We start from the raw sequence: 50,599 nt of genomic DNA, 5'->3' as shown, positions 1-50,599 counted from the left end.
AGGGCTGGCAATACCAGATGGGGATTTATCAAAAAGAATTACACAAGCAAGGCATTACTCAGAGTATGTCTAGAAAAGGTAATTGCTTAGATAACGCGGTGATGGAAAACTGGTTTGGGATTATGAAAACAGAGTTCTTCTACCAAAAGAAGTTTGATGATGTCCAAACATTTAAAACTGAGTTAAAGGAATATATCCACTACTACAACCATGATCGGATCAAGCAAAAACTAAAGGGATTGAGCCCGGTGCAATACCGAACTCAATCCCTTCTGCTAACCTAATAAAACTGTCCAACTTTTGTGGGTCAGTTCAATGCAGTCCTTTTTGCTTTTGCGGAAAGAAATTATTTCAGTACCGCAAAAATAGAAGCGGTAATGTCATCAACACTACCTGTACCACTGACCTTGCGATAGGCCGGAGCTTTTACTTTGTCAGCCGCATTGCTTTGAGTTGCCCAAGTTGAGTAGTACTCCACTAGTGGGCGAGTTTGATCGTTGTATACCTGCAAACGCTTGCGCACAGTTTCTTCTTTGTCGTCATCACGCTGAATTAAGGCTTCGCCAGTGACATCATCTTTACCCTCAACTTTTGGTGGGTTGAAAGTGACGTGATAAGTGCGACCTGAAGCTGGGTGAACGCGACGACCGCTCATGCGATCAATGATGGCATCAAATGGTACATCGATTTCGAGAACGTAATCGATTGGCACGCCAGCATCCTTCATGGCTTGTGCTTGGGGAATGGTCCTTGGAAAGCCGTCAAACAAATAACCCTTACTGCAATCTGGCTGAGTTAAGCGATCTTTTACTAAGCCAATAATGATGTCGTCGGAAACCAGTCCACCGGCATCCATAATTTTTTTAGCAGCAATGCCAAGTTCAGTTCCAGCTTTAACGGCAGCGCGCAACATGTCGCCTGTCGAGATTTGTGGAATAGCAAATTTTTCGCAAATGAACTGAGCCTGTGTTCCTTTGCCAGCACCTGGTGCACCGAGCAGAATCAACCGCATTGTTTTCCCCTTAGAAGACCATCATTGTCCCGTATTTTTTCGGGATCCTGTGTAACCAATTCCTAGGATTATCCCCGAGAACGTTTTGGCAACCAGATTCTGGGCTAGCTGGCCAAGATGCGGCGGACCCGCTCGAGGTCTTCGGCTGTATCAACCCCGGCTGGTGGGGCTTTGCTGGCCGTGTGGACTGCAATACGGTAGCCATTCCAGAGGGCGCGGAGCTGCTCTAGTGCCTCCGCCTGCTCAGGGGGTGCTGGCTCAAGACGGGTATAGGCCTGCAGAAAGTCGGCCCGGTAGGCATAGATGCCTAAATGGCGTAAGTGGGTAACAGGCCGATCAGAGTCTGGATCCCGCACAAACGGAATAGTGGCTCTAGAGAAGTAGAGCGCCTCAGCAGAGCGATTCAGAACCACCTTAACAACATTGGGGTTCATGATTTCTGCTTCATCTGTAATGGGTACGGCAACCGTTGAAATTGCGCATGCAGCATTGTCAGCCAAAGTTTGGGCAACTTGATTGATTAATTCTGGGGGGATGAGAGGCTCATCGCCTTGCACATTGACCACCAAAGTATCTGCTGGAAGTTTCAACAGTTGGGCAACCTCTGCAATACGGTCTGTGCCAGTAGGGTGATCTGCACTAGTTAACAAACACTCAATACGATGTTCATCACACGCTGCTTGAATTTCTGGTGAGTCTGTTGCAACTACAACGCTTTGAGCATTTGACTGCTGTGCACGCTCGGCCACACGAATTACCATGGGTTTTCCGCCGATATCAGCGAGCGGCTTGCGAGGTAGGCGAGTTGATCCCAGTCTTGCAGGAATTACCACTAAAAACTCTGGAGGCTTCATGCTCATGTACTGGATTTCACCTGATCAATGGTTAATTAATTTCATCAGCGGAAAGACTGCGGGCTTCATCAACAATCATGACGGGAATGTCATTTCGAATGGGGTAAGCCAAACGATCCGCTTTGCAGATGAGCTCATGTTTTTCTGTATTTAAATGCAAAGTACTTTTGCACAAAGGGCAGACCAAAATCTCTAATAATCGCTTGTCCATATTTGATCTTTACTATTTCTTATAAGGTGTATTGATTTGGATCGGGTCTTTGCAAAATCGATTGCAACCATTCTGCCAATGTATTTGAAATCTCTAAACTCATCGGAACTACCCAAATTCGTTCGTCCTGTATTGAGGTGCATTTTACGGCATCCTTCTCGGTAATCAGGATGCACTCAGCATGGATGGCAGAGAAAAATTCCGGGCTGTAGCTGGCGTGATCCGCTAAACCAATGCATTTGCCAGCAATTCCCTGCTTTAGTAAGTCATCAAAAAAGCGTTGTGGGTTACCAATTGCAGCGACAGCAGTAATCTTGTTTGGAAGATAGGTGTCTGCAATGGAAGATAGGGATTGTGTATTGCTTGGATTATTTAGTTGATAGGGTGTGCCCAATTGGCTGCCCAGTGTGAAAGCGCGTCGCCCTAAAAAATATTCATCTATGTGATTGGAGGGAGATATAGGCCCAGTCATTAAAGTGGCATCTCGCTCGCGAGATGCAGGTTCACGTAAGGGGCCAGCAGGCAGCAAGAAGCCATTGCCCTCGCCACGTTGATCACGCACTACAAATTCAATATCACGACCCCCTTCGCGAGCAGGCCAACGTAGCAGGCTTCGATGCTGTAAGCCATCATCACTGATGATGACGTTCACCGAAGGATCTTGTTTCAACATAGACCGAATGCTCAGGGTCCGTTTGGGGTGGATCCAAATCGGAAACTGATTGTCTGTTCGCTTAGCAATTAAGACGGGTTCATCACCAACTTCTGCAGGATTGGAACCACTTTTTACTTGGCGGGGTGCGCTTAATGCAGATGCGCCATAACCTCTACTAATAATTCCGGGTTTCCAACCCATGCGTGCGAGTTGCTCAGCTAAGGCAATGACGATGGGAGTTTTACCGGTGCCACCAACGCGGATATTGCCAACAATAATGATTGGGACTGACGCTGGTTTGGGTCTTCCCAGGTTCAGATCATTTACCAAATCTAAGCCTTGATTTACCCAACCGTAAATCTTAGATAAAGGCCAGAGGATGAGGCTAGTTGGCCCACGCCTTTCCCAAAACCGGGGAGCCTTATTAAAGAAAGAAGATTTTTTTGGCGATGACATTAAGGGCGATTTGTTTTGCTCAATGCTTCTAGTATGTTGGATTATTTCTTGGTAGTTTGACTGCTAAATACGATATTGGCTAGGTTGGCATCACGCGCTGCCTCTAGTGCACTCATAACTGCCTGGTGAGGGGCTTTAGCATCCGCATCAATATTGACTTGGATAGCATTGTCTTTGTTCAGTGCATTGAGGCTGTTGCTCAGCTGGCTTCGGTCAGTTACCCGGCCGTTAATGGCAAAGCGTCCATCACGACTGACTGCAATATGAATTTGTTTTACCTCCGACTGGCTTACTGCGCCATTGGCAGTGGGTAGGGTGATCGCTAGCTCTTGGTAACGGGTAAAGGTAGTGGAGATCATTAAAAAGATCAGCACTACTAACAGCACATCAATAAAAGGAATGAGGTTGATCTCCGGCTCTACTGAAGATGTATGCATTCCTAATGAAAATTGACCGCGATGCTGAAGCTTATTTTCTAGCCAACTCATTTTGTATCCGCAGAGTATGGATAGAGTTTTTTAAATAATTGACGGGTAAATTCTTCGCACTCATGTTGGCGTTGATTTGCCATTGCACGCAGACCGCGCCATGCGGCCAATGCAGGAATTGCAATTAGTAAACCAAAAGCTGTGTTGTACAGAGCAATAGAGATGCCATGCGCCAATTGTTGAGGACTGCCGACGCCCTGACTGCCAAAGATTTCAATCATGCCGACAACGGTCCCAAACAGTCCCAAGAGGGGTGCAACGGTTGCGATGGTTGCCAAGACGCCAAGATAGCGCTCTAGCTTTAGCCAAGCAGATTGAGCATTGGCTTGTAATTCTTCTAAAGCAGAGTCTGCAGAGCTGCCAGAGACTTTTTCATGAAGGATGCATGCAAAGAGGCCGCCTACAGGGGAAAGTTGGCCCAGAGCGCTAATTTCAGGTTCTGGGACTGTTTTTTGCTGGGAAATGGCATTTGCCAGTCCAAATACCGTTTCCAGACTATCTTTCGGGAATATGTGAATTTGGCGCAAATACCAAGCGCGCTCAATGACAATAGCGAGGCCAATTATGGAGATGAGAAGAAGGGGCCAGATGGGCCAACCAGCAGACAGTAAGATTGAGTACATAAGCTCAGTACTTTAGCTGAATTAAAAATGGGTTTTCACAAAGACATCCTGTGGATAACTCTGTGCAAAACTTTTTAGAAAATCTGTTGTAAGTCCTTGATTGATGGTAATAGCAGTCTATTTTATGGGATTTAGCCTAAAATAGAGTTTAAAAATTTATGATATAAATCAACAAGATACAGAGAATATGTTGGTTTTATGAGACGTTTTGGGTCAGTAATTACTTACTTATAGGGCTTAGACTTAGGGCGAATAAGCTTCTGTGGATATTTATTGGCCGCAAGAGCTGATGCCGGTATAGAAAAAGAGAAAAAATGTCGGAAATATCAAGAGAAATCCTCAGTGTTGGCGATCTAAACCGCGCCATTGCGAGCTCTTTGGAGGAGCGCTTCGATACCGTTTGGGTTAGCGGGGAGATTTCCAATTTCAAGGCCTATGACAGTGGGCATTGGTATTTCTCCTTGAAGGATGAAGAGGGGCAGATTCGCTGCGTGATGTTCCGCGGTCGTAATGGGCAGGTTGGATTTATGCCTCAATCTGGAGATTTGGTAGAAGTCGCCGCTAATCTCGGTTTCTATGTCCCGCGTGGAGACATTCAGCTGACAGTCCAAAGCATGCGCCGTGCTGGCATGGGCGGTCTCTATGAAGCTTTTTTAAAGCTGAAGGCCAAACTCGCCAAAGAGGGCTTATTTGATGCTGAGAATAAGCGCCCCATCCCAACCCATCCGAGAGCGATTGGCATCATTACTTCACCACAGGCAGCAGCCTTAAAGGATGTGCTGAGTACATTAGCTAGAAGAGCGCCGCACATACCCATTGTGATTTACCCAACATTAGTCCAAGGGCCAGAAGCACCGGCTGGAATTATTTCTGCACTGAAGGCTGCCGAAAAGGAAAATGCTGTTGATGTCATTTTGCTAGTTAGGGGTGGTGGCAGCATTGAAGACCTTTGGGCATTTAATGACGAGAATTTAGCTTATGCAATTGCGCAATCACCCATTCCAATCGTGAGTGGGGTTGGGCATGAAACCGATGTCACGATTGCTGATTTTGTTGCTGATTTGCGTGCACCAACTCCTACGGGCGCGGCAGAATTAGCGGCGCCTCGACGCGATCAAATGCTGCAAGAGTTAGATGCCATCATGCAAGCATTGCTGCAAAGAGTTAGTCAGCGAGTAGAGCGCGAAGCGCAAACCTTAGATCAACTGGCCTTGCGTCTTAGTCATGCCCTACCGAATCCCGACCGTATGCGTGAGCAAATTAGTGGTTGGCAGAAGCGACTGAATCAAGCATGGTTGGTTAGGGTTGAAAATTGGAAACGTGACCAAGGCCACTTCCAGTCCCAACTTGAAATGCTCAACCCACAAAGAACTCTAGAGCGTGGCTATGCAGTGATTCTGAGTAATCAAGCAAACTCGAAGGAGGGGCAGACTATGCATGCTGTGCGCAATCCAAATGAGCTCAATACAGAGAATGCATTTCAGGTACGCTTGGCCGAAGGTCAAGTAGAGGTTGAGTTTGCTAAGCTTGAATTGCCGAAATAAAGCTACAGAATATTTGGCTCAATCTCGAGTTGCACGCCAAATTTACCCAATACTTCTTCTTGAATATTTTTTGCTAGATTGAGGATATCGGTCGATGTCCCGTCACCATGATTCACTAGCACTAGCGCTTGTTTTTCATAAACGCCAACAGGACCAATGCGCTTGCCCTTAAAGCCACATTGATCGATGAGCCAGCCTGCAGCTAGTTTGCGCATACCAGGAGCGTCGGGATAAGAAACCAGGTTTGGGAATTTCTCAATCAATTGCTCGTATTGCTCGGTGTCGATAATCGGGTTCTGGAAAAAACTTCCAGCATTGCCAATGTCTTTGGGGTCTGGCAATTTTTTAGATCGGATAGTACATACCGTATCAAAAATTTGCTTTGCACTTGGGCTTGAGTTTGGCTCAGAAAATTGTTTTGCTAGATCGGCATACTGTAATCGTGCCCGCCAAGATTTTGGGATTTTAAAAACGACCTTTGTCACGATAAATCGATTGGGATTTTGCTTGAAGTAGCTATCGCGATAAGCAAACTGGCATGCCTCTTGTGGGAGAGTGACAAAGGCATGGGCCGCAGAATCAAATGCTTCGATACTGTCGATATATTCCCCAACTTCAACGCCGTATGCACCAATATTTTGAATCGGTGCTGCACCAACCGTTCCTGGGATTAAGGCAAGGTTTTCCAGGCCCGGTAAGTCTTTCTCTAGGGTCCAGGAAACCAATTCATGCCAATTAACGCCGGCGCCCACTGAGAGCCAGGTATTGCTGTCATCCGATTTAATAAGCTCTTGACCGAGAATATTAATTAGCAGAGTTGCTCCTGGCAAAGACTCCGGAAGAATCACATTGCTTCCGCCGCCTAATACACGCCAGCCAAGTTTTTTATCCCCAAGCTCTTTCATGAGGGCTGGCAACTGATTCGCGGATGTGATCTCGTAACCCAATTCGGCCGTGGAATCTAAGCCAAAGCTATTCCGGTGCTTGAGCCCCAAATTGAGGGTCAATTTTGCTGGTTTGGGCGCATTTTTCGCGGAGTTCATGCCACAATCTTATTCGTGTTCGAGTTTCTGTTCGTAAATTATGAAAAAACTTGAAAAGTAACAATGCATTGATTGAATTTGCAGAATTGATTACCCAGATTATTTAAGGAGTTTGAGATGCCCTCATTTGACGTAGTGTGTGAGCCTGACATGATTGAGTTGAAAAACGCAATCGAGCAATCCAATAAAGAAATTACCAATCGTTTTGACTTCAAAGGCTCCGATAGCCGAGTTGAGCAAAAGGATGAGACTTTGATCTTATTTGGCGATGACGACTTTAAGTTGGGTCAAGTTCGTGACGTTCTTTACGGCAAGATGGCCAAACGTAATGTGGATGTGCGCTACCTCAAGGACGATAAAAAAGAAACTATTGGTAGCGATAAGCGCAAGCAAACCATGAAGATCCAAAAAGGCATTACTTCAGAATTGGCTAAAAAAGTAGTGCGCATCATCAAAGACAGCAAGATCAAAGTCCAGGCTAGTATTCAGGGTGATGCAGTGCGTGTAACGGGCACTAAGCGCGATGACTTGCAAGAAACCATGGCATTGCTTAAGAAAGAAGTTAGCGAGGCTCCATTAGGCTTTAATAACTTCCGTGACTAATGTAGTTGTGCCATCCATCCATCCGGCAAGCCAAGAGGCCATTGAGCGCTTCTGTGACGCTTGTTGGTTGGAGGATGGTTTGGCGCAAAACAGTTTGTCTGCCTATCGCCGAGACTTATTGCTCTTAGCTCAGTGGCTTCAAAAAGATTCGGGCATCGATCTCTATGGTGTCGCTGAAAAAAACCTCACTGCATATATTGCACATCGCCGGGCTGATAAGGCAACTACTGCTAATCGTCGGCTGACAGTATTTAAACGTTTTTATCGTCATGCCCTACGCATGAACTTAGTTAAAAGTGATCCTTGTATTGGTTTGCGTGCGGCTAAGCAAGCGTTGCGCTTCCCGAAAACATTGAGTGAAGATCAGGTCACTGCTTTACTTAATGCTCCCGATGTGGAGACTGCACTTGGATTGCGTGATCGCACTATGCTGGAATTAATGTATGCCAGTGGCTTGCGGGTCTCAGAAATTGTTGCCTTAAAGACCGTTGCTCTAGGATTAAATGAAGGTGTTATTCGGGTGGTGAATGGTAAGGGCGGTAAAGAGCGACTAGTTCCATTTGGTGGTGAAGCAGGTCAATGGTTACGTCGCTATTTGGCTGATGCCAGAACTCCATTGCTTGAGGGTAAGTCTTCGGACGCGGTATTTGTTGGGCGCCACACAGGTACAGGCTTAACCCGTCAGGCTTTCTGGGCGCTGATCAAGCGCTACGCTACCATTGCTAATATCCCCGTTGCCTTATCTCCGCATACCTTACGTCATGCTTTTGCTACCCATTTGCTCAATCATGGAGCGGATTTAAGGGTGGTGCAACTGCTTTTAGGCCATGCTGATATCTCGACTACCCAGATTTATACCCATGTAGCTAGAGAGCGCCTGAAATCAATCCATCAGCAGCATCATCCTCGGGGCACTTAAAGCGTGCCGATTCAAGCAATCATCAAGAATGTAATAAGTGTTTAAGATATCCCCATGAATTTAACTTTAGACCTATTGCTCATTCCGATTGCCTATCTGATTGGTTCCATCTCTTTTGCGGTGGTGGTGAGTAAGTGCATGCGTTTGCCTGATCCCCATTCCTATGGTTCCGGTAATCCAGGCGCCACCAATGTTCTGCGAACAGGCAATAAGCTTGCAGCTGTGCTCACATTAATTGGGGATGCGCTCAAAGGTTATTTTGCGGTGATGTTGGCGCGAGTATTGCTTGGAGATGAATCCTTAACATCAACACTCAATTCTTGGTTGTTATGTGGTGTTGTGATTGCTGTTTTCTTAGGACACCTGTTCCCAATCTTCCATGGCTTTAAGGGTGGTAAAGGAGTTGCTACTGCCTGCGGTATTTTGTTCGGTATTAATTGGATTTTGGGCGCAGCAACTTTGGGAACCTGGATTATTGTGGCGATGTTCATGCGCTATTCCTCATTAGCTGCTTTGGCAGCAGCAGTATTTGGGCCAATTTATTTTGTATTTTTGTTTGGCTTTCAACCTATGGCTATTGCGCTGCTGGTAGTTTGTCTACTGCTGATCTGGCGTCATCGCAGCAATATTCACAATCTAATGAACGGCAAAGAAAGTCGCATTGGCTCCAAGAAAAAAGGACAGTCATGACTATTGCGTATTGGTGTGTGCTGTTCATGGGGTTATTTCCTTATGTGGCAGCAGGCATCGCTAAAAAAGGTTTTGAGGGTTATGACAATGGCATGCCCAGGCAGTGGCTTGCTAAGCAGACAGGATTTCGGGCGCGAGCCAATGCTGCTCAAGCCAACCTTTTTGAATCTCTCCCTTTCTTTTTTGCGTCAGTGATCATTGCGTCCATCGCTAATGCCCCTCAAGACCGAATTGATTTATTGGCAATTGGTTTTGTATTGGCGCGTATTGCTTATCTGGTTTGCTATGTAGCGGATTGGCCAACTACGCGTTCCATCGTATGGCTTGCTGGCTTAGCTTGCGTGGTCAGCATCTTCTTTCAGATTTAAAAGAAATAAAAGTAAATTACAAAATTCATCGAGACAATAAATACACATGCCTACTAAAAAAATTCCCGCAAAGACGGTTGTCAAGACTCCTGTCAAAAAGGCCTCAAGTGTTAAGCCTGCTAATAAAGTTGCCGCCAAAAAGAGTGATGCTGGCACACCACTATCCGTAGTGATTCGTCGGCGTATCGAGGCGCAAAAAGCACGCTTTCATGCAAATGACAATATCTCTAAATTCATTCAGCCTGGTGAGCTGGAAGGCTTGGTAGATGAAGTAGCTGAAAAGATGCAGGCTGTTTTAGAAAGCTTGGTAATTGATACAGAGAGTGATCACAATACTAAAAATACAAGTCAACGTGTGGCTAAGATGTTTGTTAAGGAAGTATTCAATGGCCGCTATATCGAACAACCAACTCTTACTAAGTTTCCGAATGTAAGTCGCTTGAATGAGTTGATGATCATTGGCCCCATTACTGTTCGTAGCGCTTGCTCCCATCACCTTTGTCCAATTATGGGTCGCATTTGGATCGGCGTTCTTCCGAGCAAAGAGTCAGCACTGATTGGTTTATCAAAGTATTCGCGCTTAACTGAGTGGGTGATGTGCAGGCCACAGATTCAGGAAGAGGCCGTAGTCGAGTTAGCCGATATGCTTGAGAAAAAGATTAAGCCTATTGGCGTGGCAATCGTAATGGATGCAGATCATTTCTGCATGCAATGGCGTGGCGTAAAAGATCGCGATTCAAAGATGGTTAATAGCGTGATGCGTGGAGCTTTTCTTAAGGATTCCAACTTGCGTAGAGAGTTTTTATCGCTCCTAGAGAAAAGATAAGGCTTGCCCGGGCAAAAAGGAAATGATGAAGATGCAAAATAGAGGGGCAGCGAATTGTCTCTTCTCGCCCCCTCTAAGGTTACTGAGCAATCTCCTGTTAGGAGTAGTTTTGCTGGGATGCTCTATCTATCCAGATGTGAATGTAGAAGACGCCAAAAATAATAAGGCGACTTTTAAGCGCGACGCTCTGGATTGCGCTCAAGCCTACCCAGAGGCAGATTCTGGGGCCCATGTGAAACAGCGGATCTCATGTATGAATCTAAAAGGCTGGCATTAGATTAGGCAATTTATTGTTTGAGAACAATTCTCAACAAAATATCTATATAAATCAATAACTTATATATGTCATAGTCGAGTAATTTCATCTGATCTATGATCCTCAAAGATGCAAATTTTGTTCTACCTCACTCACTGGAGTTCCCATGAAAAATAGTCGTCGCCAATTTATGATTTTGTCTGCTGCTGGTGCCTGCACCTTAGCTTTGAACGGTAAAGTTCAGGCTCAAGCAATGGTTGCTGAAACTGATCCACAAGCTGCCGCTTTGGGTTATAAGGCTGATGCCTCTAAAGTAGATAAGGCAAAGTATGCTAAGTACGCTGCTGGTCAACAGTGCGATAACTGCGCTTTGTACCAAGGTAAAGCTGGTTCTGCTGCCGGCGGTTGCTCCTTATTTGCTGGTAAGCAAGTTGCTGGTAAGGGCTGGTGCTCTGCTTACGCTAAAAAAGCTTAAGTTTCGTTTTGAGCTAAGCTCATACCGACAAATAAATAGGCCGCTAATGCGGCCTATTTATTTTGAGCACTACCAGATCCCAGTATCCACTCGAGCCATGGTGGCAGGACAGTTAGCTTGGCGAGTTATAAGACTGGGTATTAAAAAAATATTAACAGCCCACAGTTATTTTCAACATCGCATTAACTTATGGAAAATTTATGAGACATTCTTTTAAATACGTATTTAAACGTGTGTCTTTTTACTTCGGTGGTGATCAGCCGCCTGTAAGTTGGTTGGAAAGAGTGCGGGCAGCCGTAGGGGCCTTTGTTGGCCTAGCCTCAGTATTTCTTATCGCCAAATATCTGGGCGAATTAGCTGGCTCTAGTGAATGGTTGATGGCCTCCTTAGGTGCAAGTGCCTTGCTGGTATTTGTATTACCTGGCAGTCCCATGGCCCAACCGTGGGCTGTAATTGGAGGCAATACCGTTTCTGCTTTGGTGGGAATTGCCTCCTATTTGCTAATTCCAGAGCCTCTATTGGCAATGCCTCTAGCGGTAAGCCTTTCAATTTTGGCGATGTTTAGTTTGCGTTGCTTGCATCCGCCTGCGGCTGCAGTAGCTTTGATTGTGATCTTGGGCCATATCGGCCATTTTTACTATGCGATTTTTCCAGTCATGATTGACTCAATTTTGTTGATTTTGTTGGGGGCGGCTTACAGCAATCTCACTGGTAAGTTATATCCCAATAAAGCCACTTAATCCATGGTTGGCAGATGATGTAGTTGATTACTAGTTTTAAATGAGCATTATTGTGAGCGGTAAACGTATTGATAAATTTTTTATAGTTTTTAATTGGTAGCACGATAAACACACTAAAATCGCTACAAGTTAGCTTTATAAAAGAGGCAAGGGGAATGGGAGTAAATCAGTGTTGATAGAAAGAGGGACACTTGCCACCTTAAGGCGCTATGGGTTTCTTGGTTCACTGCGCTTGATTCGGGATTTGATCCTCTCCAAGTTTGTTTCGCACCAGGTGCGTTTAATTCGTTACCCCTATTATTTTCGCGGTGCAAGAAATATTCATTTCGGTCGAGGCTTTACTTCTGGCGTTGGTTTGCGTATTGATGCATTTGGTCAGAAATCGAATCAAGTCATTTTTGGAGATAACGTCGAGGTGGGGGATTATGTTCATATCGGCGCAGTAGACAGCGTCATCATTGGAGATAATGTCTTAATGGCCAGCAAGGTCTACATCTCCGATCATGACCACGGTATTTATCGGGGTGCGCCAGAGCATTTATCTGGCCCAGCAGAAATTCAATCTCAAAAAATATTACAAACTTTCCCAGTCAAAATTGGCAACAATGTGTGGCTAGGTGAAAACGTCTGTGTTTTAAAAGGCGTTGAGATTGGGGAGAATTCTATTATTGGCGCTTCTGCTGTTGTCACCAAATCGATTCCTGCCAATTCAATTGCTATGGGAGCTCCAGCTAAAGTAGTTAAGTGCTATGACTTTGATTTGAAAGAGTGGGTTAGTTGTGCTTGATAGCTTGAGCTACGATTTAGTTGCAATGATGAGTGTTGGATTTCTCATCCTGATACTGATTTTTGGTTTTGTGATGGACGCGTACGCAGTCTTTTTGCGAGTAGCTGGAATAGAGGGGCTTGGCGAAGTATTGGCGATGTCGAACTTGGTTCAGTACATTGCAAGAATATCGAATGTGCTGGTGATTTTTGTTCTTTCATTTGCTTTTGAAACTGGAAGGTTGCATGTTCCAGTAGCGTTTATCTTCTTTGTCGCCTCGCTAGTGGGTATTGGCGCTGTCTTTTTCCTAATCAAATCTCAATCATTTTGTCGGCTAGTTCAGCTTGCCTTATTTCCAGTGCTATATCCCTCGTTTCGCCGTGTAGCTATGGTGCAGGTTTGGCGTGAGATTGGGGGTTTTCAGGGTTGCTCCCTTAAGCTTGCTGCTTATTCAGCGATTACAAATGTGTTAATTGTGATTGCAATGTTTGTCCCGTTTGGTATTGCGAGTTATTACCCTCAAATGCGCATGACATCAGTCTACTTCGGTCAGATGATGAATTTTTTTGCCACCTTGTTGGTATTTGCAATTCAAGACCCAGTCTCTATGCGGCTGATTGATGCGGGTAATTTAAAGCAGGCAGGTACATCTTTATTGTATGGACGCCTGTTTTCTTATTGCCTGTCTGCATTATTTTTCGCCATCATTTCAATTTTTTGATGAGTCATGACAGTTCCTTGTTGAAGCTAATGACACGATATAAAGATCAATTCAAGGCATATCTCGGGTTATTGATCTGCTGGATTGTGTTACTAGCGCTCACTACGCATTACTCAAGAGATTATTTCAATTACCACTGTTGGTTTAATACTGCATTGGTGTTAAGTCCGGGCGAACGTTTTTTTGGGCTACATAGCCTTGTTCGTGATCCTGCTTATTCCATGCTTCAGGCGTTGGGCACCTTATTTTTGCCTTTTGAAGTTTTTTTTGCGGCGTTGATATTGTTGGCATTGTCTATTAAATTTTTTGCTCTCAAGCGTTTGGTGCCTACCCTAAGTTTTCTATATGTACTGCCATATTTCATGGTGCTAAGTTTTTTACATGAGGGTACTCAAATTCGGATTGCTTTGGCCTTGTCAGTTGCGCTTTGGTCTCTGATTTGGTTTGCTCAGGGCCGGCGAAAACAATCTTTATTGTTGCTCTGCTTTGCCTGCGCTTTTCATTTATCAGCCGCTACCTTTTTTCTCGTTTTTTTATTAAAGGGTTTATACGATCGCTACGGCACTCGCTTATTAATTGCGCTGGGGGTATTTGGTGTGATCCTAGCTTATACCGGTCTAGTCCAAGAAATGCTTATGTGGCTTGGTGACAAGACCAATGCGCGCTATATGGCTTATTCAGTGGGCGCCATTTACCATCGACAAAATAGTACCGGCTTATTTGCTTATTTCCCTTTGTTTGTTGGCGCTTTAACTTTATTGGTTTGGAAAATTTACCAGCCAATACAGCCGGCCTGGCAAGAACTCAAGAAGATGGCCTTGATTTCAGGTTTTCTCGCTATAGTGATTTTGGGAATATTTCGTTTTAATGTGGTTATTGCCTCTCGCTTAGCCGATCTCCTGCTGTTACCAGTGGTTTTGGTGTTAGGTGCGGCTTTAGTGCAGCTAGTGGAGCAAAAAAGGCGATTCTTACTCGCTGTTTTGATCTTGTTATTGCTAGCTTATGGCGGTGCAAGGGGTTTGGTTACGTATTTGCCAGCGCCAAACTATGTTTATTTTTGCCCATCAGACTCCAAGCTTAATGAAGATAGGAAAAACGCTCAATGATGTCTGTGTCGCGTGAACCCGCTGGATCAGATGTTGCAAAGGTCGCCGTTCTATTAGCGGCATTTAATGGTATGGCTTGGCTAGATGAGCAATTAGCATCAATTTTGAATCAAGAGGGTGTCTTGGTCACCGTCTTTATTAGTGTTGATCAATCTAGTGATGGCACAGAAGCTTGGTTTGATTTGCAAGCAGCTCGCGATGTACGTTTACGGGTATTGCCACATGGAAGAGTGTTTGGGAGTGCGGCTCCGAATTTCTTCCGCCTCTTTCAAGAGGTAGATTTGAGTGAATTTGATTATGTCTGTCTATCTGATCAGGATGACATTTGGTCACCAGAAAAGTTAAGTAGAGCCACCCAGGTATTGGCACAAGAGGGGGTAGTGGCTTACTCAAGCAATGCCATTGCTTTTTGGGAAGATGGTAGAACTGCTTTAGTGAATAAGTCCCAAGCTCAGGTTCGCTGGGATTATTTATTTGAGGCAGCTGGTCCAGGTTGTACTTATGTTTTTAAAGCCAGTCTAGCTTGGGAGATCAAGCAATTTATTGCCTCGCATGGTCAAGAGATTAATCAGGTAGGCCTGCACGATTGGTTGATCTATGCCTATGTACGCTCACGAGGCTATCGCTGGACCATTGATCATCAAGCTCTCATTTACTATCGTCAGCATTCTCAAAATCAGGTGGGTGTTAATGCCGGCCTTAAAGGATTTATGCGTCGTGCAAGTAAGGTTTCTAGTGGTTGGGCTTTAACTCAGGCAGCGCTGATCGCTAGAATGATTGGTGCCGACAAGGCCCCTTTTGTACGATCTTGGATTGCTGGAGGTTCTCTTGGTTTGTTAAGATTGTCTTTAGATTTTTGGAATTGTCGCCGACGCTTTCGCGACAAATTCATCTTTTTATTTTCATGTTTATATTTAGCCTTGTTTGGAAAAGGCTTATGAAAAGTCTATTAATCACTGGCGCTAATGGTTTTGTTGGTCGGGCATTGGTTGAACAGTCTGCCGCAATGGGTTACCAAGTAACAGCCTGCACCAGAAAGCCTGCAGTCTTTGCTGAGTCTGTTCACAATTTCGTTGTGTCAGATTTCAGCCATCAAGCTAATGTGTGTGATGCGTTGAAAGGGGTGGATGTTGTCATCCATTTAGCCGCGCGGGTCCATGTCATGAAAGATGCGACCGAAAATCCTCTAGTTCAGTATCAGGCCATGAATGTTGATGCCACACTGGCTTTGGCCAAGCAGGCGGTAACGCTAGGCATCAAACGGTTTATTTATATGAGTTCTATTAAAGTGAATGGCGAGTCCACTGCTATAGGAGTGCCTTTTACACCTGCCGATTATCCTGCGCCAAGTGATCCCTATGGAGTATCTAAAATGCAGGCGGAAGAGCAGCTCTTAGCGCTTGCCAGATTAACGGGCATGGAGGTGGTGATTATTCGCCCACCACTGATTTATGGTCCAAGAGTGAAAGCCAATTTTGCCAGCATGATGAAATGGGTTCGCTCTGGGATGCCTTTACCACTAGGTGGTATTCATAATCTGCGCAGCATGGTTTTCTTAGGCAATTTAATTGATTTAATTCTGGTATCCGTCAGTCACCCTGATGCTAAAAACCAAGTATTTTTAGTGTCAGATGATGAGGATATTTCGGTAGCAAGTCTGATTCGTAAATTGGCAGCAGCCATGCATGTTCGCACTGTGCTTATTCCCATTCCTAGTGCCCTGCTAAAGCTTGCTGCTAGCTTGATAGGAAAACGATCAATTGCCCAGCGTTTATGTGATAGTTTGCAGGTCGATATTTCGAAAACCAAGAGTTTGTTAGGTTGGTCACCGCCATTCACCCTTGAACAGGGTCTCGCTTTCACTGTTAAGTGGTATTTACGTAAATGAAACGCTTATTTGATTTTTCACTTGCTCTAATCTTGAGCATCCTCCTATTACCCATTTTATTGTTCTTAATGCTGGTGGTTAAATTGAGTTCTCCGGGGCCGGCAATTTATTGGTCTGACAGGGTGGGTAAAAATAATGTCGTGTTTCGGATGGCTAAACTTCGCACAATGAAGATAGATACTCCTGCAGTAGCTACACACTTGCTAGCAGATCCTTCGTCTCAGTTAACTCCAGTTGGGGGCTTTTTAAGAAAGTCCAGTTTGGATGAATTGCCTCAGCTTTGGAATATATTGGTGGGGGATATGAGTTTTGTGGGCCCCCGTCCTGCCTTGTTTAATCAAGCTGATTTAATCGCATTACGGACACAAGCAGGGGTAGATCGACTATCTCCAGGTCTGACGGGATGGGCGCAACTTAACGGCAGGGATGAACTCAGCATTAATGAAAAGGTAAAATTTGATTATGACTATTTGAGGCATCGCAATTTCCTTTTTGATATGAAGATCATTTGGTTAACTGCGGTTCAGGTAGCAAAAGCAAAAGGCGTCTCCCACTAAGTGGCTATATATATTCATGATTATTCCCTCTTCTAATAAAACAACGCAGTTTCTTTTGGCGATGCCTCGGCTCCTCAAAAGAATGATTGCGCTTTTGTTGGATGTGGCTTTGATTGGATTGACAGTCTGGCTTGCATTCTATTTACGCCTTGGTCAATGGATTAATCCATTGAATACGGAATGGCAAATTTTTTCCGCATTTTGGCCGGCCCTATTATTTTCATTGCCGATATTTATTATTTCTGGACTTTATAGAACCATCTTTCGTTTTTCGGGCTTGCCAGTATTAGTCGCGCTAGTTCGTGCAGTGGGTATTTATAGCTTGTTGTATGGCTTTCTAATCACAGTCATCGGTTTGCCTGGTGTTCCGCGTACGGTGGGGTTGATTCAGCCAATCTTGCTACTGCTTTTTATTGGTGGCTCTCGTCTCCTGGCGGCATTTTGGTTGGGCGGTGCCTATCGTTCTAAATTAAAGCGTCAGCACTTGCCTCGGGTTCTCATATATGGTGCAGGCTCTACAGGTCGTCAGTTGGTTGGTGCTTTAAGACAGAGTCATCAAATGAATATCTTGGGATTTTTAGAAGATGATCCTGCTTTAGATGGCAATGTATTAAATGGCTATCGTATTTACTCTGCTGAAAAATTGCCAAAGCTGATTTCTAAACTCAAGATCACCGATGTTCTTTTGGCGTTGCCATCCATTAGTCGTCGTCGTCGAAATGAAATTATTGCATTTGTTCAAACTCAAAAACTCCGAGTAAAAACCTTGCCAAGCATGATAGATATGGCCAAGGGAAAAATTGCGATTTCTGATATTCATGAACTTGATATTGAGGATTTATTGGGGCGTGATCCAGTTGAGCCCAATGCTGATTTGTTGAAAAAAAATATTACCGAAAAAGTTGTCTTGGTGACGGGGGCTGGCGGCTCTATCGGAAGTGAGCTGTGCAGGCAAATTGTTTTGGAGAAGCCTCGCAAGTTAATTTTGTTTGAGCAAAGTGAATTCAATCTATACCAAGTTAACCAAGAGTTAAAACAATTAATTGAGCACCGTTCTTTATCGGTAGAGCTATTGCCTATCCTGGGTTCGGTGCGTGATGAATCTCATTTAAGAGAACTCTTTTCTGCCGAAAAACCTCATACCGCATACCATGCTGCTGCGTATAAACACGTCCCATTAGTAGAGGCGAATCCAGTCGAAGGGATTCTGAATAACGTTTTTGGTACTTTGACCACTGCATCCGTGGCGCTTGAGCAGGGGGTGAGTAGTTTTACCTTGATTAGTACCGATAAGGCAGTGCGACCCACCAACGTGATGGGCGCAAGCAAACGCTTGGCCGAATTAGTTTTGCAGGGCTTGGCTCAAGAGCAAAAAACTCATCCTCAAGCAGGACGCAACACGATTTTCTCTATGGTGCGATTCGGGAATGTATTGGATTCATCGGGCTCAGTGGTGCCCCTGTTTAAACAGCAAGTAGCGCAGGGTGGTCCCGTGACCTTAACGCATGCTGAAGTCACGCGCTACTTTATGACCATTCCTGAGGCTGCTCAATTGGTAATTCAGGCATCTGCCATGGCTACTGGTGGTGACGTGTTCTTGTTAGATATGGGTGATCCAGTCAAGATCATGGACCTTGCCCGACGCATTATTGAGTTATCGGGCTTAACGGTATGCGATGTTGGTAATCCGGATGGGGATATTGAAATTGCCATTACTGGATTGCGTCCTGGCGAAAAACTATATGAAGAATTATTAATTGCCGATAACCCAGAGCAAACGCAGAATAAACGGATTATGAAAGCGCATGAGGAGTTTATTCCTTTATCAGAATTTACTTCTCGACTTGATGCTTTAAAAGGCTATTGCCAAGCACGAGACTTGCATGGAATACAGTCCATTCTTTTAGCTTCAGTGAGTGGTTATGTGCCTGATTCTCATATCACTGATTTAGAGTGAAATCGAATTGATGAGCACTTTTACACCAACACCTTCCATTCAAACACCCCATTCCTCTGTGGTGGTAGCAATCCTGCTGTGCACTTATCACGGTGAAAAGTATTTGACTGATCAGCTTGCATCCATTGAAACGCAAGATCATCCTGATTGGGTGGTATATGCAAGTGATGATGGCTCTAGTGATCGCACTATAGAGATCTTGCATGATTTTCAATCACGCTGGCCGGTTGGTAGGTTGCATATTCGTAAGGGGCCGCAGCAAGGATTCTGCCGTAACTTTTTGTCACTAGCTTGCGATCCTAATATTGAGGCGGACTACTATGCATTCTGTGACCAAGATGATGTCTGGTTGGCTGACAAATTAAGCAGCGCATTACAAGCGGCTACAGCCGCTTTGCAGGACTCTCCAAGCGAGGTGTTTTTGTATTGCGGTCGTACGCAATATGTCAACAAAATTTTAGAGCCCTGTGGCATGTCTCCTTTATTCGTTTTCCCTCCCAGCTTTCGTAATGCCCTGGTGCAAAGTATTGCCGGGGGGAATACGATGTTATTTAACTTGGCAGCTAAACGCTTGATCGAAAAAGTCGGTTCGGTAGATGTTCCCTTGCATGATTGGTGGATATATCAATTGATATCTGGGGCTGATGGTTTAATTGTCTACGACCCAACTCCCCACTTGCTATATCGCCAGCATGAGGAAGCCCAAGTGGGTGGTTCCCATTCCATATTCTCAGTTGTAAAACCCATCATGATGTTGTTGGGTGGGCGCTTTCGGAATTGGAATACCAAAAATACCGCCGCACTAGAAAGCGCTGTTTCCTTATTAAGCAAAAATAATCAGGAAATTTTGCGTTTATTTGAAAAAATTAGAAACGCTAGTCTAAAAGACCGTATCCGATTAATTGAGGTATGCGGCGTATATCGACAAACTTATCGCGGCACGCTAAGCCTGCTCTTGGCTACTATTTTTAAGAGGGTATAAGAGTTAGTACAGCTTGTGTAGCTGATCTAGTCGCTCAGAAATCGCTTTGCCCATCACTGCAAAAGAATGGTGTTCTCGCATATAGAGTTGTGCATTCATGCCCAGCATATTTCTAAATGGAACATCATGCACAATTTTTTGTAATGCAGCAGCAGCAGCAGGAACGTGCGCATTAGCCCATACCTGATTTTTAGAGTAGTGATAGTCTGCAGGATCTACAGCAATCTCATCATAGGAAATTAAACAAGAGTTGCTTGGATTCATAAACTCCAAGTTACCTGAGTATGCAGTGCCTACAACGGGTTTACCTAAGTACATGGACTCAGCCATGCCAAGCCCCAAGCCCTCCGAGCGGTGAAGTGAAATATAACTATCAACGCAATTGAGTAGCCCCCGCATTTGCGCTGTGCTGAGCTGTTGATCCATAAAAATAATACGACTGTCCTTTTTTGCCCGTTGCTCTAGCTTGGCAAAGGTATCGGGGTGCAAATGTTTGTTAATGGATTTAATGATTAGAAAAACATTTTTTTCTTCAGGCGGGAATGCTAGCAAAAAAGCATCAATTGTTGCCTGAGGGTTTTTGCGTGCCACAGATGAGTTGAAGTCAAAGCTACTTAAAAACAGAAATCCTGTTTCTGGTAATCCAAAGTATTGGCGTGTAAATTGCGCGTCTGGTTTTTCAAATTCAACTGCAAATGGAATTTTGACAACTCTTTTATGCGCTTGGCGCATCGAGGAGGCAATAAACTCCGTGTTGACCCAAATCTCATCAATTAAGGATAGGGCGTAGCGCCACTCCTGCGGAAAATTTTTCAGCTCCCAAAACCAGTAAGCAATGTTATAGCGATTTGCCCATTCCGCTAAACCGACCCAAGCCGGTAGGCGATATAGTAAGTCGGGATTGACGGTGATGCAGTTGATTGGATATTGACAATAGTCCGATAAATAGGGGTCTAAGGTTTTATTGTTTTGACTGCTCAATAGAGGCGCACTAAATCTACGCACAATAAATGGGATGGATGCCTTGTCAATTGCGCGCGCAATGTAGCGCAGAGCCTCTCCCAAGCCTAAATCACCCTGGTAGTACCCAATTAAGTTAATCCCCATTTGCCGCTGCTTTAGCTGTGGGATAATTCTAGGAGTTAGCAGGAAAAACAATCTCACTGCAAATTGCTTGAAATGCCTTTTGAGATTGCGAATAATGGCCGGAACTGACATATTGGCATTATAGATGGGAGCAATTTACGGTGTTTTATAGCTTAATGCCTCAATATCTGATTTGCCATACTCAATAATCAAATGATGAAACTGGATTTATTACCGGTAATTTTGTCTGGCGGCGCTGGAACGCGTTTATGGCCCGTTTCCCGTGAAGGTCATCCGAAGCCTTTTATGAAATTGGCTGATGGTCAAAGCCTGCTGGAAAAGACCTATTTGAGGGCAGCCAAGCTATCTACTTGCCTGCGTCTAAATGATCATCCTCAAGTCCTCACGGTAACCAATCAAGCCTATTATTTTCTTTCTCGCGATGTAGAGCTCAAAGCAGGTATCAATAGCTTATTTTTATTAGAACCATTTGCGCGTAATACTGCAGCTGCTATCGCCTTGTCAGCACATCAAGCCATTAGTCGATATGGTCATGACATCATTTTGCTGATATTGCCTGCTGATCACTTAATTGATGACTTTGAGCATTTCAATAATGCAGTCAATAAAGCCGCCCAATTAGCGAATGATGGTTATTTGGTGACCTTTGGGATTAAGCCATCCGCTCCAGAAACTGGATTTGGATACATTGAGTGCGGTCAAGCGATGGGCAATGGCAAAAAAGTGAATCGCTTTGTTGAGAAGCCCAACCTCGAAACTGCTAAGCAATATTTAGCCGATGGAAATTATTTGTGGAATTCGGGGATGTTTTGTTTTCGCGCTTCCACCCTGCTAGAGCAATTAAAAATCTGGGCTCCTAAAGTCGCTTCTAATGTAGAGATGTGCTGGGCTGGTATGTACCAGCAAGCCGCGCTCTCAACGGCTCTAGAGATCCCAGATATTCCATTTGAGACGGTTCCAAATATCTCAATTGACTACGCCTTAATGGAGCGCTCAGACAAGGTGGTGGTGGTTGACGGCGATTTTGCCTGGAACGACATTGGCTCTTGGGCTGCGATTCGGGATCTAGCAAAGCCTGATGCTAATGGCAATCGGGCACTAGGCGAAAGTGTGTTCGTTGACTCAACCAATACCTTTGTGCAGTCCGAAGATCGTTTAGTGGCTACAGTGGGATTAAAAGATGTCATGGTGATCGATACTCCAGATGCTTTATTGGTTGTCGATGCCAATCGCTCGCAAGATGTGAAAAGCGTAGTGGCGCAACTGAAGTTGGCTGATCATCAAATCGTCAAACTACATCGTACGGTTTCTCGTCCTTGGGGTACTTACACAATATTGCAAGAAGGTGTGAACTTTAAAATCAAGCGCATTGAGGTCAAGCCTAATGCCCGTTTAAGTTTACAAATGCATCATCATCGCAGTGAGCATTGGATTGTTGTGAGCGGTAAAGCGAAAGTCACTAACGGGGATCGGACGCTGATTCTCTCGACGAATGAATCAACCTATATTCCCGCGGGCCATAAGCATCGCTTGGAAAATATTGATTCAGAGATGCTGGTCATGATCGAAGTGCAAAGCGGTTCTTATACCGGCGAAGACGATATTGTGCGTTTTGATGATGAATATGGCCGTACCTAGCAAAAAGCGTGACTGATTCCTTATTGCGGGAATGAGGGCAGGCAATGGCTCATATTGAGGGATAATGGTCGTGATGGCGTAATTTATCCCTTGCTCATTTAAATCACATGCAAAATAATCAAAATCCGAAGATTTTTGTTGCAGGCCACAACGGCATGGTTGGGTCATCCATTTTGCGTAACTTAAAGCAAATGGGCCATACCAACATCATTACGCGTAGTCGAAAAGAGCTCGATCTCACCAGCCAAGAGGCAGTTGCTGAGTTCTTTAAACAGGAACGTCCCGATCAGGTTTATATGGCTGCAGCCAAGGTTGGCGGGATTCATGCCAACAATACCTATCCTGCCGAATTTATTTATGAGAATTTAATGGTCGAATGCAATGTCATTCACCAAGCATTTTTATCTGGAACGAAAAAGATCTTATTTTTGGGTTCTAGCTGTATTTATCCTCGCTTGGCTACTCAGCCCATGGTTGAAGAAGCGCTCATGGAGGGCAAATTAGAGTCCACTAATGAGCCCTATGGCATGGCCAAAATTGCGGGCATTAAATTGTGTGAAAGCTATAACCGCCAATATGGCCAGACCCATGGCATTGATTACCGTTCAGTCATGCCTACCAATTTATACGGTCCAGGTGATAACTATCATCCAGAAAATAGCCACGTCATTCCGGCATTAATGCGGCGTCTGCATGAGGCTAAGGTCAATGCATCCCCAGAGGTATTGATTTGGGGAACTGGAACTCCGCGCCGAGAATTTTTATATGTTGATGACATGGCAGCTGCTTCTATTTTTGTAATGAATTTAGATAAGAAGATCTATGACTCACAAACGGAGCCAATGCGAAGCCATATCAATGTTGGCTTTGGCTCTGACTTGTCAATTAAAGAGCTCGCACTGCTGATGGCTCAAGTAGTGGGCTACCAGGGCGCGATTTTGTTTGATACATCTAAGCCTGATGGTTCACCTAGGAAGCTGATGGATTCTGGAAGGCTCAGAGAGCTGGGTTGGTTGCCTCAAAAAGAGCTGCTAGATGGACTAACACAGACCTATGCAGACTATTGCAAGTCGGAAGTGCGTACTTAAAAATTGTTTTTCAAATAACTATATTGATGAGGGTGGGTAGCTTGTGAGCGGCGCAAAAAAAGTAGCAATCATTACGGGAATTACAGGGCAAGATGGAGCCTACTTGGCGCAATTGTTGCTCGATAAAAATTACTCTGTTTACGGCACTTATCGTCGCACGAGTTCAGTTAATTTTTGGCGAATCCAAGAACTAGGAATTGATCGACACCCTGATTTGCATTTAGTCGAGTTTGATTTAACGGACCTATCTTCAGCGATTCGTTTATTAGAAAAAACGAAGGCTGATGAGGTTTATAACTTAGCTGCCCAAAGTTTTGTGGGTGTGTCATTTGATCAGCCTATTACTACTGCAGAAATTACCGGTATTGGTCCCGTGAACTTATTAGAGACTATTCGGATCGTCAATCCCAAAATTCGTTTTTATCAAGCGTCTACTTCCGAGATGTTTGGCAAAGTACAGGCCATTCCGCAAGTGGAAGACACTCCGTTTTATCCCCGTAGCCCCTATGGCGTAGCTAAGCTCTATGCCCATTGGATGACGATCAATTATCGGGAGAGCTATGGCATTTTTGCCTCTAGCGGTATTTTGTTTAACCACGAGTCACCATTACGCGGGCAAGAGTTCGTAACCCGAAAAATTACCGATACCTTGGCCAAAATCAAATTGGGTTTGACGCCCGTATTGGAGTTGGGCAATCTAGATGCAAAACGGGATTGGGGTTTTGCTAAGGATTACGTAGAGGGCATGTGGAGAATGTTGCAAGCCAAAGAGCCGGATACCTTTGTTCTGGCAACGAACCGCACTGAAACAGTTCGTGATTTTGTCACCATGGCAGCTAAAGCTGCTGGCTTTGATTTGGAGTGGCGTGGTGCTGGAGAGCAAGAGCTTGGAGTTGATCTTCAGAGTGGAAAAACGATTGTCCGAATCAACCCACAATTTAATCGTCCGGCAGAAGTAGATCTATTGATTGGAAATCCAGAAAAAGCCAAAAAAATCTTAGGCTGGGAGCCCAAAACATCATTAGAGTCTTTGTGCCAGATGATGGTCGATGCTGATATCAAGCGTAATCAACTGGGCTATTCATTTTAAAAATGCGGTTACTGATTACTGGGGCCGATGGCTTTACGGGGATACATCTGTCTCATGCTGCCAAGGGTGCTGACTATGAGGTGCATGCTCTTGAAGGTGACCTCCAAGATTTGGGTAATGTGCGTGAGCAGGTGCTACGCATCGCTCCTACCCATGTGGTGCACTTAGCGGGGATAAGTCATGTAGCAGGCGAAGAGGAGCTTGCTTACTACGGAGTCAATCTGTTGGGAAGCTTAAATTTACTTAACGCCTTATCGCAACTTGATAAGCCGCCACAAAAAATTATTCTTGCAAGCTCTGCCAATGTCTATGGCAATAATGTGAATTGCCCCACTTCAGAAGCCGAGATGCCCGCTCCGGTGAGTCACTACGCCATGAGTAAATTGGCGATGGAATACTTAAGCCAGCCTTTTTTAGATCGTTTGCCCATTGTCATTATTCGCCCCTTTAATTACACGGGAGTAGGGCACGGCAAGCATTTCATTATTCCTAAAATTGTTGAGCACTTTAATCTTCAGGTGACTCATATTGAGCTTGGGAACTTGGATGTCTTGCGAGAATATAACGATGTACGCGATGTCTGCGAAGTCTATTTAAAGCTACTTGCGCAGGGAGTGCCTGGCCAAACCTATAACGTTGCCTCGGGCCGAAGTTACTCCTTGCATCAAGTGATTAGCGCTTTGGAAAAAATTAGTGGCCACTCTTTAGTGGCTACTGTGAACCCCCGGTTTGTCCGCGCCAATGAGATTTTTAATCTTTCTGGCGATTCTGCTAAGTTGGAGGACTGTATTGAGGCGGTTGGCTGGCGCCCATTAGAGGATACCTTAGAGTGGATGTATCGATCTAACGCAGCTTGATCGGTATTTTGGGGCCTTTTATGCCTCAATATTGAGGGTATTGGGGTAAGATCATCAAAAAATGAGTGATTAATATCAATGGCTTAGTCGATAAATTGTGATCAAGGTCACAATTAATGTTAATATTCTATCTTTATAAAAATAAATAGTGATTTTTGAGCTTTTTCCAGTTGTTCTGTAGTTTTAGCGCGATGGGTGATGTTCCTGGCTTGCTGAAAACAGGGGAAAAAGGGGGAAAGTAGGGGGTAAAACCTTTAAAATCAGCTGTTTTACTTGGTTAATCCAGGAGCACGAATTTGCAAAATCGATTCCGGCAGATGATGCCTAAAAATGAGATCACAGAAGCGCTGGTGAAATTTAAGCGCATCTTTTATACGATTGCCATTTTTACGGCCTGTATCAACATCTTGATGCTCGTTCCTTCTATATACATGTTGGAAGTATATGACCGAGTATTGGTAAGTCGCAATGAAACTACCTTGTATGTGCTGAGCATCATGGTGTTGGGTCTTTTCGCTTTAATTTCAGTCTTGGAATACATTCGCAGCATGGTGGTGATTCGCATCGGCGCCAAGATGGACACCTTCTTAAATAATCGCGTCTACACCGCTGCCTTCGAGCAAAATCTGCGCAGTACTGGAGTGAATGCCGGCCAGGCTCTGAACGATCTCACAACCATTCGTCAGTTTGTAACTGGCAATGGCATGTTTGCATTTTTTGATGCACCGTGGTTCCCGGTTTATCTCTTAGTCATCTTTATGTTCAGCTTTTGGATGGGCTTGTTTGCTTTTGTCAGTGTGATTTTGCTGGTAGGCCTAGCCTGGTTGAATGAGATTGTGTCCCGCAAACCGCTAAGCGAAGCAAATACCACTGCAATTCGCTCTAGCAATATGGCGACCAATAATTTGCGCAACGCCGAAGTGATTGAGGCGATGGGTATGTTGCCTAATATGCGTAAGCGTTGGTATAGCCAGCACATTAAATTCTTAAAACTCCAAGCTGAAGCAAGTCAAAAAGCATCGCGAGTGAGCTCGATTACCAAGTTTGTACGAATCGCAGTGCAGTCATTAATTTTGGGCGTAGGTGCTTTGTTGGTGATTTATGGCCAAGTCACATCAGGAATGATGATTGCCGGCTCTATTTTGTTAGGCCGTGCATTGGCCCCGGTAGAGCAAATTATTGCTGTGTGGCGCCAATGGAGCAGTGTGGTTTCTGCTTATCATCGCCTCCAAAAATTGCTGGCTGACAATCCTCCACGCGAGGCTGGTATGGAGTTGCCAAAACCTCAAGGGGCTTTGAGTGTTGAGAGCGTGACTGCTGCTCCGCCAATGGTAGCCGTGCCGGTTCTAAAAAGTGTCAGCTTTCAAATTAACGCAGGTGATTGTTTAGGGGTGATTGGACCGAGTGGTTCAGGTAAATCTACCCTAGCGCGTTTGCTTGTAGGTGTGTGGCGTGCCGCAGTTGGCAAGGTTCGTTTAGATGGCGCTGATGTTTTTCAATGGAATAAAGATGAGCTTGGTCCAAATATGGGTTACCTGCCGCAAGACATTGAGTTATTTGCAGGCACGATTAGTGAAAATATTGCCCGCTTTGGTGATGTTGATGCTGAGGAAGTGGTCAATGCTGCCAAATTAGCCGGGGTACATGAATTGATATTGCGCCTCCCTGAGGGCTACGACACCCCGATCGGTGATGGTGGTCTCGGTTTATCTGGTGGTGAGAAACAACGTTTAGGTTTAGCTCGTGCTCTATATGGCGGTCCATCAGTGATCGTGCTGGATGAGCCTAATTCGAATCTAGATGACATCGGTGAGATTGCCTTGACTCAAGCGATCATTCGTTTGCGTCAAATGCGTAAGACAGTGATTTTGATCAGTCATCGTCCAAGCATTATTCGCGAAACTAATAAATTACTGGTTCTTCGTGATGGTATGGTTTCTGCATTTGGTCCTACCGATCAGGTTCTCAAAGATCTAGCTCAATTTAAAGCGCAACAAGAATCTCAAGCAGCCGCTAGGGCAAAAGCCGAAGCGGATGCGCGCGCTCAAGCATCAGCCAATATTGTTAAGGTTGCTGATGATTCCGCCATTGATACGGATGACGACAGCACATCCGGTGATAAGTAAATTACGAGAACACGATGTTAAAACTACCTTACGAAAATTCCAAAGCTTGGCTTCAAGAGCGTATTGCTGCTCTTCAAGTAGCTAGAGCAAATGATGATGATTATGAAGAGCATGACGAGAAGCATTACGCACGTCTTGGCTGGATTATTCTGCTTGTCGGCTTTGGCGGTTTTATGCTTTGGGCCTTATTTGCTCCTTTGGATAAGGGTGTGCCAGCCGAAGGTACTGTTATTGCTGATGGCCAGCGTAAGACAATTCAGGCGCCATTCAATGGGGTGATTGATCAGATTTTGGTAAAAGATGGTGAGGTAGTGGACGAGGGGCAGACTCTAATTACCTTTAATAATTTGCAGGCGACTGCACAGGCTAATGGCGCACGCCAAGCCGTGCTTGGTTTGCAGGCCCAGGTGAAGGGTATCGAGGATTCCGTCTCTAATAAGCAGCAGCAATTAGTGGCTATGAAAGAACAGTTGGCCAATGTGCAGTTGTTGGCTAAAGAAGGTTATGTTGCCCGCAATCGCGTGTTGGAAGTTCAGCGCAATTATTTACAACTCAATGGTTCTCTATCTGAAGATCAAGGTAATTTAGTTCGCTACCGTTCGCAATTGGCAGAACAAGAATCTCGGCTTGCTGCTTATGAGTTTGATTTAGCAAATACCTCCGTTAAATCGCCAGTTGCTGGTTCAGTTGTGAACTTAGAAGTTTTTACTCCAGGTGCCGTAGCGCAAATGGGTATGAAGTTGCTTGAGGTTGAGCCACGCGATGCCGCTTTAGTGGTTGAGGCGCGCGTGCCAGTGCATTTGATTGATAAGGTTCATGTAGATTTACCAGTTGAACTGATGTTCCCTGCCTTTAATCAGCGCAGCACTCCCAATATTCCCGGTAAGGTCATTGTTGTGCCGAACAATCGCACGCAAGATCCACGTACTGGTGAGCCGTATTACAAAATTCAAGTTGAAGTTACTCCGGCAGGTAAAAGCAAGTTGCGTGATAACAAGGTGCGTCCGGGCATGCCGGCACAAGTCTTTATTGTTACTGGCGAGCGCACAATGATGTCCTACCTCATTAAGCCGATTACCGATCGCATTCATACCTCATTGAATGAGGAGTAGTCGTGAAAAAAACTTTAATTGCCAGCGCCCTTGCATTGTCATCTTTGATGACAGACGCATCGGCTTTGGATTTAATGAATGCTTACGAAGGTGCTTTAGCAAGTGACCCCATATTTCGGGCTGCTGTTAAGGATGCAGAAGCAGGGCGCGCCAACTTGGAAATTGGTCGCTCTGGATTATTGCCCCAACTCTCCGCGAATTACTATTCTGCGATCAATAATAGCCATGTAGCAGCTCCTCGTTTTGGTGCTGCTGGTGGCCCTACGGTCATTACCAATCAGGCGTATCCAAGTAATAACTCTTACTTTCAGGTAACTCAAGCCCTCTTTAATTTACAGGCAATAGCGCAGTTCCGTCAGGGAGCGGCGCAGGCTAACTTGGCGCAGGCGAAGCTTGCCTACAACACCCAAGACCTATTGATTCGGGTTTTGCAGGCATATACCGATTTACTCTTTGCGCGTGATCAATATTCTTATTACGTTGCGCAGCGTGATGCCTTTAAAGAGCAAATGCAAGTCAACATTCGTCGCTATGAAAAAGGCGAGGGAACGATCACTGATACTCTAGAGACTAAGGCCTCATATGAGATGGCTGATGCTCAAGTGATTGAAGCTCGAGACGTGATTCAAAATAATAAGCGTAAGTTGGAAGCCATTGTTGGCATGCAGTTACAGTCAGCCAATGATGTACGTCCGATTTTGAAGAGCTTTAAGATCAAGCCGCTCAATCCTCGACCATTTGAGGCATGGACTGAAGTGGCGCTTGCTCTCAACCCAGAAATTTTGGCCAGCCAGCATGCTCAAGAGGTTGCTCGCCAGGATTTCCAAAAAAATGTGGGTGCAAATTTCCCGGTTATTAATGCGGTGGCTACCTGGGGACAGCAAAATTCATACTACATCTCGACGATTAATCAGCAGGCCACTACCTCGACTGCTGGTATTCAAGCAACATGGCCTATTTTTAATGGCGGACAGACTACGGGTCTGATTTCTCAATCTCGTGCTAATTATGAAAAGTCTTCAGCGCAATTGGATGAAGCACGCTCACGCGTACTGACAGAATTGCGTAAACAATATGACGCAGTTCTCTCGAGCGAGCAAAAAGTGGCAGCACTCAATCGTGCTGTGGAATCGGCTACCGAATTAACCAAAGCAATGCGTTTAAGTATTAAAGGCGGTGAGCGCATTAATATGGATGCGCTATTGGCTGACAAGGGCTTGGCAAATGCTCAGAGAGACTTGGCTCAAGCGAAATACAACTATTTACTTTCTTATTTACGCTTGAAGCAACAGGCAGGCAATTTAACTTCGGAAGATTTGCAACATGTTGCGAGCTATTTTGAGATTGATAAGAATGTAAAAATGAGTCCATCTCAAAAAGCGGGCGTAAATCAACAGCGCACCTCTGGGGAGTCTATTTCTCAAGTCACCGTGAGTGTCAATGCGCCTTTAAGGCCTATGAACCAGGCTCTTATACTCCCGTCATTGGATTTGCCCGGCCAATAACTTGGCATTTGGGCATGCTCCTTGGATAATTGATTTTTAACGAATCATTTTAGGGATTCATTTGAGCACTTCATTTAGTCGTTTATGGGCATACCGAGGTTTTATTGTGAGCTCGGTCAAGCGTGAGTTTCAATTGCGCTACCAAAACTCTATTCTGGGTGCGAGTTGGACGATCTTAAATCCCTTGGCCATGATGTTGGTCTACACCTTAATCTTTTCTCAGGTGATGCAGGCAAGACTTCCGGGCGCTGATACCCCTTATGCCTACAGTATTTTTCTCATTAGCGGATTATTACCTTGGGGCTTATTGACAGATATTGTGTCGCGTGGCCCAACGCTATTTCTAGACCAAGCCAATTTACTCAAGAAAATTCATTTTCCTAAAATTGCTTTGTTGGTCATTGCAGTTGCTAATAGTTTGATTAACTTTGGCATTATCTTTGGGTTGTTCCTGCTGTTCTTATTGCTAAGTGGTCAGTTCCCAGGTTGGATCATTTTGTGGGTATTACCAATTTTGTTACTCCAGATATGTTTCGCCGCCAGTTTATGTTTGATTTTGGCCATCTTGAATGTTTTTTTTAGAGATGTCGCACCACTTACTAATATTGCATTGCAGTTTGGTTTTTGGCTCACACCCATTTTGTATGCCCAATCCATGGTGCCAGCCCAGTATCAGCAGTATCTTGCGCTTAACCCCCTGAGTCATATATTTGAGTCTTATCATGCGATATTTCTGGCGCATGAAGCACCCAATTGGGGAGCGCTCTTGGCTCCGGTTATTTTGTGTGGCATCTTGATTGTCATCGCTACGCGGCTCTTTAATAAGCATGCCGCTGAGATGGTGGATGAATTATGAGTGCGGTCATCCAAGTTCAAGGCCTGGGTAAAGCCTATAAACAGTATCCCCATAAGTGGGCTCGCCTTCTTGAATGGACTTTGCCTTTCTTAGGAGTCCGACATCATTTACATTGGGTCTTACAGGATATTTCATTTTCCTTAGCCCCAGGTCAGGCCTTAGGCATCATTGGTGTCAATGGTGCGGGCAAGAGTACTGTGTTGAAGATGCTTTCTGGAACCACGCAGCCGACAACCGGCACCGTTGCTATTACCGGGCGTATTGCGGCTTTATTGGAGCTGGGGATGGGTTTTCATCCCGACTTTACTGGACGTCAAAATGTGTGGATGTCGGGTCAATTACTTGGGTTTAGTAGCGAACAAATTGCACAATTAATGCCCCAAATCGAAGAGTTTGCAGGGATCGGTGAATACATTGATCAGCCGGTGCGTATTTATTCCAGCGGCATGCAAGTGCGCTTAGCTTTCAGTATTGCGACTGCCATTCGGCCTGATGTATTAATCGTTGATGAGGCCCTGTCAGTGGGAGACACAGAGTTTCAACATCGTAGCTATGAACGTATCAAGCAATTTCAACAGCAGGGTACTTCCTTGTTATTCGTCTCACATGACAAAGGGGTGATTACGAGCCTGTGTGACCGCGCTATTTTGTTGAATGCCGGTCGTATTGAGATTGAGGGTGACTCAGAGTCAGTCATGGATTACTACAATGCCATGCTGGCACAACAGGAAGACCAAGTGATCACTCAGCACTTGGGTGAAGATGGCAAGATTCAAACTCAGTCAGGCAGTGGCGAAGTTGCTCTACTAGGGGCAAACATACTAGACCAAGAGGGCTTGCCAATTGAGGTAGCCAAAGTAGGTCAACCCATCACTATTGAAGTTTCAATCGAGTGCAAAGAGCCTATTAGTAGTTTGGTAGCCGGTTTTATGATTAAAGACCGTTTTGGCCAAACTATTTACGGCACAAATACCTTTCATCATCAGCAGCAATTACATCAATTGCCTGCTAATGACCGTTACACCTTCTCGTTTGATTTTGATTTAAATATTGGGCCTGGAAATTACTCCGTATCCATTGCATTGCATGCAGACGATACGCATATTGCTAAAAATTATCTTTGGCTTGATCGTGTTTTCTTTTTCACAGTCATCAATGATGACGAGCCAGTCTTTGTGGGATCTAGCTACCTAGAGAGTCAGGTGCGGATTAAACATGATGCCTAATCAGTTTGGGCGCTTGATCGCCCGTATTCGCTTTACGATTGATAAAGTCCCCCATCAAATTGTTCATTACACCTTGACCAATGAAGTTGCGCGTCAGACCTTGCTCAAATTATTGCAACCATTTCCTGGTTTGAAGTCATTCTTAAAAGGGAATGTGCTACGAATTCAACAAGGTTTCTTTAAAAAAAGAATTTTGTATCAACGCTCAATCCACCCATCTATGGTGCTCAAGAAAAAAGAGCGGCAGATCACGGTAGATCCCAAAAAATTGACACAGACTGAATCGGCTTATTTAAGTCCACAAGAGGTATTGCGTCGTATTGAGCAAGAGTTAAAGTAAATATGGCTTTAATTTTTCCCGCTTCTAGCGATCCTATTCGCATCCAAGAACTGACTGCCCGATTACAGAGTTTGAAAGTTGCCATCATTGCTGCTGGTGCTGGGCAAGAGGGTGGGGCCGAACGTTTTTATGCGGGCTTGCAGACAGGCTTTGAAGCATTAGGCGCTACTGTAGAGCTCATCATCATTGATGCTAATGAGGCTACGACAGCTGACATTGTTGAAAACTATGCGCGCGCCAAAGCTTTGGATTTAAGTGCATTTGATTTGGTCATTTCAACAAAAGTACCTAGCTATGCTATCGAGCACCCGCATCACGTTTTGTATTTAGTGCATACCGTACGCGTTTTTGATGATATGTTTGATGCGGCCTTTGAGCATCCTGGAATTAATCAGTTCTCTGATCGGGCTCTAGTACATCAGCTCGATTTTGAGGCTTTGAAGAAGATTCCTCACCGCTTTGCGATCGGCTGTGAAGTGCAAAGACGCTTATATCGCTGGCGTGGCTTAGAGTGTGATGTGATCCATCCACCTTTGCTTGCTAATCCTTTTAAGGTTGTTGAGGGTGAGGATTTAGCTCGAGCTCGGAAGCAATCCAATCCGTATTTTTTCATCGCGGGCCGCTTGCATCCATGGAAGCGTTTAGATTTACTCATTAGGGCAGTTCAACGTTGTCCCTTGCCCATTCGCTTAGTCATAGCGGGAGTCGGTGAGGCTCAAGTAGATCTACAAAAATTGGCTGCTGGTGATCCGCGCATTGAGTTTTTGGGGCGCATTAGTGATGCAGAGCTGGTGGAATACTACGCGCATGCACTGGCGGTACCATTTCTACCTTTGCGTGAAGACTATGGCTACATCACGCTAGAAGCCTTTGCGAGTGCAAGACCCGTGATTACTTGCGTCGACTCGGGAGAGCCTGCACATATTGTGGAGAACTTGCGTACGGGTTTAGTGGTAGAGCCAACGGTCGAGGCTGTAGCAGATGCACTTGCCTGGGCTTATGAACATCCAGAGCAAATGGATGCGATGGGACAACTGGCACATCAAGAATTAGCCAATCTGTCATGGCCCGCAGTTGCTTTGACTTTAGCTAGCGCGGGCTTGGATTTTCCCATCACACTCGCGGATCAAAGCACGCAGAAAAATGCTGTTTTAGTAATGGATATGCAGCCAATTGATCCTCCGATTGGAGGAGGTAGGCAGCGTCTATTGGGTCTTTACCATGGCTTGGGTGAGCAAATCGAGTGTCGCTATATTGGTTCCTATGATTGGCCTGGTGAATCCTTTCGTGAGCATGCGCTGAGCAATTCTTTAACTGAAATCAATATCCCCCTCTCTGCTGAGCATCACCAAGCTGCAAAAGCACTGGCCAAGCAAGTGGGCGGAACTGTGGTGATTGATTTGGCATTTAGTCAGCAGGCCCATCTATCCCCTGAGTATCTTGAGGCTGTTCGCCAATCAATTCCTCAAGCTCAGGTATTAGTCTTTTCTCATCCCTGGGTCTACCCATTGGTTAAAGATCAGATTCGGGCAGATCAAGTGGTGATCTACGATGCGCAAAATGTCGAAGGCTATTTGCGTACCCAGTTACTTGGTTTGAAGAGTGATATTTGTAAATCATTGGTTTTGCAAGTTTGCGCAGATGAGTTGGCCTTGGGTCAGCGTGCCAATTGGATTTTGACCTGCTCCCACGAGGACTTGCAACGCTTCTTTAGGGTATATGGTTTTGCCCCAGCAAAGATGCGGGTCATTCCGAATGGAGTGATGGCTTACGCACCGTCCCGTCAATTGAGCAAGGAAACTTGTCGCCAAGCTTTGGGAATTGATCCGCAAGCATTTTTAGCAATCTTTGTGGGTAGTCAATATGGACCCAATGCGGAGGCGGCATTATTTATCTTGCATGATCTTGCGCCAGCGATGCCGCAGGTGCAATTTGTCATTGCGGGTGGCGTGAGTACTCAGCTATCAAGCACCTTGAGCAATGTTGTTCTTACTGGGGCTTTATCTGAAGATCAAAAAGACAATTGGTTAGGTGCTAGCGATGTTGCGCTCAATCCTATGTTCTCGGGTTCGGGTACCAATATCAAGATGTTTGACTTTATGGCCTCAAGCTTGCCGGTGGTCACTACTGAAGTAGGCGCGCGCGGAATTGAAACGAGCTATCGCCTAGCGATGCATATTGTTGATCCAACAGTTACTGCTTTTGAAAATGCCTTGAAGGAACTTTCTGATCCGCTTTATCGAGCCAAGGCTTCAAGTGAAGCGCGTGCTTGTGTGGAAGAGGGTTACGCCTGGGAGCATATCTCTGCTCAGCTAGGTCAACTCATGACGATGCGTGCAAAGATTGCAGGTCAGTCGCTTCCCAAGTTTTCAGTCATTATTCCGAGTTATGAGCGCCATCATCAGCTAGAGGTATTAATTGAGCATTTGCAGGCGCAGATAGAGCGTGACTTTGAGGTAATCGTGATTGATCAAAGTGCATCGCCTTGGAATGGTTCACAACAAGAATTTGGTTTTCCATTGACGTATTTCCATACACCCATTAAGGGAGCAGTCAGAGCACGCAATACTGGGGCATTACTAGCGCAAGGGGATCTATTGGCATTCATTGATGATGATTGCTTGCCTAGCCCAACTTGGCTTTTAAATGCACGCCCTTATTTTGTCGATGCTCAGGTGGTGGGTTTAGAGGGATTGATTTCTTCTGATCATATGAATGATCCCGATTGGCGCCCAGTCAGCAATGTGGGTAGCGAAGGCATTGGTTTTATGACGGCAAACCTGATGGTACGCTCCGCAGTCTTCCAATACTTAGGTGGCTTTGATCTGCGCTTTGATCGTCCTCACTTCCGTGAAGATACGGATTTTGGCTGGCGTATGCTCGACTTGGGTTTAGTGCCTTATGCCCAAGATGTGGCGGTGTTTCATCCAGCGCAAAGACGAGATATTGAACGAGAGTCCCATGAGGCACGTGCTCACTTTTTTGAAAAAGATGCGCTGCTCTATGAAAAACACCCCGAGCGCTATCGAGTGCTATTTGAATTCGAGCGCCACTATGAGCGCAGTGTTGGGTTCTCGGAACACCTCTTACGAGGATTTAAGCAAATTGGTGCGCAGCCACCAGCATGGCTCTTAAAAAAGCTGCCAAGTAGCCCCAAGTAATCCCAACCAATCCCAAGTAATCTTTACTTTTGTGCGCTGCTGTTGATCAGTGCTTGCGCTGCGAGCCAGTCTTTGAAGTGGGGATACAAGACCCAGTTTCCATAGTTACTAAAGTGATCGCCATCAAAAAACAATGGTTTTCCTTCTGAGAGGGCGCTGCAACTTTCTTCCTTGCAAAGAATGGGCAGCGTATCCCAAATCAATACATTGGCGTGTTTTTGCGCCTGCTGATGCATCGCAGACAATATCGGCGCACGTAGTTTTTCAAGATCAGCTCTAGGCTGTTGATTATTGCCAACGCAAATGGGGTTATGCGCATTAAACCAATCGGCACAGCGGAAGGTTGGTGCTCTAAAAATAGGTGTAGGTGCTACAAAAATCACTTTCATTTGCTGGGCCAAGAAAGGCTTTATCCATAGGTCTATCTCTGCAGCAGCGTCCTTTCTCAGGGCTTGTGCTTGATCTGAGTTCATGCGGTCTTGCATATCGCTAATCTGAAAGCTAGCCCATTGATCTCCATAGCGCATCATGCGCAGGCTAGAGAGTAGAACCAAGTCTCCCGGCTTCGCTTGGCTCGCAATCAGATCACGCGTAGCAGTATTAAATTCCAGGCATCCCGGGGCACGGCCCACTTCCATGGGTGCTTGTAGGTCTAGATAACTACAAGCGTATGGAGTGGCTACTGTGCCTTGAAAGGAAAAGACCTTAACGATGGTGCCAGTTTGTGCGCTGATTTGCTCGAGCATCGGAATGATGGCGCCAGCATGAGAGTCACCCAATACATAGATGGTAGCTTGATGAGGCGGTATTTGGCATTGGCTTGGCGTCAAGACTCTCTGCATTCCGCCTGCGAAGGGGATAAAAGCCTGCTCTACCTGACAGGGACGTTGATCATTATTGACATACATCGATAGATTGGAGCCGTACCAATCATTTGGCGCACGAGAAACCGTACTCCAACTGAACTGTTGCAAATGGGTAAAAAGATATTGGCTTAGCAGCATTCCGCTTAAGGGCATGGCTAAAAAAAGCACGATGATGAAACGATTGGAATGTTTTTCAATCCATGGGTTGTGCCTAAAGATCTGCTCAACATAGCGATAAGAGAGCATCGACAAGAGGATAGTGATTGCGAGTGCGCATCCGTATTGAATTGGCGTCTCTAATCCGCTGGTCCAACGCAATAAAACAAATACTGGCCAGTGCCATAAATACAGTGAGTAAGACCGCTTTCCAATCCAGACCCAAAATGGGCGAGATAAAAATGCTCGCAAGGGGTGATCTTGTGGAGCTCCAACACCCCCAATAATGCATAGCGCGCCAATCGTGGGGGCTAAGGCCCACGGCCAAGGAAAGGCAGTGGGCATAGCAAACAGGGCTGCTGCAGTAATGAGCCCGAGTCCTAGCCAAGGTAATACTTTTTGCCCGATGCCAATCAGGCCAATCGATCCAATCAATTTTGTGTTGCCAGCAAGTACGGGTGAAGTATGTGCACTGATAAAAAAGAGTAGTGCGCCTAAAGCCAATTCCCAAAAACGCGCGCCGATAGAATAAAAAGCCACTGCAGGGTAGTGCGTGCTAGCCCAGGCACAAAAAACCAAAGATCCCAGAGCGAAGATGGATAGCGCTATCGTTGTGAATCGTACCAATGATGGGCGCTGAAATTGCTTGGCGTATGCCCAGAGAAAAAACAGCATAGGAGCAATCAGGTAAAACTGCTCTTCGACTCCCAAGGACCAGGTTTGTGTGTAGGGATTAAATTCTGCGCGCGGTGAAAAGTACACATCCGTATTGGTTTGCAGGCGCCAATTACTCACCCCCCAAAAGGCATAGAGTGCGGTTTCTTCACTCAGACTGCTTAACCAGGCGCGGGGAATAAACAAACTGGCAAGGAGTGCACTCACACTTAAGACCAGTACTAGGGTCGGCACAATCCGCGCAAGACGTCGTGCATAGAACTGCGCAATAAAGCCCAAGAAAGAGCTAGCATTTGCTTTGCTGAGTGCTGCGCTGACCACAAATCCAGAAATAACAAAAAAGATATCTACCCCGATAAAGCCACCAGGCAAGAAAGTGCTCTGGAGGTGATAGGCAATAACCGAGATAACCGCAATCGCTCTGAGGCCATCAATATCTGGACGGTACGGAAGGGGATTGCGCATCTCGTAGATTTTCTCATAGGCTTGCTGGCCCAGTTGGCTCAGGTGATCTAGTTCAGGCAATGTCGCTAGGCAAAATGGCTGACGTAAAATACCCACTTCCTTGCCCCGCAGAAATTGCTGATTCCTATGCCTACATTTCCATTACGCCATTCTTTTGGTCGCCAACTCTTGGAATGGATTGTGTTGGGCGTATTTTTGTATGGTTTAGTCAGCCTGTTTTTTTATTGCTTTCCGCTGGTATTTCGCATGGCTTCCAATGCGGATAGCTTAGTGATGCTCGATTTTGCGCGTGACATCCTCATAGGCCAGTCTATTGCCCACTGGAACTTACCTCGGGCCCCTTACCTCTTTCCAGATGCGCTGATTGCCTGGCTCATGATGGCGATCGGCTGGTCAAATGTTTACACGTTTAAAGTCATTGCCGTTATTAACTTAGGCATATTGGTCTGGATCTGTACCATCGTGCTGCGTTCGGCCAAAGGCTTGCAAGCAATCTCCTATTTGCAGGTAGGGCTCTTGGGTGGTTTGGCGCTGGTGAACATCGCCATTTTCTTCCCAGTCGCTATGGCCAATTTGTATTGGCAAATCTTTGCCTCTGGCGCACACTTTTTGATGGCGCTGGTTGTATTGGGTATTTTTCAGTTGAGTGCCCGCTGGAGAAGTGCAGGCTATTCACCTGCAATTTTGAGTCTTCTATTTTTCTTGAGCTTTGCTCAGGCGGTTTCTGATTCTTTATGCGCACCTTTGCTTCTGACTTGGATTGTTGCGCAGTTGATCTGGCGCTTTCCTCAGCGTTGCCGTCCTTTTGCGGATGTCCTTGCTGTATTCATGGGCTTGGTGTTGGGAACCTTGGCGAGTTTTTTTATCCCGCGCCAATCACTACTCAATAGTTTTTTCTCATTCGATAAATTTATTGCGGCAGCCTTATCTTGCTGGGAGTGGTTTATCTCCTCTCCGGAGAACTATGGTTTTATCGTAGTGCTGATTGTCTTAGTGCTGGTATATCCATTTTTACTTGCAGGCAAGTGGCCTAAAACCAAGGCTGATTTGTTTGCTTGGCTGCAATCCGATGCGCTCTTGCCTTCATTGAGTGTTGTAGTGACTACACCGATTTTCTTTCAGGAGGTCGGCAGCATTCGGTACTTAGCGTTTCCTGGTTTGATTTCTTTACTCTGTTTAAGTCTGCTGTATTTACGAGTTTGGCAACTATTCAGTAGAAGTCAAACCTATCGAAAGGTAATGTATTTACTCGTCTTTATTGCATTGTTATCTGCCATGTTGGTATGGCAATTGGGGCGTGAACGAATCGGGCCGCACATGAAAGACCATGGGGGCAAGGATATGATTGGCCTAGCAGTAGGCTCCCAAACTGAATTGGCAGTCGCTTGTGTAGATCAAGCAAAGAAGCAGTTGAACTTGCAAGATGGTGTGGCTACTTACTGGAATGCAAGACCTACTCGTTTTGCTTCCAACTTTGACTATTTCTTTGCTCAAATAAATCCTTGGCGTCCACGCAGTGGCTACATGATGTGGGGTAATAATGGCATCGACTTTATCTATCGAGATAGTGAGAAAAAAACACCACGCCAGTACAACTTTCTTTTGGCTACTAAGCACGAGCTAGGTACTCGCTTATGGGGTAGTTTGCCAGCGCAAGCAAGTAACACAATTGAGTGCCCGATGCACAGTATTTTTTACTTTGATAATCCCGATATTTTGTGGGATTACTTATTTCCTCTAGAAGTGCCTTTTGGCTTTACTGCAGCTAATCCGACAAATGCAGATGCCATTGCTGCGGGTGTGCCACGATCTGCTTCTGAGCGCCCGAGCAGAACATTTCCAGCGGATGATTTCTTTACGCTAGTTGGTAGTCGTGATGGTGCGGCCTTAAAGCCAAATGGGCAAGCGGGGATATTGGCTTATGGCCCTTACATTCCATTACTGGCTGGTCAATATCGCTTAATCGCACAAGGCGCTCTCACTTCAGTATTACCAGCCAATGCACTCATTGATGTGAGTGCGCAATACGGCAAGCAATTGATTGCTGCCAAGAGTGTTGCTTTAACGCAGGCATCGAATCACAGCGAATTCCAACAATCAACTTCTGGAAATCTCCCAGCAGGAGAAATTGCGAGAATTGATTTTGAGATTAGCCACACCACTCAAGATGTTGAATTTCGTTTGCAGGTACCCGCAAATACTCAGGGGCAATTTTTAGGTTTTGTGTTGCAAAGATTAAGCAAAGACCAAGCGAAGATTAATTAAATATTAAGCAAATAATTCACAAAAGCTTAACTAAAAATCAAAAGACCTTATTCCACCTTTTGATTGGGTAGTGCATCTAATCCATCGGCCGCTAATTTTTTCAAAGCATCACTTTGCTGAATATGCAATTGATGTCCCGTCTTAGTGAGCACGCCATTTTTAATAAGTAACTGCAGGGCGCGTGACACTGTTTCACGGCTGGTGTTCACCATAGCGGCGATATCTTGTTGACGTGGCACATGATGAAGCTGTCTTTGCGCTGAGTTATTGTTGACCAAGAGATTGAGTTGCACAAAGATGCGATGAAACGCATTCGGTAGACTGAGCATCGAGCGCTCTTTTAAAGAGTGACGCACTGACTGCGCTAGTAAATGCATCACCCGTTGTGCAATTAATGGTTGGGTCGCCAACAAGTTCTTGGCAAGCGCCATAGGCACGAGTAGCATTTGTGAGTCCTCTAGCGTACGTAGAGAATTAGTCACCGGCTGGCCATCAGCCAAGGTGAGGCAACCAATAATGTCACCAGGTACCAGAATAGTGATGCCAATAACTCGGCCATCGTCCGCGATTTCTGTCGATTGAATGCGGCCAGACACTACAAAGGTCAAAAAGCTCACTAGTGAGCCCCTCGCCAAAATCTCTTGCCCCTGCTTAGCAGCTCCTAATTGGGTATTTTGGGCAATACTTTGCAGATCCACGTCTGCCAGACCCTGAAAGAAGGGGAATTGCTTAATCAGATCAACTGAAACGGCCATATTTAGACCCTCCTTGCTGGGCTCAATTGCCCAAGATGGCAATCTTGACTATATATAGAGTCAATAAGTGCAGAATTTCTAAAGTATTTGCGCTGCACCATTAAATGAAGCCCAGTAAAAGTGAGAAATACATCACATTTGGGTGTTTCTGGCTTGGTAGCCTGGTTAACGGGCTTTAGGGTGCTTAAAAAAGCTTGATAGGGCGTTCGCAGGAGGCTTGCAGACATTTGGGGCTTGAGTCGGAGAATGCCGAACGCAAATCTAGTAACCAATCTAGTAAACAGGGTAATTTGGGGTAGAATAATCACTTCAAATGACCAATACAGAGGCCCTAGGCCCCCTAAAAGTGTGGATTTGTTGTTTTTTTTCACAGGTATTGGGATTCAAAGTACTCATTTGTCTTAAAAGTGATTTATATCACATACGAGTACAGTCTATGTTAGATATCATTCATCGTCAATATTGGTTTTTACGACCAATTTGCCTTTATTAATTACTAGGAGAATTTCAATGGCAGCTGTTCCAGTCAACACTACGATCCAAACTCAGATCGCTAATCTTTATATCGCTATCCTCGGCCGTAATCCTGAACCAGCTGGTTTCGGTTACTGGTGCGACACACTTGCAAACAACGGTGGCACACAAGCTGCTTTGAATGCAATCACAATGGGTTTTTCTAATTCCCCAGAATTCGTAGCTACTTACGGTGGTCAAACAACATCAGCTGCAATCGGCTTGATGTACACCAACGTATTAAACCGTACTGCTGATGCAGGCGGCTTGGCTTACTGGACTGCTCAATACAACGCATTGATCAACACAGGTAGCTACACTGTTGCTCAAGCATTGGCTTTGACAGGTAATGCAATCATTACTGCAGCTGCTGCTAACACAGGTACAGCTGATCAAACTTTGATCCTTGCTAAAGAAGCAACTGCAATCGCTTCTGGAACATCTGCTCCAACAACGACTTATACACTCACAACTGGTGTAGATACAGCTACTGCTAATACATTCGTTGGCTTGGTAAATGGTGCTGCTGGCACAAACACATTTACTCCGTTAGATACATTAACTGGTAAAGCAACTAACCCAACTGATAACACGTTGAGCTTGCTTGACCAAGATAATGCTGACCTTGCAACTGCTGCAATTACACCATTAGGAGCATCGCTTTCTAACATCGGTAACCTCCAAATTACTGCGGCAAATAACATTGGTACATTGAGTACAGCGGGTGCACCTTTTACTGGTGTAACTAATGTAACTGTGTTGAACGCGGGTACTATTACAGCCTTGACAGCTGGTGCAGCTCAAGCATTGACAGCTACAAATACAGCTCAAGCTGCAAATAACGTTGCCTACCAAGGCGGTACTAACCTCACGATTACAAATACTGGTGTAACAACTGGAACAACTACTATTGGTAACACTACAGCTCCAACAGGCGCGGTTACATTGAATGTTACTAATAGCACAGGTGGAACTACAACAGGCGCAATTGGAATTACTGGTGGAACAACAGTTACTGTTAATAGCGTAACTGGAAATGCTGTTAATACAACAGTAGTTCAGTCTGCAGTAACCGTTACTGGTACTGCAACAACTACAGCAGTAACTGTTAATCAAGAAGCAACCGTTGCAGCAGCAGCAACTGTAGTTGGAAAAACAGCTGGCGCAGCAACTGTTCTTGATGCTAACCGTGTTTCTGCTACAGCGGCCGGAACAATTACTGCCGTTACTTTTAACAACGCCGCAGCAGCTACAGTGAATTCTGGTGCTTTGACAACATTGAACCTGACTGGAGCAATAGCTTCTGTTGATGCAGGAACTTTGGGTGCTTTGACAACTGCAGCAAACACTGCATTGGCTGTTAACTTGACTGGTGCGACAGTTGCTGGCGCTTTTGGTATTGATACAGACATCACAACAATTAACATCACTGGTAACACAACAGCTTCTACATTGGCTAACTTGACAGATGCAAGCGCAACTGCTGTTAACGTAGCTGGTACTGCTGGTGTAACAATCACTGCCAACACATTGGCTGCAGCTGCTGTGATTACTTCTACAAATACTGTTGGCACAACATTGACTCAAGTTCTTGGAAATGCACAGCAGTTCGTAGGTGGTGTTGGCGCCGATACAATCAGTATTGGTCAGACAACAACAGCAATCGCTATGGGTGCTGGTAATGACGTTGTTACTATCTCTAACGAAAACTTAGGTACTGGCGGCACTTTGGATGGTGGTTTGGGTGTTAACACAATCGTTGCAAACACTAACTCATCAAACTTGGCAATTAACGGCAACATCACCAACTTCACCACATTGCGCGTTGCTGCCGGAGCTACTGATGCAGCTCAAGGTGCGCATACAGCTACTGGCTTCACAGCGCTTCAAGTTGGTGATTTAGCTGGTGCAATGAGCTTTACAGGTGTTGCTGGTGGTACTTCCTTAACATATTTGGCTACCACAGGTTTCGCTTCTTCTTATGTGTTGCTCAACGCAGCTGGTGCAAGTGACGTATTAAACGTAACTTTGTCTAGCGCTGCCGCTATTAATGCTAACACATTGACAGCTGCTGGTGTTGAATCAATCAACATTACGACGACTGATACAAACACAACTGCACAGCAAGATACTCTTGAGTTGATTGCTACAAGCGCAACTGTAATTAACGTATCTGGTAATGCTGGTTTGGCATACACAAACAACGCTGGAAATACAAAGGTAGCAACTTTCAATGCATCTGGCATTGTTGGTGCTGCTGCTGATGCGGTTGCTCTTGGCGTTACATTTGCCTCAGTAACTACTGTTGCTAACTCCGCTACTGTAGCAATTACTGGTGGCTCTGGTAATGACACATTGTCTGGTGGCGCTACAGTTGATACGATCATTGGTGGTGCTGGTAACGACACTCTTCAAGGTGGCACAGGAGCTGACACCATTGATGGTGGCACTGGAACTAATACTTTTGTTTCAGTAAATATCACAGCCGCTGTAGAGGGTGTTGGCACAGGTACAACTGCTGGTATGGCCGTTAACTTGAGTGCAACAGCCATTACGGCAGCAACAATTAACGGAACAATGGGTGGCACAATCGGCTTGTCAGGTGCTTCAACAAGTCTTGCTGCTGGTACAGCGCAGTACATCTTCGCTACGCAAAGCAACCTTTTTGCTACAACGACTGATACATTGTTAAACATTAATAATGTTACTGGTTCTGATGGTGCTGACTTCATCGTTGGAAATGCGAATGCAAACGTAATTAATGGTACAACTGGTCTAGATTATCTTACCGGTGGCGCAGGTGCTGATACGTTCGTAATGAATCAAGTATTGAATGCAAACAGAAAAGTTATTTCTGACTTCACCGCATCCCAGACAGACGTGCTCGGGCTCTCGCAGGCAGTCTATACAAACATGACTGGCGCAGTTGGCTCAACAGTGACCGTCCTAACCAATGCTGCTGCTGCCGCGTTGATTGTTGCTGACGTAGCTGGAAGTGCTGCAAATAGCGTTGTTCTTGCTACTGCAGCCCAGATTGGGGCATTAGACTTTACTGCTGGTAACGGAACTGCTGCGGGTGCGATGTTTGCTGTAGCCTCCGATACAGGCGCCCTTTACTATGATGCTGATGGTGACTTTACTGCTGGATTGATTATTGTTGGTACAGTTACTGCAGCTCAAGGAGCTCTCGCAGCTTCTGGAAACTTCGGTATCCTTGCCTAATAGCCTTAAGAATCACCCCACCAATTCACCGGTGGGGAGTAGCAACAGTTTTAATCCTAGTAAGTAATAAACTTGAAACACCGCCCCATAAAGGCGGTGTTTTTTTATGGGCACTCCATTGGGGTGCCTTTTTTGCATCACTAGCACCCCTTTTCGAAGTACCGGGGGTGGGTGCTAATGAGTCTCTTGGAAAGATCAAGTTCGGCAATTTTTTTGCAAAGAACAGGCTATAGAAGTCTGGTCGATGTAGAAATGCCGTAGAAATTTTTCTCAAAATCAGAACAATCCCAGCCTTTCACACTCAGCCTCAGTGGTTTCTAAGGTTAAAAACGCCTCTTCTTTTGGTGGGATCAGTTCAGCACCAAGGAGTTGGGCCTGGTTAACCCAGTCAAAAACCCTGCGACCTAGCTTCTCGCGGTAGGCTGCTGGGATATTGATTTCCATTAAAGTGCGTCGTAATCGTGCGGCGCCCTGGTGTAATTGGTAGGCCAATTCAGCTAATTCAGCATTTTTGGTCAGTTTGTTGCGTTTCTTGGTACGTTTTTGCATATTAATTCCCGTACTGTCAAAATATTCAAATCTTTATATGCAGGATTACTTTTCAGAATCTACTTATCACTGCGATAGTAATAACTGAGCAGTCCACCAAGTCTTTGGCGGTGCATTAACGACGAATCAATATTTTCAGGGGTGGCCGACGCATTAAGGACAACATTACCAATTCCTTGATGTGTTCTTTCAAGGTTGTAATGCTCAACATATTGCGTTACGGCACGCTCTAGGGATCTCTTGCTGAGAAAAATAAAGTGATTAAGGCATTCTGATTTGATCGAGCGTATCCACCGTTCTGCATATGCATTAGGGTTGGGGCTAAGGATAGGAAGTTTTATTGGCTTTATTCCTGCATACCGTAATGTTCGACAAAACGAGGTGCAGTATTTTGTATCTCGATCATGAATTAAGTACTTCATTCCGCTATAAAAGGGGATGTCAGTCATAGTGATATTTCTTGCAATTTGGGTCATCCATTGTTCATTGGGGTGATTGCTTATACCAGCAATCTCTACTTGCCGAGTGTCCAGCCTAATGAAAAATAGAATAAAGTAGCTTGTTAGCCCTCTTAAGGTAAGCACCTCCCAGGATAAGAAGTCGGTTGCCACTATTGCACTACGATTTACCTCTATGAATCTTGCCCATGAGTTAGAACCACTCCTATCTGGTGATGGGTGGAAACCATTTCTTTCTAGTACATTGAGAATGGTTTGATGGCTAATATCGATTCCAACGTGTGCAAGTGCACCTTCAATTCGTTTAGCTCCCCAATTGGGGTTTTTGGAAGCAATTTCTAATATGAGATTTTCATTTTCAGGTTTGATGCGGGGACGCCCCGGATAAGTTCGGTTTTTTGATCCATCAAATTTTTCTGCAATCAATCCCCTATACCAACGTAGTACTGTGCTAGGCCTCACAATAAGACAGCTGTCACGCAGACCTTCTGGGGAGAGTTGCTTGCCTAAGCGAGCCATTTGTTGCTTACAGAATTGAGAAAAGACTAAGCGTTTCTTATTAGGCAATTGTCGCCTCAATTCATGAATCTGCGCCTTCAGTAACTCATTTTGAATGATAAGAGAATCGTTGACTGAAGTATTTAAGTGTTTAAGTAGCTTGGCCCAGAGCATCTTGATAAGCTTAAAGATAAGGGTATGGGTTCAATTAAACTATCTGTAGTGGCTTGGGGTACAGATTAATGCATGAACTACACCTATCTCTCATTAGACCCCTGCTAGCCAAGAAAGGTCTAATCAGCCATTTTCTGACCATTTAAGCGAGCACTCAATTCCCTAAATAAGTTAATTGCATTATCTGTGGGGATTAAGAACTGAACTCGCTTATCGTCTTCGCTGGCTTTCCTGATCACAAACTGTTTAAGTACTAGCTGAGTAATATAGGACTGAATTGTTGGCCCAGAGCCCAGATCTTTATTCTGCAAAAGGTCGGATACACGCATTGTTTTATCTGTTAGATAAGCCAAGGTAATGAGCCTGAGAATATAGCTCTCTTTATGCTGAATACGATTGCTTTGATAGATCTCCTCTTCTTTTAGCGAGTAAATCAGGTATTGAACAATTGAATTCATCGATAAATAGTATTGGGGATATGTGATACCAAATAAAAAACCACATTCAAGTTAAATCTTGTTCTTGAATGTGGCATTTAATCCAAATGGATATTACAGCTAATTATGGAATGAACAAATCCGGTGACGCTGGTGGAATAGACTCACTCAGAAAGTAAGACATTGAGTAGCTATCCATATAGGGATCCTCAGCAGGCGCTGGCTCTGGTGCTGGAGGGAATGCTAAATTCACAACAGCTGTAAGTGCATTGTTAATAACAGTGTCATTTGCCGGCTCTAGCGTAATTCTTGCCAACATTTCTCGTGCTAATTGTGAGGCAGCTGCACCATCATAAGCTGTGAACTCATTGATTGTGTCGATATTCTCGGTAAAGCGAATTGCCGCATCCACTTTATTCATAAAAATTGATGAGTCGGGACTTAATACATTGTTTTCTGCGGCGCTAGCGACGGCAAGCGCTAGGGCTCCTCTTGTTAATAGGCCCGAATCTATTTGCCGAGACCAATAAAGTAGGCCATCAAAATCTGCAGTACGACCAAGTACACTTCTATAAACACTATTCACAAAACCAAGCGTATCGCCACTCGGGTACAGTGCATTAGATTCAGGTGATGTGCCAAAACCATCTATCAGCGTTCGAATGGTCGGAAAACCATTCTCATAAGCAGTCATTAGCCCCTTAAGTGTGGTTGGGGCACCTAAGGCTGCAAACACAGCTGAGAATGAAGCTAAGCCATTAGTATCCGCAGGCCTGCCAAAGTAGGCTACATAAATCTGCTGCACTACTGATCCATAGTCGGCAGCAGTAGGGCGAACAAAAGTTGATATACCGCCGGTTGAAGAAATTTGCATATACATTCATCCTTGTATTGTTTTAGGGCTTTCCCTGAATTTTGAAGCTATAACCAATTATCTCTAAATTCACAGGGCGAAGATAGTGCCTATTAGCCAATATTCTTAAATAACACCTGTGGAATTGGGGGCTTTAAAGAAAAGCCATGGTGAGCCCAAAATGCATGGGATTGAGCGCCAGACTCAATTGCAAGCAGCAATATCCCTCTTTTTTTGCAATATTCTTCGATTTTCCCTAAAAGTAGACTGCCCAAGCCCTTACCCCGACTTGATTGGCTAATTACTACATCCCCTATAAATGCTGGTGGATTTGAGGCAACTGGGGGTGGAAGATACACCCTTGCCATCCCAACTGGAGTTCCGCCAACCGCCAAACATACCCACACAGTTTCCAAAATTGGGTGAGGCTTAAATGGAATAGTTTGCGCAATGAATTCATCGCTAGCATTCCAACCGGCATCTTGATAAAAATATTTCAACTGAGTAATTGGCGGGGGCGCAGAAGAAAACTCGACGCTTACCTGATCTTGAGCCTGCATTTAGCTTTCCCTTTTATCGTGCCCAGTTTTTTTAGATTAGACAACAATGTTTGTAAGTACAAGTCTAACCCCTTTAGCACTTTACCTAACTAATTGAAGATTATTCAATATGGTTGCACACCATAATCTTAATCATCCTTGATGATTTTTAATGAAAGATTCATCAATACCTAAATAGCCTACTTCCTCAGAATGACCTGATTTCCTAGGTTACACTTTCCTCATGATGGCGACCCTCTTTTCTTCCGATGCAATCTGAGTCTTTCCAGGGTTCGCTGAGTGCAGCGCATGAGTTTGCCAGGCTTGGCAAAAATGATGAGTTTTTGCAGTCATGCCAAAAAATAGCCAACACATACATCCAAGATGAACATGTGCTCACTCAGATTGCTAGCTTACTACTGGGTTTTGGATTTTCGAGCCAAGCTAAGCGCTGTCTTGATCAAGCCCTTTTACCATCCCCTGATAATAAGAATGTCCTCTTAAGTCTTGCGCTTTGCGAGTTACAACTTGGTTCAATTGACCGCTTTCAAGCAATTGCCCAAGAGCTTATACAGCGCAATCCCAATGATCTCAAGGTAATGAGTCACGTTCTGTATCTGTCAGAGTATGTAGATCAAGAGAACAATGAATTTGTACTGGCTTTAGCCAAACACTGGGGAGACTGCGCCATTCAATTGGCAGGTGGAGAAAAGCCAAGACCCTCATTTCATCGACTCACTACAGAGCCATTGCGCATAGGCTATGTGTCATCCGATTTTTGTCAGCATACCGTTGGCATCCTTATCAAAGAAGTACTTAGGCAACACAATCGACAACGCGTAAAAGTCTTTTGCTATAGCAGTGGAAGCAATAAGGATTGGGTCACACAAGAAATTGCTGCACATTCCACTTTTATTGAGGTCTCCAGCCTTACGGATAGCGAGCTAGCAGCGCAGATATCAAATGACCACATTGATGTATTAATTGATCTTTCTGGTCACACAGGTGGTTCACGGCTTAGTGCTTTTGCCTATCGGCCTGCCCCAGTGATGATTAGTATGCTGGGCTACTACGCCACTACCGGCCTTTCTTATATGGATGCTTGTTTATTAGATGAATGGCATTTATACCAAGATGCAAAGCAAGATACGCAGCAAGACTTTATAGAGCCCGTACTTTCATCAGGAAAAACAAGGTGGTGTTATTACCCAGCCTTTCCTGCACCAGCACCGACAGCACCCCCATGCATACGCAATGGGTACATCACATTTGCTAGCTTTAATAACACCCTGAAGTACAACCCACAGGTATATGCACTATGGGCACAAATTCTGAAAGAAGTTCCTCATTCCAAACTGATTTTGAAGTGGCGCACCTTCAACGATGAGGTCTTTAGGCAATCCGTACTGGGTCAATTCCAGACATTGGGGATTGATACTTCGAGAATTGAACTGAGGGGTCCATCATTTCACATGCAGATGTTGGCGGAATATCAGGATGTAGACATTGCTCTAGATCCATTTCCATTTTCAGGAGGGGCAACGAGTTGTGAAGCGCTCTATATGGGTGTACCTGTTATTACCTGGCCGCAAACTAGAGTGGTTAGTAGACAAACATTTGCCTACCTCTCCTTAATTGGCCATCCAGAACTTATTGCCAATAGCCCGGAAGAATATTTAGCAATAGCAAAACAGCTAGCGCAAAGTCCTGAAAGGCTGACTCTTTATCGAGAACAGTTGCGAATGGAAATGATCCAATCGCCTCTCATGGACATAAAGACTTACTCCTCCAATTTGGAGGATGCGCTTTTTAATCTACATCAAAAGCTTGCATCCAGCCATTAACTTGACTAGCTGGAGCGGACAACTAAACCTTTAATGCTTTGATTTTGCCTCTGATTTTTTTGGCAAGGCAGCATTAAGTGCATTTGCATAACCAATGCGTGCAGTTTGATATACAGCTGCTTCAGCATTTAGCTGAGCCAACTTTTGATCAACGAACTGCAGACTTGCAAACTGGTTTTTAGCATCTTCAGAAAGACTGTCTAAAGCGTATTCAACATCATCGATAGTAATTGTGGTCATTTTTAGGTTCCTGGGTATATGTAACTTGCCCAATTATAGATTAGACATAAAAAAACACCGCCTTTATGGGGCGGTGTTTCAAGTTTATTACTTACTAGGATTGAAACTGTTACTACTCCCTGAATCGCTACCAATATCCTAGACACTTGCCAACCTCGCTTGGTACTGCTGTTCAAATCTTACCGGAGAAAGCCCATTGTTGTAACTATGGCGTCTAACCGGGTTGTAAAACATTTCGATGTAA

At 44.9% G+C, this 50,599-nt stretch carries 47 protein-coding genes; 31 read left to right on the top strand and 16 right to left on the bottom strand.

All coding sequences use genetic code 11. The features are described from left to right. Window positions 1-284 (top strand): IS3 family transposase (locus ICN30_RS09825; RefSeq protein WP_216275279.1); only part of this gene is annotated, 284 nt, incomplete at its 5' end. 62 nt (window positions 285-346) lie between these two features. Here the strand turns inward: ICN30_RS09825 and adk are convergent. The 6 genes from adk to ICN30_RS09795 form a co-directional block, all read right to left on the bottom strand. Continuing rightward, on the bottom strand, window positions 347-1,012 hold the full coding sequence (gene adk, locus ICN30_RS09820) for an adenylate kinase (protein WP_216275277.1): 666 nt from the start codon (window positions 1,010-1,012) through the stop codon (window positions 347-349). 104 nt (window positions 1,013-1,116) lie between these two features. Next, complete coding sequence (gene kdsB, locus ICN30_RS09815) at window positions 1,117-1,866, bottom strand: 3-deoxy-manno-octulosonate cytidylyltransferase (RefSeq protein WP_216275287.1); 750 nt, start codon at window positions 1,864-1,866, stop codon at window positions 1,117-1,119. Between the two features lie 31 nt (window positions 1,867-1,897). Then, window positions 1,898-2,077, bottom strand: a complete 180-nt coding sequence (locus tag ICN30_RS09810; RefSeq protein WP_216275275.1) for a Trm112 family protein — start codon at window positions 2,075-2,077, stop codon at window positions 1,898-1,900. Window positions 2,078-2,096: 19 nt separating this feature from the next. Continuing rightward, the gene (lpxK, locus tag ICN30_RS09805) at window positions 2,097-3,188 is read right to left on the bottom strand and encodes a tetraacyldisaccharide 4'-kinase (RefSeq protein WP_216275273.1); all 1,092 of its coding nucleotides are present in this window, start codon (window positions 3,186-3,188) and stop codon (window positions 2,097-2,099) included. Window positions 3,189-3,229: 41 nt separating this feature from the next. Next, window positions 3,230-3,676: a biopolymer transporter ExbD gene (locus ICN30_RS09800; RefSeq protein ID WP_216275271.1), complete on the bottom strand. Its 447-nt coding sequence runs from the start codon at window positions 3,674-3,676 to the stop codon at window positions 3,230-3,232. Continuing rightward, complete coding sequence (locus ICN30_RS09795) at window positions 3,673-4,299, bottom strand: MotA/TolQ/ExbB proton channel family protein (protein WP_216275269.1); 627 nt, start codon at window positions 4,297-4,299, stop codon at window positions 3,673-3,675. The genes ICN30_RS09800 and ICN30_RS09795 overlap by 4 nt, the downstream gene beginning before the upstream one ends. Window positions 4,300-4,613: 314 nt before the next feature. Between ICN30_RS09795 and xseA the strand changes: the two genes are divergently transcribed. After that, window positions 4,614-5,843, top strand: a complete 1,230-nt coding sequence (gene xseA, locus ICN30_RS09790; protein WP_216275267.1) for an exodeoxyribonuclease VII large subunit — start codon at window positions 4,614-4,616, stop codon at window positions 5,841-5,843. Between the two features lie 2 nt (window positions 5,844-5,845). On the opposite strand, the gene murB is transcribed toward xseA, so the two are convergent. Continuing rightward, window positions 5,846-6,886 (bottom strand): UDP-N-acetylmuramate dehydrogenase, encoded by a 1,041-nt coding sequence (gene murB, locus ICN30_RS09785; RefSeq protein ID WP_216275265.1) that lies wholly within the window; start codon window positions 6,884-6,886, stop codon window positions 5,846-5,848. Between the two features lie 117 nt (window positions 6,887-7,003). On the opposite strand from murB, the gene ICN30_RS09780 reads away from it, so the two are divergent. The 15 genes from ICN30_RS09780 (at window position 7,004) to ICN30_RS09710 (ending at window position 19,740) form a co-directional block, all read left to right on the top strand. After that, the gene (locus ICN30_RS09780; protein ID WP_215305825.1) at window positions 7,004-7,489 is read left to right on the top strand and encodes a YajQ family cyclic di-GMP-binding protein; all 486 of its coding nucleotides are present in this window, start codon (window positions 7,004-7,006) and stop codon (window positions 7,487-7,489) included. Next, window positions 7,473-8,408 carry a site-specific tyrosine recombinase XerD gene (xerD, locus tag ICN30_RS09775; RefSeq protein ID WP_370626631.1) on the top strand — a complete coding sequence of 312 codons (936 nt, stop codon included), beginning with the start codon at window positions 7,473-7,475 and terminating at the stop codon, window positions 8,406-8,408. Before ICN30_RS09780 ends, xerD begins: the two co-directional genes overlap by 17 nt. Before the next feature lie 54 nt (window positions 8,409-8,462). After that, on the top strand, window positions 8,463-9,098 hold the full coding sequence (gene plsY, locus ICN30_RS09770; RefSeq protein WP_216275261.1) for a glycerol-3-phosphate 1-O-acyltransferase PlsY: 636 nt from the start codon (window positions 8,463-8,465) through the stop codon (window positions 9,096-9,098). Continuing rightward, window positions 9,095-9,466, top strand: coding sequence for an MAPEG family protein (locus ICN30_RS09765; RefSeq protein WP_216275259.1), 372 nt, complete (start codon window positions 9,095-9,097; stop codon window positions 9,464-9,466). Before plsY ends, ICN30_RS09765 begins: the two co-directional genes overlap by 4 nt. Window positions 9,467-9,512: 46 nt before the next feature. Then, a complete protein-coding gene (folE, locus tag ICN30_RS09760; protein WP_216275257.1) occupies window positions 9,513-10,292 on the top strand; it encodes a GTP cyclohydrolase I in 780 nt (259 codons plus the stop codon). A gap of 422 nt (window positions 10,293-10,714) precedes the next feature. Next, on the top strand, window positions 10,715-11,023 hold the full coding sequence (locus ICN30_RS09755) for a high-potential iron-sulfur protein (protein WP_215392080.1): 309 nt from the start codon (window positions 10,715-10,717) through the stop codon (window positions 11,021-11,023). A gap of 200 nt (window positions 11,024-11,223) precedes the next feature. Next, window positions 11,224-11,763: an HPP family protein gene (locus ICN30_RS09750; RefSeq protein WP_216275255.1), complete on the top strand. Its 540-nt coding sequence runs from the start codon at window positions 11,224-11,226 to the stop codon at window positions 11,761-11,763. 169 nt (window positions 11,764-11,932) lie between these two features. Then, complete coding sequence (locus tag ICN30_RS11710) at window positions 11,933-12,550, top strand: DapH/DapD/GlmU-related protein (RefSeq protein WP_370626630.1); 618 nt, start codon at window positions 11,933-11,935, stop codon at window positions 12,548-12,550. Window positions 12,551-12,554: 4 nt separating this feature from the next. After that, window positions 12,555-13,250, top strand: a complete 696-nt coding sequence (locus ICN30_RS09740) for a hypothetical protein (RefSeq protein WP_216275253.1) — start codon at window positions 12,555-12,557, stop codon at window positions 13,248-13,250. Continuing rightward, window positions 13,250-14,356: an EpsG family protein gene (locus tag ICN30_RS09735; RefSeq protein WP_216275251.1), complete on the top strand. Its 1,107-nt coding sequence runs from the start codon at window positions 13,250-13,252 to the stop codon at window positions 14,354-14,356. Before ICN30_RS09740 ends, ICN30_RS09735 begins: the two co-directional genes overlap by 1 nt. Further along, complete coding sequence (locus tag ICN30_RS09730) at window positions 14,353-15,297, top strand: glycosyltransferase (RefSeq protein ID WP_216275249.1); 945 nt, start codon at window positions 14,353-14,355, stop codon at window positions 15,295-15,297. The genes ICN30_RS09735 and ICN30_RS09730 overlap by 4 nt, the downstream gene beginning before the upstream one ends. Further along, a complete protein-coding gene (locus tag ICN30_RS09725) occupies window positions 15,294-16,244 on the top strand; it encodes an SDR family oxidoreductase (RefSeq protein ID WP_216275248.1) in 951 nt (316 codons plus the stop codon). Before ICN30_RS09730 ends, ICN30_RS09725 begins: the two co-directional genes overlap by 4 nt. Next, window positions 16,241-16,801 carry a sugar transferase gene (locus ICN30_RS09720; RefSeq protein WP_216275246.1) on the top strand — a complete coding sequence of 187 codons (561 nt, stop codon included), beginning with the start codon at window positions 16,241-16,243 and terminating at the stop codon, window positions 16,799-16,801. The genes ICN30_RS09725 and ICN30_RS09720 overlap by 4 nt, the downstream gene beginning before the upstream one ends. A gap of 16 nt (window positions 16,802-16,817) precedes the next feature. Further along, window positions 16,818-18,758: a nucleoside-diphosphate sugar epimerase/dehydratase gene (locus ICN30_RS09715; RefSeq protein ID WP_216275244.1), complete on the top strand. Its 1,941-nt coding sequence runs from the start codon at window positions 16,818-16,820 to the stop codon at window positions 18,756-18,758. 10 nt (window positions 18,759-18,768) lie between these two features. Beyond that, window positions 18,769-19,740 (top strand): glycosyltransferase family 2 protein, encoded by a 972-nt coding sequence (locus ICN30_RS09710; RefSeq protein ID WP_216275242.1) that lies wholly within the window; start codon window positions 18,769-18,771, stop codon window positions 19,738-19,740. A 3-nt stretch (window positions 19,741-19,743) separates the two neighbouring features. Here the strand turns inward: ICN30_RS09710 and ICN30_RS09705 are convergent, their stop codons facing one another. After that, the gene (locus ICN30_RS09705; protein WP_216275240.1) at window positions 19,744-20,847 is read right to left on the bottom strand and encodes a glycosyltransferase; all 1,104 of its coding nucleotides are present in this window, start codon (window positions 20,845-20,847) and stop codon (window positions 19,744-19,746) included. 192 nt (window positions 20,848-21,039) lie between these two features. Here ICN30_RS09705 and ICN30_RS09700 point away from each other — a divergent pair, with 192 nt between their 5' ends. The 11 genes from ICN30_RS09700 to ICN30_RS09650 all read left to right on the top strand — a co-directional run bounded on the left by ICN30_RS09700 (window position 21,040) and on the right by ICN30_RS09650 (window position 35,846). Continuing rightward, window positions 21,040-22,485 (top strand): mannose-1-phosphate guanylyltransferase/mannose-6-phosphate isomerase, encoded by a 1,446-nt coding sequence (locus ICN30_RS09700; protein WP_255533208.1) that lies wholly within the window; start codon window positions 21,040-21,042, stop codon window positions 22,483-22,485. A gap of 107 nt (window positions 22,486-22,592) precedes the next feature. Beyond that, entirely contained in the window at window positions 22,593-23,573 is a 981-nt protein-coding gene (locus ICN30_RS09695; RefSeq protein ID WP_216275238.1) for a GDP-L-fucose synthase, read from the top strand. A 43-nt stretch (window positions 23,574-23,616) separates the two neighbouring features. Then, complete coding sequence (gene gmd, locus ICN30_RS09690) at window positions 23,617-24,663, top strand: GDP-mannose 4,6-dehydratase (RefSeq protein WP_216275237.1); 1,047 nt, start codon at window positions 23,617-23,619, stop codon at window positions 24,661-24,663. A 2-nt stretch (window positions 24,664-24,665) separates the two neighbouring features. Continuing rightward, window positions 24,666-25,520, top strand: coding sequence for a GDP-mannose 4,6-dehydratase (locus tag ICN30_RS09685; RefSeq protein WP_216275235.1), 855 nt, complete (start codon window positions 24,666-24,668; stop codon window positions 25,518-25,520). 317 nt (window positions 25,521-25,837) lie between these two features. Further along, the gene (locus ICN30_RS09680) at window positions 25,838-27,646 is read left to right on the top strand and encodes a type I secretion system permease/ATPase (protein WP_216275233.1); all 1,809 of its coding nucleotides are present in this window, start codon (window positions 25,838-25,840) and stop codon (window positions 27,644-27,646) included. A gap of 14 nt (window positions 27,647-27,660) precedes the next feature. Beyond that, complete coding sequence (locus ICN30_RS09675; RefSeq protein WP_216275231.1) at window positions 27,661-28,758, top strand: HlyD family efflux transporter periplasmic adaptor subunit; 1,098 nt, start codon at window positions 27,661-27,663, stop codon at window positions 28,756-28,758. A 2-nt stretch (window positions 28,759-28,760) separates the two neighbouring features. Further along, on the top strand, window positions 28,761-30,263 hold the full coding sequence (locus tag ICN30_RS09670) for a TolC family outer membrane protein (RefSeq protein ID WP_216275229.1): 1,503 nt from the start codon (window positions 28,761-28,763) through the stop codon (window positions 30,261-30,263). A gap of 61 nt (window positions 30,264-30,324) precedes the next feature. Continuing rightward, entirely contained in the window at window positions 30,325-31,119 is a 795-nt protein-coding gene (locus ICN30_RS09665; RefSeq protein WP_216275226.1) for an ABC transporter permease, read from the top strand. After that, a complete protein-coding gene (locus ICN30_RS09660; protein WP_216275223.1) occupies window positions 31,116-32,345 on the top strand; it encodes an ABC transporter ATP-binding protein in 1,230 nt (409 codons plus the stop codon). The genes ICN30_RS09665 and ICN30_RS09660 overlap by 4 nt, the downstream gene beginning before the upstream one ends. Next, window positions 32,335-32,685 carry a hypothetical protein gene (locus tag ICN30_RS09655; protein ID WP_216275222.1) on the top strand — a complete coding sequence of 117 codons (351 nt, stop codon included), beginning with the start codon at window positions 32,335-32,337 and terminating at the stop codon, window positions 32,683-32,685. Before ICN30_RS09660 ends, ICN30_RS09655 begins: the two co-directional genes overlap by 11 nt. A gap of 2 nt (window positions 32,686-32,687) precedes the next feature. Next, a complete protein-coding gene (locus ICN30_RS09650) occupies window positions 32,688-35,846 on the top strand; it encodes a glycosyltransferase (RefSeq protein WP_216275220.1) in 3,159 nt (1,052 codons plus the stop codon). Between the two features lie 23 nt (window positions 35,847-35,869). On the opposite strand, the gene ICN30_RS09645 is transcribed toward ICN30_RS09650, so the two are convergent. Then, a complete protein-coding gene (locus ICN30_RS09645) occupies window positions 35,870-38,104 on the bottom strand; it encodes an acyltransferase family protein (RefSeq protein ID WP_216275218.1) in 2,235 nt (744 codons plus the stop codon). 30 nt (window positions 38,105-38,134) lie between these two features. Between ICN30_RS09645 and ICN30_RS09640 the strand changes: the two genes are divergently transcribed. Beyond that, window positions 38,135-40,273, top strand: a complete 2,139-nt coding sequence (locus ICN30_RS09640; protein WP_216275216.1) for a hypothetical protein — start codon at window positions 38,135-38,137, stop codon at window positions 40,271-40,273. 47 nt (window positions 40,274-40,320) lie between these two features. Here the strand turns inward: ICN30_RS09640 and ICN30_RS09635 are convergent, their stop codons facing one another. Further along, window positions 40,321-41,028 carry a Crp/Fnr family transcriptional regulator gene (locus tag ICN30_RS09635; RefSeq protein WP_216275214.1) on the bottom strand — a complete coding sequence of 236 codons (708 nt, stop codon included), beginning with the start codon at window positions 41,026-41,028 and terminating at the stop codon, window positions 40,321-40,323. 510 nt (window positions 41,029-41,538) lie between these two features. Between ICN30_RS09635 and ICN30_RS09630 the strand changes: the two genes are divergently transcribed. Continuing rightward, the gene (locus ICN30_RS09630; protein WP_216275212.1) at window positions 41,539-44,763 is read left to right on the top strand and encodes a DUF4214 domain-containing protein; all 3,225 of its coding nucleotides are present in this window, start codon (window positions 41,539-41,541) and stop codon (window positions 44,761-44,763) included. 276 nt (window positions 44,764-45,039) lie between these two features. Here the strand turns inward: ICN30_RS09630 and ICN30_RS09625 are convergent, their stop codons facing one another. From ICN30_RS09625 to ICN30_RS09605, 5 genes are all read right to left on the bottom strand, one after another. After that, on the bottom strand, window positions 45,040-45,312 hold the full coding sequence (locus ICN30_RS09625) for a hypothetical protein (protein ID WP_216275210.1): 273 nt from the start codon (window positions 45,310-45,312) through the stop codon (window positions 45,040-45,042). Window positions 45,313-45,371: 59 nt separating this feature from the next. Continuing rightward, a complete protein-coding gene (locus tag ICN30_RS09620) occupies window positions 45,372-46,442 on the bottom strand; it encodes an integrase core domain-containing protein (RefSeq protein ID WP_216275208.1) in 1,071 nt (356 codons plus the stop codon). Window positions 46,443-46,561: 119 nt separating this feature from the next. Beyond that, window positions 46,562-46,900: a hypothetical protein gene (locus ICN30_RS09615; RefSeq protein ID WP_216275206.1), complete on the bottom strand. Its 339-nt coding sequence runs from the start codon at window positions 46,898-46,900 to the stop codon at window positions 46,562-46,564. 103 nt (window positions 46,901-47,003) lie between these two features. Further along, window positions 47,004-47,753, bottom strand: coding sequence for a DUF4214 domain-containing protein (locus ICN30_RS09610; RefSeq protein WP_216275204.1), 750 nt, complete (start codon window positions 47,751-47,753; stop codon window positions 47,004-47,006). Between the two features lie 92 nt (window positions 47,754-47,845). Continuing rightward, window positions 47,846-48,292: a GNAT family N-acetyltransferase gene (locus tag ICN30_RS09605; RefSeq protein WP_216275202.1), complete on the bottom strand. Its 447-nt coding sequence runs from the start codon at window positions 48,290-48,292 to the stop codon at window positions 47,846-47,848. Between the two features lie 248 nt (window positions 48,293-48,540). Between ICN30_RS09605 and ICN30_RS09600 the strand changes: the two genes are divergently transcribed. Beyond that, window positions 48,541-50,115: a hypothetical protein gene (locus ICN30_RS09600; RefSeq protein WP_216275200.1), complete on the top strand. Its 1,575-nt coding sequence runs from the start codon at window positions 48,541-48,543 to the stop codon at window positions 50,113-50,115. Window positions 50,116-50,145: 30 nt separating this feature from the next. On the opposite strand, the gene ICN30_RS09595 is transcribed toward ICN30_RS09600, so the two are convergent. After that, a complete protein-coding gene (locus ICN30_RS09595) occupies window positions 50,146-50,355 on the bottom strand; it encodes a DUF6447 family protein (protein WP_216275198.1) in 210 nt (69 codons plus the stop codon). Window positions 50,356-50,599: the final 244 nt, after the last annotated feature.

The sequence above is a fragment of the Polynucleobacter sp. 31A-FELB genome, from assembly GCF_018882405.1.
In the GTDB taxonomy this organism is placed as follows: Bacteria; Pseudomonadota; Gammaproteobacteria; order Burkholderiales; family Burkholderiaceae; genus Polynucleobacter.
Note: the sequence above shows the minus strand (reverse complement) of the source record. Positions and strands in the feature narration are given on the sequence as shown.

Excerpts from the sequence above, each read along its gene's own strand:
- ICN30_RS09800 (WP_216275271.1), bottom strand. The coding sequence starts at position 3,676 with ATGAGTTGGCTAGAAAATAAGCTTCAGCATCGCGGTCAATTTTCATTA.
- lpxK (WP_216275273.1), bottom strand. The coding sequence starts at position 3,188 with ATGTCATCGCCAAAAAAATCTTCTTTCTTTAATAAGGCTCCCCGGTTT.
- ICN30_RS09750 (WP_216275255.1), top strand. The coding sequence starts at position 11,224 with ATGAGACATTCTTTTAAATACGTATTTAAACGTGTGTCTTTTTACTTC.
- ICN30_RS09795 (WP_216275269.1), bottom strand. The coding sequence starts at position 4,299 with ATGTACTCAATCTTACTGTCTGCTGGTTGGCCCATCTGGCCCCTTCTT.
- ICN30_RS09700 (WP_255533208.1), top strand. The coding sequence starts at position 21,040 with ATGATGAAACTGGATTTATTACCGGTAATTTTGTCTGGCGGCGCTGGA.
- ICN30_RS09655 (WP_216275222.1), top strand. The coding sequence starts at position 32,335 with ATGATGCCTAATCAGTTTGGGCGCTTGATCGCCCGTATTCGCTTTACG.
- ICN30_RS09780 (WP_215305825.1), top strand. The coding sequence starts at position 7,004 with ATGCCCTCATTTGACGTAGTGTGTGAGCCTGACATGATTGAGTTGAAA.
- murB (WP_216275265.1), bottom strand. The coding sequence starts at position 6,886 with ATGAACTCCGCGAAAAATGCGCCCAAACCAGCAAAATTGACCCTCAAT.
- adk (WP_216275277.1), bottom strand. The coding sequence starts at position 1,012 with ATGCGGTTGATTCTGCTCGGTGCACCAGGTGCTGGCAAAGGAACACAG.
- ICN30_RS09810 (WP_216275275.1), bottom strand. The coding sequence starts at position 2,077 with ATGGACAAGCGATTATTAGAGATTTTGGTCTGCCCTTTGTGCAAAAGT.
- ICN30_RS09710 (WP_216275242.1), top strand. The coding sequence starts at position 18,769 with ATGAGCACTTTTACACCAACACCTTCCATTCAAACACCCCATTCCTCT.
- ICN30_RS09695 (WP_216275238.1), top strand. The coding sequence starts at position 22,593 with ATGCAAAATAATCAAAATCCGAAGATTTTTGTTGCAGGCCACAACGGC.
- ICN30_RS09595 (WP_216275198.1), bottom strand. The coding sequence starts at position 50,355 with ATGACCACAATTACTATCGATGATGTTGAATACGCTTTAGACAGTCTT.
- ICN30_RS09640 (WP_216275216.1), top strand. The coding sequence starts at position 38,135 with ATGCCTACATTTCCATTACGCCATTCTTTTGGTCGCCAACTCTTGGAA.
- ICN30_RS09650 (WP_216275220.1), top strand. The coding sequence starts at position 32,688 with ATGGCTTTAATTTTTCCCGCTTCTAGCGATCCTATTCGCATCCAAGAA.
- ICN30_RS09630 (WP_216275212.1), top strand. The coding sequence starts at position 41,539 with ATGGCAGCTGTTCCAGTCAACACTACGATCCAAACTCAGATCGCTAAT.
- ICN30_RS09705 (WP_216275240.1), bottom strand. The coding sequence starts at position 20,847 with ATGGGGATTAACTTAATTGGGTACTACCAGGGTGATTTAGGCTTGGGA.
- ICN30_RS09610 (WP_216275204.1), bottom strand. The coding sequence starts at position 47,753 with ATGCAAATTTCTTCAACCGGCGGTATATCAACTTTTGTTCGCCCTACT.
- ICN30_RS09720 (WP_216275246.1), top strand. The coding sequence starts at position 16,241 with ATGAAACGCTTATTTGATTTTTCACTTGCTCTAATCTTGAGCATCCTC.
- xseA (WP_216275267.1), top strand. The coding sequence starts at position 4,614 with ATGTCGGAAATATCAAGAGAAATCCTCAGTGTTGGCGATCTAAACCGC.
- ICN30_RS09635 (WP_216275214.1), bottom strand. The coding sequence starts at position 41,028 with ATGGCCGTTTCAGTTGATCTGATTAAGCAATTCCCCTTCTTTCAGGGT.
- ICN30_RS09685 (WP_216275235.1), top strand. The coding sequence starts at position 24,666 with ATGCGGTTACTGATTACTGGGGCCGATGGCTTTACGGGGATACATCTG.
- ICN30_RS09715 (WP_216275244.1), top strand. The coding sequence starts at position 16,818 with ATGATTATTCCCTCTTCTAATAAAACAACGCAGTTTCTTTTGGCGATG.
- folE (WP_216275257.1), top strand. The coding sequence starts at position 9,513 with ATGCCTACTAAAAAAATTCCCGCAAAGACGGTTGTCAAGACTCCTGTC.
- ICN30_RS09730 (WP_216275249.1), top strand. The coding sequence starts at position 14,353 with ATGATGTCTGTGTCGCGTGAACCCGCTGGATCAGATGTTGCAAAGGTC.
- ICN30_RS09600 (WP_216275200.1), top strand. The coding sequence starts at position 48,541 with ATGCAATCTGAGTCTTTCCAGGGTTCGCTGAGTGCAGCGCATGAGTTT.
- ICN30_RS09675 (WP_216275231.1), top strand. The coding sequence starts at position 27,661 with ATGTTAAAACTACCTTACGAAAATTCCAAAGCTTGGCTTCAAGAGCGT.
- ICN30_RS09765 (WP_216275259.1), top strand. The coding sequence starts at position 9,095 with ATGACTATTGCGTATTGGTGTGTGCTGTTCATGGGGTTATTTCCTTAT.
- ICN30_RS09660 (WP_216275223.1), top strand. The coding sequence starts at position 31,116 with ATGAGTGCGGTCATCCAAGTTCAAGGCCTGGGTAAAGCCTATAAACAG.
- ICN30_RS09755 (WP_215392080.1), top strand. The coding sequence starts at position 10,715 with ATGAAAAATAGTCGTCGCCAATTTATGATTTTGTCTGCTGCTGGTGCC.
- plsY (WP_216275261.1), top strand. The coding sequence starts at position 8,463 with ATGAATTTAACTTTAGACCTATTGCTCATTCCGATTGCCTATCTGATT.
- ICN30_RS09735 (WP_216275251.1), top strand. The coding sequence starts at position 13,250 with ATGAGTCATGACAGTTCCTTGTTGAAGCTAATGACACGATATAAAGAT.
- ICN30_RS09725 (WP_216275248.1), top strand. The coding sequence starts at position 15,294 with ATGAAAAGTCTATTAATCACTGGCGCTAATGGTTTTGTTGGTCGGGCA.
- ICN30_RS09625 (WP_216275210.1), bottom strand. The coding sequence starts at position 45,312 with ATGCAAAAACGTACCAAGAAACGCAACAAACTGACCAAAAATGCTGAA.
- ICN30_RS09615 (WP_216275206.1), bottom strand. The coding sequence starts at position 46,900 with ATGAATTCAATTGTTCAATACCTGATTTACTCGCTAAAAGAAGAGGAG.
- ICN30_RS09620 (WP_216275208.1), bottom strand. The coding sequence starts at position 46,442 with ATGCTCTGGGCCAAGCTACTTAAACACTTAAATACTTCAGTCAACGAT.
- kdsB (WP_216275287.1), bottom strand. The coding sequence starts at position 1,866 with ATGAAGCCTCCAGAGTTTTTAGTGGTAATTCCTGCAAGACTGGGATCA.
- ICN30_RS09605 (WP_216275202.1), bottom strand. The coding sequence starts at position 48,292 with ATGCAGGCTCAAGATCAGGTAAGCGTCGAGTTTTCTTCTGCGCCCCCG.
- ICN30_RS09680 (WP_216275233.1), top strand. The coding sequence starts at position 25,838 with ATGATGCCTAAAAATGAGATCACAGAAGCGCTGGTGAAATTTAAGCGC.